Origin of the sequence: Marixanthomonas spongiae (genome assembly GCF_003095375.1) — a bacterium.
In the GTDB taxonomy this organism is placed as follows: Bacteria; Bacteroidota; Bacteroidia; order Flavobacteriales; family Flavobacteriaceae; genus Marixanthomonas; species Marixanthomonas spongiae.
Map to the genome: position 1 here is coordinate 1 of NZ_QEHR01000014.1, position 45,375 is coordinate 45,375.

The window sequence follows — 45,375 nt, forward strand, 5'->3', positions numbered from 1 at the left end:
CTTCAGAAAATCATCTGAAATTAAATCGTCTTTCTTCATAATGTGTAAATATTTAAAATTAAACAAAAAAATAGCGGGGGCCGGCCCCCGCTATTTTTTTAACTTACACACTTTATGAGATAGTCCCCAAAAAACATAACTTCTCACCTCGCCCGGATTTCCTTTACAAACCTTATGCTTAATTTAGATGGGATAAACATTTATGATATCTCCAAGGCACTCGGCCATTCCTCGATTGCGATTACGAATGATTATCTCAAAGCGAATTTTCAAAAAGACCGTACCGATCAAATAAATAAGGACTTCATCAATTCATTTAAGTAGAATTGATCTCTTGAAGAATTTCGGCCATGCTAATCAAGTTTTTAATTTCTATATACAGGAATGTCAATAAAAAACTATGCTGAGAAGAATCTTTAATGAACTCGAAACCTTGATCTTCAGAATATTTATAAAAAATATAATTTAATTTATTATTCTTTTTATTTTGGAAACATTTAAAATGATAGTTATAAATACTGCACTGCTCCTCACTAGTAAATAGAACGATATCTTCAAGCTTTTCTTCAAGTTTTTCCTGAATACCATCGCATTTCAATGCAAGAACAACTAATTTATTCAGCTTTTGATAGTATTCCATATTACTCATTTAACAACATCATAATAGACTCATTCTTAGCAATTTCAAGAATACGGTAATATATCTTCTCGTCAAAGCAACTGTAATCCAAATCTTTGCGAATAAAGCTCAAACACCCAGGCTGAGTGTATATATAATAACGACAGTACCACCTATTGTCTATTTTTTTTGATCTACTAAACATATGAAAGTGGACGTGCAAATTATAAGATTGAAGTTCCGGGATAGTAAATTCCACGAATGAAGAATGAACAATATAATGCTTTAGTTGATTCTCTAAATGCTCAACTATTTTCGGATGTTCATTTATGCAACTTAGCATTTCAGATATTTTGATGCTATATTCTGTCATTATTATACTTTTTTTATTACAGCCTCATATAAATATCGTCGAGCTCTTCTTGCTGTATACCTAAATACGTTCTGGTCACCTGTGCAGAAGCGTGATTGTATATCTGGCTGAGATATATTAAAGCCCTCTCACTTTGATTATCATTTTCCCAAACTCTTCGGCCGAATGACTTCCGAAGGCTGTGTGAAGAAAAATTTCCTTTAAGATATTTCTTTAAGAGTCTATTAACTTGTTGAGGTGAAAATGTTGATCCCTTTTGTGACGTAAAGGCAGAACCTCCCATTTTATATGTTAAATCATCCTCGTAAAAAGTGAGGGCATCCCTAATATGATCGTTAACTTTTAATTGTCGTTTTTTACCCGTTTTCTTTTCAATTATTTCAAATTTATCACACTTAAGTTGGTCAAAGGATAATGGGAGAAGATCGCTAATTCGTAATCCTAAATTTATACTAGATATCACAAGGAGCCCGAAATTTTTATTTTCTCCGGTTTTAATTAACCTACGGCCAATATTTGATGCCCGATCATAATCTATGTGATTAGCTCCCGTCATATATGGTTTTCAGGCTAAATTAACCTTCAATAATGAGACCCGGGAATAATTTTGAACATTTTTTTTTGGTAGAATAGCTTCATACCTTAGGTTTTCAGGAAATGTTCACAAAGTATAAAAATGAACATTTAATTCTTCTACAACTTTCCTGAAATAAGGGTTGTATAGCTTCATATATCTCTTAAATGTTAAAGTTTCAATTAAAACGCAACTTTCCGAAATATAAATACTAAAAAGAAAAAATTAAAACAATAATTATGATAAAAGCACAAAGTAGTCAAAAAAAAGTTATATCAAATTTTCTTCACAATCAAAGAGAAATAGATAGAAAAATTCACAGGCGACTCGAAAAGGATCGCGCCTATTTCTCAGCGCTCGATTTCAGATCAAACTTGATTGATATTATGGACAACGAGTATACTGAAGTATTGAAAACTATGGAGGATCAAAATTTGGTAGATATGATGTATACGGTTCTTAATGAGCACTCTGACTTTGTGAAAAACAATTACCAGCATAAAGCGGAAGATGCAATAAAAATGCTAAATTCTTTTCAAAAGTTTAATAAGGTAGAGGATGACGATTCTTGCTTTAGTTTAATATCGATGATTGTAGGCAACAATATTAGAAGTTTAATTTCCATTTCGGCTTTAGACATGCCGGGTATAACAGCACGTTTAGCTATATTTCATGAAATATTAATTTTAAAACAATTACCGAAAACTTTTATTCCCACATTTGCAACTATTATTGAAAACGGCAGGTAAAGAATAGACAACTGATTTATTGTTTTTTTCAAGCGGCCCCCACTATTACAATTGTGGAGGCCGTTTTTTATTTTTTCTCCAAAATTAACTTTTCGATTTTATAAATTTTCCTGAAATATAAATTACGAGTGCAGAAATTCCGAATAAAGGAAAAAGCAAACCAAGAAGTACTATGATAACTATTACGCCCTGTGAAGCGTTGAAGTTTTTGGGCACTTTGGGTACAATCCATTTATTTTTTGGCTTTTTAGAAAAATACGATAGAATGGCAGCTGCACTCGATAGTGCAAGAAAAATAGCGATAATCAACATTAACCACCAATTCCACGCACCAAATTGACCTTGGTGAAAAGCCATGAGCCACATACGCCCTCGCATAAGTATACCGACATCCTTCCATTTCTGATGTAATACCAGTTCACCTGAATATTGATTGTAATGAAATCTTTGTTGTAAGTTCAAGTCCGGATAATATGTGTTACCAACGGTATAGACACCAGAAGGGCCTTTTGGGAAATCTAATTGAACCTCACCTGGCAGGTTTAATTTTTTTGTTTTGGCTACAATTTCATCCAATGGAATTATAGCTTGATTTAACGGTTTTGCAATTCCAACGCCCATCCAAGATTTTGGAAATCCCGTATTTGTTATTTCTTGTACTTTTTTAAAATTGGTGCCCACAACCTCCGTCCATGGAAAGGCTCCAGCTAAAACCAATATCAAAAGCGTGGAAATCCAAAATGCTATAATAGCGTGTAGGTCACGTAATAATACTTGTTTGCCCATATTGAGCCTGGGCACAAAAAAGCCTTGTAATCGCCAATTTCTCACCGGCCACCACACAAACATTCCCGTAATTAGAAGAACGACCATCCAACTTGCAATAAGTTCTACAATAAGAGTGCCCACTGTGCCCATTAAAAGTTCACCGTGTAACTTTCGTATATTGTACATTACACCATCCGAGTCTGCTATCTTGCCTGTGGTTGTATTCGTGTATGGGTTTATATATATACTTTTTTTATTTCCAAACTTTCCTGAAATAAAACGTGTTGCAAGCGAATCTTTTGGTGAAATAATCATTGCTGTATGTGGTTCTCCCAAAATCGTATCGGCAACATTTCTTTGCTCTTCATAAGAAAAAGTCTTTGTTAAGGGCACTACCTTTACGATGGTATCTTTTCTTCCTTTTTCATAAGTATCTTTAAACAAATATACACCTCCTGTTATTGCTAATAATACGATAAATGGTGCTGAAATAAGTCCTGCAATTACATGCCATTTCCACAGCCAAAGATTTAATTTTTTATTTCCCATTTTGAAAGTTTTAAACCTATAACATCTTTATTTTGTAGTATTAAAGTCTTCATCTCTTACAAATGCAACCGTACGCCCAGATGAAAAGTACGAGGGTTACCAATTGTAAAACTATTTTCGCGTCTAAACTGATTATATGATGCTTCCGTCGCATAGAGTTTATCGAAAACATTGAGTAAATGTGCCCAAACTTCCACTTTTCCATATCTATAGGTTGCTCTAATATTAAAAATGTTATGGCCATTATAGGTCGCCGTTTCCATAGTTCCTTTATCATCGATTATCTCATTTTCAAAACTGGTATTGTAATCTCCTACCAACTCATGCTCTGCGGTAACACTGAAATCCCTAAAGGGTCTGTATGTTACTAATGAGGTACCCAATAAATTGGGTGCAGTTTCCCTATCGGTATTAGAGTGTTCTTTTCCACCGTCAAAAAACTTGACATAGCGATGGAATGCGTAACTACCTTTATGTGAGACAGACATTTTTTCAAATGGGGAATAAGTGATACCGTACTCTATACCATAGGATCTTGTTTTGCCAGCATTGGTATTGAAAAAATCATCTTGCTCGTCACGTAGCGTGATTAGCGTATTTTTCCCCTCTAATAAATAAATGGCCGCATCCAACTTCCATTTGTCACTGAATCTAAAGTAACCACCAATTTCATAATTGTCATAGAGACTTGGCTTTATATCTCTGAGCCCGTTTCTATTGCGGTACAATGTGGATACTTGTGGCGGTGTGAAACCACGTGAGTAGTTCGCATATAAACCGTTACCATTTTCAAAATTATAATTAACTCCTAATTTTGGTGCCCAATTATCATAAGTGTCTTTAGACGACGGTACACCTAAATGTTCGGAACGATTTTGATAATCATACTTAAATGAATCATAGCGCAATGCGGCAGTGACCCTAAAATGCTCCAAAGGCTCTATTTCATATTGAAAGAACCCAGCATAGTTCAGGATATCAGCTTTGTAGTTTAGAATAAAATCATTTTGGCGTACACTGAAAGCAACATTTCGCCCTGTTTTTGTATCAACGATAACATCTATATTTTCTGCCACATAGTCCTGTGGGGAATAATCTATTGTACCTCCAACAATAAGTGATGAGTTTTTGAAATCCAATTGAAGTCTATGTTGTACCAAAGCCATATAACTATTGAATTGATTAGAATTTATCTCACCTAAACCAAAACCCGTTAATTGCCCCATTTCTCGAAATTGACGAATGCGATAGAATGGGTTTTGATCAATTTTGTTATTTCGAAAAAGAGTGTTGAATGTGGTTTTTTGATGGTCGTTCCATCTTGCGGTTAATGTACTTCGCATTCTAAATGAAAGTACATCTCTCTCGGTAAACGTTTGGTCACTTTCAAAGTTTCCATTAAAATAATCGTCTTCTGTAAGTGAACCGGTCGTATCTGAGCGATAATCAATAAGGTCAAAAACATTTGTCCAGTTCAATCTATCCGAAATATCATAAACCGTTTTAAAAGTCACCGCGAACTTTTCATAATCGCTATGTTCTATGGGTCCGTCCGTTCGGTGTGCAAAATGTGAACCGAAATAAAAACCAAATTTGTTGCTAGTTTTATCCGAAATTTCAATCTCGTATCGACTTAAACCGATGTCATTGACTTGATATCCCAAAGTTGCAGTAAGTTCTGGCGTCGGTGATTTTGTTATAAAGTTAAAACTACCACCTATAGATTCGCTTCCATAAATACTTGATGCAGGCCCTTTTAATACTTCAATTCTCTTATATGAAATATCGTTCATTTCAAGCAAAGCATTGTGATTAAAAACGGATGTGGGCCTAATTTGAAGACCATCTTCCAGATAGAGAAAAAGCGCTCTTGTTGAAATAGGCGAACGTACAGCCATAAAATGTTGTTCGTTACTGGCAGCACGCGAGGTAGACATAAATACACCCGACACTTGATTAACCAATTGATCGATACCAAACGCTTTAGTCTCTGATATGGATTGATTACCAATAATTCCGATAGCTGCCGGGACTGCCGACCTCAGTTGTGCTTCTCTACTTGCAGAAACCACCACTTCGTTCAAAACCGAAAAATCAGGTTCGAGTTGGATGTTGATATTGTTGTTTTCACTCTTAACTTTTGTTGGTAAAGTTTTAGGCTTGTAACCAATAAAAGAAATGTATAAGTCATAGTTTCCTTTTACTAAGTCTAATTCGAAGTATCCATCTTCATTTGTGGTGGTTCCTTTATTTGCTTCAAGAATTGAAATATTTACATTTCTAAGAGGATCACCATTTTCATTTGTAACGGTGCCCTTTAAATTTTGCGCAAAACCAGTTTGCAGACCCATACATACCCAAAAGGTTGTCCAAATAATTATTTTCATCGTTTAATTTTTATTACGCCTTAATCTTAAGGAAGATTAAGATTGAAAAGGGTTAAAAAAAAATTGCACTTAAAATTTTATTTTTTAACAAGTGCGAAATTGAAATTTATCTCAACCATGTCTGAAACTTTGTTTTGTACAATCTTGGGTATCTTAATATTGAAATCTGAGGCTCGCATAGTAAATTTTCCCGATAAATTAATTTCATTGTTTTGATATATTAAAGTGACAGGGATTTTTTCGAAGTGTTTAGTAACATTATGAAATTCAAGTTTACCTCCAATGAAGAAATTAGTATTGTCACTGAGTTTCTCAAAAGAGAAATCAAGTAATTTTCCTGTAAAAGTTGCCTTGGGAAACTTATTTGATTCGGCATAACTTTCGTTGAAATGCTCTTCCATCAAAGCATTTTTAAAACGAAAAGCTTTCATAAGTGCAAGGGCGGCTAGTTCACCATTCTGGGTGTTAATGATTACTGTTACCGATTTGTTGACAGCTGCCACTTCTTCAAAAGAGGGTACAGAGGCTTCAAAATTTATCGTTCCAGCTTTGGTTATAAATTTATTTTGCCCCATTGCGACGGTGCTGAAAAATAAAATGACAATGACTATTTTTTTCATAATTTTTATTCTTCAATTAATCCATCTTTGTTCCATTGAATGACAACGTCTATTAGGTTTTGAGGTAATTTGGGGCCGCCAGGTGGCATCAGAAACACAGGATCTTCATTCGAAATACGGCCAATAAGATTTCTATTCTGAACTGCTTCTTTTACGGTTTCGTAATTAATTAAAGGCATTAAGGCACCATTTTGCGGTGGATTAGAATGACAAATTATACAATTGTTGTTAATTATGGGTTTTACATTATCACTATAAGTTACTACTTCAGATATTGGCGATGAAACAGTTAAATCATCTTGACTTACAGTAGTGCAGCCAGTTAACAGAATCGTTAAAGTCACCACTATTAATTGCACTAAATTACTTTCCTTGATCATACCGTTAAAATACTCTGCTTAAATTAAATCCGAAATAGATATCCCCATCAGTCCAATTTCCAGTGGCTTGGCCCAAAAACCCATTCGTATTCATAGGCTGTGCATTGGTAAAGTGCATTTGAAAAACATGACCACCTGTTTCAAGGTCAACGCCAACAGATAACGGATTTTTAAATGGTGAGATGCTAGTGCGATTTAAGTGAAAACCATAATCCATGTTTAAAGACCATCGTTTTCCTAATTTGTAACGTCCTCCCAATCCAATTGCAAACTGAGCGTTACTTTGCTCATTAACTGCAACATAGTTATCATGAAAGTAAGTGGGTATTATTTCTATAGAAAAATTGGGGTTCACTTTTCGGGAAATCAGCAATTGGCTTGCGTATGCCAAGCGATGTTTAAATTTCAATTTTGGAAGATTGTCCTTAGCCAAACCCGTATTAATCATCACAGAATTATATCCAACGATGGTAAACGGAAACTTATTTTTTTGTTGTTTAATCAGTCTGTATTTGAGGGAACCTTCATAAATTTTTTGATACGAACTGCGTGAAATTCCAATATTCCAGCTGTCTGAAATTCCATAAATGAAATTTATTCTGGTAACTGCATCATCTAAACCAAAAAAACTGTCGAACCCATTTTCAACACTTCCGAATCTATGTGAAATTATTAAGTTGAACTCTTTTTTAGCTACTAATTTTGTGGACTCAAAATTCACAATTTTAAGACCTTTGAACACAGCAACAACATCGCTGTCAGTTACCGAATTGGTGTCAATTTCGGAAAGTAGGTCTTCTTGAGCAGAGACAAAAAACGGTGTCCACAAAATTAGCAGTAAAAATCCTTTCATCAATTTTTAATGAACCTATCGGTTAATGTTTTTTCACCCGAAACAATTTTCAAGAAATAGCTTCCTGGGGTCCAACTCATAATATTTATTGAAATATTAGTTTTTGATTTAAATTCTTCTGAATGCACCTGTTTTCCTAAGATATCAAACACAGTAATTTGCCCGGATTGAATGTTTTGTGGAATTACCAGGTTTATATTTGAGGACGATGGATTTGGAAAAACACGTATTGAGTTCAGGCTATTTTCTTCGACTCCCAAGACCTCTCTAACCGTTATAGTCCCCGACATGCTATTCGCTCCGTGAACCCCGCAAAAATATCTGTTGTCGCCTACTTCGGTGAAGGTATAAGAATAAGTTTCCCCTATCCCAGAAATAACACCACTATTAAATGTTTCTACAGAATTTCCTGCTTCATTCTCTACTGTATGAGGAGCCGCATCTTTCCAAGTCCAAATTACGGTATCCCCCTGATCAATAGTTAGATCTACATTACTGCCAAGGCCCATCCGCCAATCTAAATTATATGTATTTTGTGCGTTTGTTGTTAAAAAGCCTAAAAAGGCAAGGAGTAAGAATTTTGTTTTCATAGTCATGTATTTAAATTAATTAATAAGGCACTGGTCAAGCTTTACTTGTTCCAGCAAATCATCATATCCTATAAGTCGCCCTTTTACGATGATTCTCGAATTGTTCATTTGCTCTCTATTTATAATCTGTTTTGTAAACTGACAAAACACTTTATTGTCTATTGTGATGTCAGTTTCATTAATTTCTGAGACAAGTCCTGAAACTTCTATTATTTTATCGCCATACTTGTTTTGAGAAATTTCAAAATCATTATTAAATTCTGAATAAATTTGCTGCGCCGTTAATGAGTATCGGGGAATTTCGTTTTCAATAATTCTGTGTTCTTTGTACAGATACTTATACCCAACAATAGTGATTAGCACTATTAGTGTTAAAACCAAATACTTTTTTATTTGTGATCTATTAAGAAGTAGTTTATTCAACATAATTCTTTTTTCATTCAGATTAAGTGTATTTCTGTTCTGCGGTGATTTGTTCTATTTTCTTCTAAAACACTCTCTTACCCCTTTAGATTAAAAAAAAGGCGTTTGGTTACAATTTTTATAACGTAAACTTTCAACTGTAGTTGGTTTATTCAGAAATAGTGCATTTTTATGAGCCTTATCTGCATAGAAGTAAATCAATCAATATCTTAAAAACCCTTGTCTAGCTATACCAATTTATTCAGTTCATTATGTTGTGTTCTATAAAAACAAAAGGGAGTGTTGTCTCGATTGTGAGTTTTGTCGTCTTTAGAAGCTTCTCAAATTGAGGGATTTGATAAGAACAAATCGAAGGCAATCAAATTGTTCTAATATTTTTTATGTAAGGATTTAGAATATGATGTTACTAAATCGGAATAATTTTCTTCAACACTAATTTTAATCACATAAGTATTTTATAAAGTTATATACACAAATGTTTAAAAGATTATTGATGCTTCTATGCTTAACGGTCATCACCGGAATAGTCTATGGACAGGATAGAAATCTGTCCTTTTGTGATAATCTGATAAAAAAAGGGGTAAGGCTATTAGAAGAAGGCAAGCATGCTCAGAGTCTTGAATTTCTTGTAGAGGCCGAATCACTTGCAAAGAAGAATAAATGGAGCAAACAGCAATTTTTGGCCATTAATAACATTGGTGCAAATTATTTTTCTTTATATGCCTATGGTGAAGCATTGGATAGTTACTTAGAAGCTTACACGATCGCAATTAAAGAACTCGGTAGCAAATATGAAATGGTCGTTCTCAATAACATTGCAATTTTGTATTCTAAGGAAAAAAAGTACAATAAATCTTATGAATATTTTAAAAAGGCTTATTCAACAGCAATTCAAAACGAGGAAGATAGAAAAAGAGGGCTATATGCCGTGAATCTTGGTCTTGTGTCCAATAGACTCGGCAATTTAAACCAAGCTAGGTCATATTTTCATGAAGCACTTCCTTTACTGGAAGTATACCCGAGGATTAAACAACAAGCCTATATTGGACTCGGAGAAACGTTAGTTTTAGCCAGGTCATACAAGGAAGCAAAGGATAGTCTACTCCAACTTCTGCCTGAATTGCGAACTGAAAACAATAGTGATTTGGTAACAGACGTATTGTTATTACTTTCAAATATTGCGTACAGTCAGAACAATATGCTCTTGGCTGTAGAATGGGCCTCGGCTATGTTAGAATACAATAATAATGTTGAATCCCGTTTAAATGCTTTTCAACAATTATCAAAAATCTACACTAAAACAGGCGAATTAGAGCGAGCTCTTGTTGCAAAAGACTCAGTTTTATCTATTTCAAGCAGATGGAATGAAATTAAGAATGATCGTCTCTTTGCAACAAACAAAATCAAATTCGAACTTCAGAACTACCAAAACGAATTAAAGAATAATCAAAAAGAAATAGAGGAAAATCAAAAAACCTTTCGAGTAATTTTCGCTGTAACAATACTCATAATTTTGTTAATAGCTGTGACTTTACAGGCTTCATATATTCAAAGCAAACAGCGAAAAATCATACATGCCAGAAACGAGGAAGTTATGGCATTGGAACTTGAAAAAGAAAAGAACAAAAAACTTATTTTAAAAAAGAAATTAGATGAGGAGGAAGCTAGAGCGTTATTGGAGGAAGAGCGACTTAAAAATGAAATTGGCTTCCGCAACCGAAAACTTTCCGCTAAGGCACTCCATTTAATTCAACGAAATGATCTGCTCCAACATATTATTGAGGACTTAGAACAACAATCACAAAACGGGCTACAGAATAGAAGCTTGAAGACTTACATTTCCGAACTAAAAAAGTTACTTCATTCTGAGGAAGAATGGGAAAATTTCATCGATCATTTTGAAGAAGTCAATCACGGTTTTATAAGCGCCTTAAAAAATAAACATTCCAATTTAAATGTTAATGATCTTCGATTTATCAGCTATGTATATATGAAACTAACAAATAAGGAAATAGCTTATGTCTTTAACATTACTCATGAAGCTAGTAGGAAACGGAGAGAACGTATTTCCAAAAAAATGAATTTAAAAAGCAGCTCCGATCTATACGATTATATATCTGGTTTTTAAAAATACGTCACATATTTAATTAAAATATGTCACAGTATTTAGGTTACAATATTTGCCATCCGTAGTTTCTATAGTTTCATTTGATTTAAATTTAAAATAAACTATATATGAAAAAAATTAAAAAACTTTTGGTGATGCTTTCAGTTCTACTTTGCAGTATAATAGGCAATTCACAAATTACTATGGAAAGTATTGGCGACTATGGCAGAATGTACGATATTACTTTTGATCCTACGGTAGAAAATAGGCTCTACGCTCTTACGCAGATGAATCATATTCTACAGTCGGATGATAAAGGAATTACTTGGGAAATTATTTATAGCCTTCCCGGAAATTCTAATAAATTTAAGAAATTAAATTATGTTTTTTCTGGTATCATAAGTTTTATGGTACAATCCCCCACGACTATAGAAGACAATGGTTTGTTTTTTTTAGATACCGCGAGTGGAGACATTATAAAGTATGAAGCTCCCATTCCTCTTGGAGCGACAAATATCTCGATGATTTCATATTCGGTTTATAAGCAAAATCCTTTTATCGCCATGCTTCATTTTGGTTATAGATCTGGGCGTTTTGACAGTGAAGTGGTATATTATACCAATGATGGAGGTCAAAATTGGTCTGAAGTATATCTGCCTGAGAATTATGATAATGTAGCTCCTAACAATGTAGCAATTAGTCCAGACGACCCTCAAAAGCTATTTATCGCTCGCGGAAATAGTCCTACTGCAACTTTTGGAGGTTTGTTGGTTTCCAATGATGCCGGTCAATCATGGGAAGAAAAAATACCCGGAACTACTTTTAAGCCCATAACTTTTCATCCAGAAAATAGTGACATAATTTTATTAGGAACTGATGATGTCGGTTATGGAGGACAATCAGAGAATCTGTACAGATCCCTTGATGGCGGAAACACTTGGAACGTTATCCCTATCCCCTGGGAAAGTGGTATTCAGGATGTTATAAATGCAATTGTATTCGATGCCCAAAATCCTGATACAGTTATGATCTTGGAAGAAAATGAAATAGTAGTTACGCAAGATGATTGGCAAACTTTTGATAAATATGTGCATCTAATTGGTCCTTCAAATGGATATTTTTATGGCTTAAACGCCTCTTTCAATCCTTTCCAACAAGGGGAAGTATTTATTAATAGTAATTTTTATCCACTACTATCTCCGGATTATGGAGCAACGTTCACTCAATTTCTAAATCCTTTCTTCCCTTCGAATTTTACGGAAATACAAGAGGGTACAGAAACTCATTTATATTACGGTGCACAGCAAGGTCTAGTCCATAAAAACATGGAAACCGATGAAATTGAGGCTATGGACATTATACCTTTAGGGGTTTTTAGTAATGATCCACCTCCTTTTTACCATATTGACAAGAAGATGGTAGGCCGAGTCTATAAGTACACTCCCTCTTCCCTGGGGTCAATTTTGAGTGTGAGCAGTGACTTTGGAAGAAACTTTGACCCATTATTCACTAACTTTTTTGATAGTGTTATAAGTATAAACCAAGACCCATTAAATCCGGATGTTGTTTGGGCTTCCTTCTCAGTTGGAGGTACGGTTATTTTAGATTTTACCGATTTAAATAATGTTACCGAAACTAATGTTAACCTTCCTGGCCCCGATTCTATGCGTGATGTGTTTTTTGATGAAACAAACTCAAGTTCGCTCTTAATGGCTGCTGGGCCTAAAGTTTATTTGTCAAACGACAGTGGTACCTCTTGGATAGAAATAAGCAACGGTCTTCCATCGGATAATGTAATTTACGATATTGAACGAAGCCCGCATAATGTAAATGAATATACCATTGCGACTGAAACAGGTATATATAAAACTACTGATCAAGGAGAAAATTGGCTGCAAACTTATCAAGGAATACATTTAAAAAAGATCGCCTATTCTGAATATGACGAGACCCACGCAGTAGCATCAAGGATGACCAGACAACCTTTATTCGGTGCCGCAATAGATGCGCAAATAATTTATACTACCGATGGAGGAGCTTCATGGGATGAAGTCCCGTTGGAGGCGATTGCTCATACGGGAGCTTTAAGTATGAGTTATCAATTTCATGAAAATAGTGTGGATGTTTATATGGCGACACTTGACATGGGGCTTATTAAATATACAATTGATTTAACTACACTTGGGGTTACAAACACCTCTCAAAATACAAATCCCTTTATTATTTACCCCAACCCCGTTCAAGATGTAATTAAAGTTGAAGAAAACGGGGGCGAATTGGTCTCTATTGCTATTTATAATTCTGTTGGCCAACAAGTAATGAACAATGTTGAAAAAAAAGAAATTAGAGTAGAACATTTAAAAAATGGTGTTTATTTTATTTCTATAAAAAATACGAAAGGAGAAAAATTTATAAAACGTTTTGTAAAGAAGTAACGCGTGCTCTCTTTATTTTGAATCATTAGAGGCTGTCTAAAAAAGGCAGCCTTTTTTCATGTCTTATAAGGCGATATTTTGTGTTCTCATGGTATGAAAGTAAAGTCAGTTTTGAAAATCAATGATCAGAATCAAGTCTTCTCCCTTCCAGTTATGATGGTTTTGTTCCAGAAAATCATCCAGTCCGTATTGTCAATAAGATCATAGACGATATAAATGTCCGTTCTATTGAAAAGACCTACGAAGACGGCGGCACATCGAGGTCTCCAGTATCTTCTGAAAGCCCTGATCTACGCATATTCGCGTAATATGTATTCTACATGAGAGATCGAGCAAGCTTCAGGTGAGAATGTATATTTTAAGTGGCTTTTGGGCTGCATCAAAAACAGACCACAATACGATCAGAAATTTTGTTCTGGTAAGCTCAAAAGCAAGTGGTCATTTTATTGAGACAGAAAAACTACCTGAACTTAAAAGATCTTTATGTGAACGGGACAAAGATCGAGGCCAATGCACTTAAAGCTATCAACCTAGGTAAACTGTTTTGGGTCGTCAATATAAGTAATGAAGCACCCCAAGGATAAACAACAAGAAAAGTACAAAATATAGAGGTCGCCGAAATTGTTTTTAGACGACCTCATACTGGTTGGGTTTTAAAAGTTGAGGGGTTGTGCAACGGTTGCGGGCGTTGGGCTTTGGTTGTTTCAGTTTAAATTTTTTAAAAAGTTAATTAATGGTAAAATTTCTTTGCTGTTCTTTTTTTTCCTTTTTTCTATTGAATAATACATTACGTAAAACATTATAGCTGTGAAAATAAGATGAATAATAATCCTTACAAATAATGATAAATTAAAATTTTGCAAAATTTCGATGTAGCCCATATTTAATCCTAAAATTAAAAAAAAGGCATAAAACCACATATATTTTGAAGTCGTTAGCATTCTTTGATTTAGTTTGCAAATTAGATTTTTCACATACAAGTGATTATTTAATTCAGCATCATTATCTATTAAACTATACTTACTTCTATAAGATTGAATAAGTATCATTATCATACCAATACTAATTAAAACGATAGATGTTAAATAGTATATGTTTGAAAGTAGAGGAAGTACTGTTGCTAAAACTATTATCGTAATTGGAACAGCAACAAGCAAAATGACTCTTTCTAACTTTCCTTTCTTTTCAATTTTATTTAATTGAGCAATTAACTTACTTAAATTCAAAGGTGTCGACTTTTCTTCTTTCCAAAGGTTTTGCCAATTTGTAATATCTTTCTCCATAATTATTCGAGTTTTTTTCTCAATTTTTTTTTAATTCTGTTAATTCTAACTCCAACATTTGAAGTTTTTAATCCAGTTATATTTGAGATGTCGTCATAACTACAATTCTCAAATAATAACCCTATAATTATTCTATCTATTTCTTTAAGTGATGAAATGGCTTTGTAGAGTTTTCTTACTTCCCGTTCTTTATTAGTTGAGTTCTGGTCTTTAATTTCATAACAAGATATATTGGGTTGATATTCTATTTCTTTTTTGTTTAATTTGGTTTTTCTGTTAAGAGTTAAGAGTGCCGTATTTGTTGTTATTCGGTAAATCCAAGTGTCTATATTACTCTCATTTCTAAACGTCTCTAAATTATTCCAAACTTTTATAAGAACTTCTTGAAATAAGTCGTCAGCATCAGTTTTGTTTCCCATAAACCCTAAACAAAGCCTATAAACTTTATCTTTTGATTGTTTATAGACTTGTTTAAACTTTTGCTCTTTATTCTTCATAACTTATGAATGCCTCAACTGAATTAATAAACCATTTAGGTTCATCCCACATTATAAAGTGTTTTGCTGTTTCTGCAACTTTAATTTGGCAGTTAGCTGCGTTCAAAAATTGATTTTTGTAGTTTGTTTGAACAATTTTTTTTGTTATTCCATAATCTTTTGCTCCATACCAACTTCCCAATACAAGAATAGGAATTTTCACTTTTTCGACGTCATTTCTTAAATCCGTTGTCATAATTTCAAACATTGCTTGTGCAACTGTTTCTCTGTCTGACTGCATTGACCATTCAATTGCCATCTGAATATTTGTCGAATCGGTTACCATAGTTGGCATCGTCTTTTTTTGTTGTTGGATAAATACGCTGTCGGGAGTTGAAAGCATCATTTCTTTCATCATTTTTGCTTGTGGAATAACATTTTCTGCAGTTGCATTTGGGTTAAAAGCCAACGACATAAAAGGATATGAATCAACAACTATTATCTTGTTCAACAATTCAGGTTGAGAACTTGCAATTGAAAGTGATAAAAAGCCACCCAAACTATGTCCAATTAATATTGGTTTTTCAATAAGTTCATTTTTAATGTACCTGACGATTTCGGTCTGAATAACGGGTAAATAACCGTTTTCGAGTGAAATTGCTTTTTGGTTTGCGAATCCGGCCAAAGTTAAAATATGACACTCATAATTTTTCTGTAATGTATCTACCGTTTGTTCCCAAACTGTGCCAGAAGATGCTAATCCAGGAATTAGAATTATTGCTTCCCCTTTTCCTTTAATTTCAATATCAAATGGGTATTTCTCAGACTGAGAATAAATTGCTGTTTGATAAAAAATGATGGTTAATAGAATTGCTAATTTTTTCATAGTAAATATTTTTGTTATTTACTCTTTAGATTAGCAAAGGGTATTTTTATTACACTTTTTCACTAATATTTTTTACTGATGTCGAATTTTGGAATCCCGTGAATGCTTATGCCTTACATGTTTTTAAATACACATAAATGTCTGAGCGATTACTCTCTATGATTCTTGGAATTATAATCGTTGATTTTTCAAAGTGCCCTGCGATCTCTTACTCTTTCCGAAATTATTCAAAATAAATAATACCTCATTTAAAACCATCCCTCAATGGAAGGTGACATTGTAAGTAAAGAGAATAAACGTTTATAAACAAATTCTAGATTACTGAAAAAAGTAGGCATAAAAATCGTTGCTGTTAAGATCATTAGCAACACCACAATTCAAGTGGTAAAGAGATTACATTTAAGCTTCTAAATCTCGTATACGAGACATCACATTTTCTACAACCCTATCACATTTAGAATTCCCAAATTCAAAAATATCCCGGGTATTCGTGGCATTTAGGATATAATCTTTCATCATATTTCTCGCTCTATGGAGTCTTACTTTTACATTGCTGTTTGTTAGATCAAGACTTTCAGAAATTTCAGAAATTTCCATTCCTTCAACCTCTTTTAGCATATATACAATTTTGTACTTATGCGGCAATGCATCGACGGCTTTTTCAATAAAAGCTTTCGAGTCTTTATATATAGATTTACTTTCTGGGTTCATAAAAGACATATCGGCAATTTGCAAGGTGCCATTTTCCTTAGTAATATCCACTGTTTTGTGTTTTTTGGATTTTCGTTTTCGATGTAGGGCTTCATTAATTCCTATTCTTATCAACCATGTCGAGAACTTGGCCTCGTTTTTAAACTGATATAACTTTTGAAATGCTTTTACGTAGGTGTCTTGAATAATGTCTTCAACATCCGCTTCAATGTCTATATAGCTTCGGATGGTTCTATACAAAAGTTCGTTATGTCGTCTCATTAATATTTCGAACATCTCTGTCCGTCCACCCAGTATTCTTTCTACTACTAAAATGTCTGGCATTAACTTGTTTAGAACATCATCACTTTTTTGACCTTTATTTTCATCTCTCATGTCCAAGTTTTCTTATTAGATGCAGTTCTGACGATTGGGTTACAAAAACACCTGAAAAATTAAATACAGTATAAATATCTCCTTTAAGAAATCGATACTTTTAATTTAAGCTGCACGTATTTGTTGGGCTTAGAAACTAAAGTTTGACAAAAAAATAAAATTAATTATGAGAGTGTAAGTCCTTAAAATTTCTACAAAACAAGCAGTCGATTAAAGAGGCAGTAGGTCAATGCTGACAAAGATAATATTTTAAAAATCCTTCACTTTTTGTAACCGCGGTTTATTTTATGCATCAAATAGGCAGTAACATTAAAATCTTAATAATATGAAATCACTAGCAAGTACGCTTTTCCTTGGATTGATCTGTCTTTTCTCCTATGGTCAGCAAAAAAATGAATTATCGGACCCCGAAATAGCTTCTGTAGCTGTAGTCGCAAATCAGATTGATATTAGCTATGCGGAAATAGCGCTCGAAAAATCAAAGAACAAAAAGATTTTAGAATTCGCAAATCGAATGAAAACAGATCATAATGCGGTAATTCAACAGGCGGTTGACCTCGTGACCAAGCTTAGTGTTACACCCAAAGATAACGCAGTAAGCCAATCCTTACTTGAAAATGCTGAAAAAACCAAAAAAAAGCTACGCAAAGCTAAAAGAAGAAACTTCGATAAGCTGTACATAAAAAACGAAGTGGAATACCATAAGGCTGTTATTGCCGCGGTAAAAGATTTATTGATTCCCGAATCTGACAACGAAGAACTTAAGGAGTTACTGGAGGCTGTTTTGCCAGCTTTAGAGGCTCATTTGGGGCATGCCGAAATGGTCCAAAAACAATTGTAATATTGTGACTAAAATTTAAATAAAACGAATATGATCTCGCTTAAAATAAAAAGGTTGCTACTATTAGTTTCCATTCTTGGATTCGGAATATCAGGTATAGCGCAAAATAAGCCAAAAACACACACAGTTGAAATTAAAAAGATGAAATTCATTCCCGCTAATATCAGTGTCAAAAAAGGAGATACCGTAGTTTGGATAAACAAAGACTTTTACCCTCACGATGTCACAGATGAAAAAAACAAAACTTGGAGTTCCGGTCAATTCGGGCAAAATGAAACTTGGAGCAAGGTAATCACCAAAAACGAAAATTATTTTTGCGATCTGCATAAAACGATGAAAGGGACAATAAGAATTAAAAAATAGAAAAGATTAAAGTATAACTTAAAACCATTAATTATGAGAAAAAAGATTATAGCTTCCACATTACTACTGGCTGCAATTGCTGTCCTTGGCCTTTACAGTTGTAGTAACGATGATGATGAGGATACTGGCCGTTTACCTCCGGGCGAAGGCAGTTTAAATTTACCTCCTTTGGACGCACAATTGGTTCAACAAGGTCAAGAAATATTTAGATACGACACTTTTGGAAATGAAACATTTTGGACGGATGTATTACAAATGAATCAAGTTATTGAAACTGCTGTGAGTCCGGCCACTGCTTTAAGTGTCGGGTTAAAAGTCGATGCTGAAGCTTTACCTTCTGCCGTTGTTGAAGCGATTCAAAATGGACAAGTTGATTTAGATGACCCTCAAACTACCTTAGCTCTTTTACAACTTAATGCCGTTGTTGGAGTGCAAGGAGAAGTAAGTGAAAATTCCGACGGCACATTAAAACTAGATAGAATGGGGATTACTTGTGCACTCTGCCATTCAACTGTTGATGATTCTTTTGCCCCAGGCATTGGTAGTCGCCTAGATGGCTGGCCGAATAAGGACTTGGACCCTGGTCTAATTATCTCTTTGTCCCCTGCTTTAACCCAAGCTCAGAAAGATGTTTACACTTCATGGGGGCCTGGAATATACGATCCTAGATTTAGTATTGATGGCTTGAACAACCCAGTCGTTATCCCGCCTGCCTACGGGCTATATGGCTTGCCAAAAGCAATTTTTACTGGAGATGGCGATGTTGAGCACGAACCTGCAGGACCGGTTGCCTATTGGAATAGATATGTGGCGGTAACCCAAATGCGTGGTCATGGCTATTTTGCAGATCCGCGACTTAATTTGGAAGTGGATCACAGAGAAGGTGATGATTTGGTAACCGATAAACTTCCGGCTTTACAAGAATATCAATTTTCACTTTCTCCGCCAACACCTCCAGCTGGTTCTTTTGATATAGCGGCAGCAGAACGAGGAAAGGAACTTTTCTCAGGGAAAGCTGAGTGTGCAACGTGCCATTCGGGACCATTGTTCACAGATGTTATTGATGGAGGAAAGCTACATCCACAAAGTGCTTCCGTAGCAGTGGATAAGGATTATGTTAAACGATCGGCCACCAAAAAATGGAGGGTTACCCCATTAAAAGGTATTTGGCAGCACGCTCCGTATTTCCATGATGGCTCAGCCGCCACTCTAGCTGATGTTGTAGCGAGATACAATAAAGAAAAGAATCTTAATTTGAGTACCGCTGAAAAAGCCGATCTTACAGAGTATCTAAAATCCATATAAGTACTAATTGATGATTTAAGTTTGGTTAGATGTTCTGTTTGTTTTCCAAGCATCTTTTTGGTGAGATAAATTCTTAAAGAATAAATCCCTGAAAAGATGCTTTTTAAGTTATAGGCTATCACTTCTAAAATAAAGGGCGGTTTTATTTACAAAAGTTCGCACCAACAAATTACTGAACCCAAGCTTTTATTATAATGACTCATTGGAACTTAACTTCTTTTTTAACATCTGAGGAAAAAGAAGTAAATGACTGAGTTCAAAAACTGTGTAGCGCTTAATTCCTGTCCATTCTATTTAATGTTTAAGATGAATAAAATAACAAAAATCCTGTTCTCTACTCGAACTATGACCATTCTTTTAATTGTATATGGTATTGCCATGGCTGTTGCCACTTTTATAGAAAATGATTTTGATACTCCTACGGCAAAAGTGTTGGTTTACAACGCTACTTGGTTTGAAATACTAATGCTTTGGTTAATTGTTCTATTTGCTGTAAATATTAAAACTTATAGACTTACCAGAAAAGAAAAGTGGCCGATTTTAATATTTCACTTAGCGTTTATTTTCATATTTATTGGAGGAGCTATTACACGTTTCGTCAGTTTTGAAGGCCAAATGCCAATAAAGGAAGGACAAACCACAAATGAAATAATTAGTGACCTTACTTATTTCAAATTAAATATCAGTGACGGAAATATAACACGTATCTATGACAAGAACCCATATACGATGTCTTATTTTAACTCAAAAGATGTTAGATGGCCATTTAAGAGATCCTATGAACAAAAGTATCGGTTTGACGATAAAGTTGTCTCTTTAAAAACCCTTGATTACATTCCACTTGCTAAAGACTCTCTTCATGTAACTACATCGGGACAAAAAATGCTCAACATCGTATCTATAGGGAATGAAGGTAGAGTGAATAATTATATCATAGAAGGTGAAGTTAAAAATATAGATGGTACAAGCTTTAGTTATAATAGCCCGATTCAAAACGCAGTTCAATTAAAGGAAAAGAATGGGGTTATACTGCTTTCCTTTCCGATGGATGGGCAATATATGTCTATGGAAGGTCAGCAAAAAGGTATTATAACCGATTCTACTTTATTAGAGCGACAATCGGGAGATATACCAGCAAACGAGATTGACACTCTTGATTATAGAACACTATACTCCGTAAATAACACCAATTTTATCATTCCCAAACGTGCTTTCAAGGGAAACATTGTTTATTATACCGGAGACAAAAATAACACCTTGGATAAAAACCTTTTAGACCTTATTAAGGTAGAATTAAAATCGGGAAATGAAACTGATACGCTATTTATAAAAGGAGGAAAAGGTGTTACCGAACTGAGCAAAAATTTAAAAATCAACGGACTAAATGTTTCTTTGGGATTTGGATCTAAAATACTTAAAACTGATTTCGAATTACGCTGTGACGATTTTATACTTGAGCGTTATCCTGGTTCAAACAGTCCCTCTTCATATGAAAGTAAGATTACGGTAATTGATGAAGGTTCACATGAAAAACATCATATTTATATGAATAACGTGATGGATTATAGTGGTTACCGGTTTTTTCAATCAAGTTACTTCCCAGATGAAAGTGGAACCATCCTTTCTGTAAATGCAGATTGGTGGGGAACCAATGTTACCTATTTCGGATATTTTTTATTGTTTATAGGAATGTTTTTTACGCTTTTTTGGAAAGGAACTCATTTCTGGAAATTAAATAATACCTTAAAAAAAATGCATAGAAAAAAATTTACAGTTCTTCTTTTTTTATTTTTTCTTGGAATTGGTGCAGGAACAAATTCTTGTCTAGCCCAGAACACCGAAGGAAAGGAATTACAGGTTGCTGCCCTAGAACAACAAAAAATCGGACCCGATGCTCAGTTTGCGACTCCCGATGAACTTGGATCAAAGAGATCAATTGACCCGAATCATGCCTTAAAATTTGGGCGTCTTTTAGTTCAAGATTTTCGAGGACGAATTAAACCTATAAATACACATGCACTGGAATTACTTAGGAAAATTCATAAAAAGGATAAATACCAAAAAAATCGAGTTACTATATCTCCAGAGCAATGGTTTATCTCCATGCAAATTGATCCCGGATATTGGGCCAACGAACCTTTAATTAAAGTGGGAACTAAAGGAGGAGACAAGTTATTAGGAGAAACCGGCGCCAATACCGAAGGGTTTACTTCATATTCTAATCTTGTTGACCCTGTTACCGGAATTTATAAATTGCAAGAACAAAATAAGATTTCTTTTAATAAAAGAAAAGCCGACCAATCTAAGTATGACCAAGCAGTTATTGAAGTTACCGAACGATTTAACATATTCAGTAATATTGCATTTGGTTACTATACTAATATCATTCCTGTAAAAAATGATCCTAGGCAGACTTGGAGAAGTTGGATTTATAGTTCAGAAAAAAGCCCTATTGAAATTGATGAAACGGCTTATGCACTTCTAACTCCTTATTTCAGTGAAGTAAAAGAAGCCCTGAAAACTAATAATTGGCAAAAAGCAAATGAGGAAATAACAGCCATAAGTGATTTTCAAAAACTCTGGGGTAAAGATATTATACCGTCAACTTCAAAAATAGAATTAGAAATTCTTTATAATCAGGTCAACGTGTTCTTTTGGTTGATGATAGTTTATAGTTTGTTGGGTTTCTTTATGATTATTTTAGGTTTTGCAGAGGTTTTTTCATTAAGATCTAGATACAATCATATAATACGGTCCCTAACTAAAATGCTATTGAGAATAATGGTTTTAGCCTTGGTAATTCAAGCATTTGCTTTAGGGGTGCGTTGGTATCTTTCAGGCCACGCTCCTTGGAGCAATGGTTATGAGGCGATTGTTTTTATTTCAGGGATTGGTGTGCTTTCGGGGCTGTTGCTATATAGAAATCGCAATGCCTTTATTCCTGCTGCCGGAGCTTTAGTGGCAATGATTATGATGGGGTTTGCACATGGTGGATCATTGCTCGATCCACAGATTACCACATTGGAACCGGTATTAAAATCATATTGGCTCATGATCCATGTAGGTGTCATTACTTCTAGTTATGGATTCTTTGGCCTCTCTACAATATTAAGTGCTATTTCATTGATATTATTTACTGCTAAACCCACAAAAAAAATAAAGCACTCAATAAAAGAATTGACTATAGTAAATGAAATGGCTTTGACCGTTGGTGTTTTTACGCTCACTGTAGGTACCTTTCTAGGAGGAATGTGGGCAAATGAAAGCTGGGGAAGATACTGGAGCTGGGACCCCAAAGAGACTTGGGCATTTATATCGGTTATTTTTTATGCCGTAGTGCTTCACTTGAGGTTGGTTCCGAAACTTAGGAGCAAGCTAATATTCAATATAGCCAGTTTATGGGCAATATGGTCAATTATATTTACTTATTTTGGTGTAAATTATTATTTAACTGGATTGCATTCTTATGCTGCGGGTGATCCGATACCAATTCCCACTTGGATATATATTACTGTAGTAGGAATGTTTATCTTATCTTTAGTAGCTCATTATAGAACAAAAAGTCACAGAAAACATTCTAATTAAAAGATGCTTTCTCAAATTTGCATTTAATAGTTTTAAGACCCATAACTCTAGATATCATACAAAATTCATACTTTAAGTCTGAGGCAAATTTTTAATGAATAAAATTTGAGAAAATAAATAATTTAAAATGGTTGATGTTTAGCTCAACCCTTTAAACATCAACTTTGTATATTTTGACAAACCTGTAAATTGTATATTTATACAAAATATTTAATGTTAAAATTTTGTTAATATGTGTAAAATTATTGTTTAACAGGAATTTATATTTATATCTTTGTGTTAGTATATACACAAAAATTGTGAATTGCTTACGTTTTGAATATTTTACCTATTATAGTAGCGGGTTAACAATACCCGCTACTTTTTTTACTTTTATGAATTTTTTCAATTTACATAAAGGTTATTGACAATTAGAATCAAGCAGAACTGATATTAAATCAGAATTATTTTCTATCTCACCTAGAAAAACAGATGTAAGAGTTGTACTTCCCAAATCCTGCACACCTCTGCACGAAATGCAACTATGATTTGCCTTTAAAACAACCCCTACATCTTTTGTTTCAAGTATCAAAGATAGTTCCTGTAAGATTTGCATTGTCAATCGCTCTTGAACTTGTGGCCTACGTGCATAAAAATCGACAATTCGATGAATCTTAGATAATCCAATGACGTAATCTTTTGGCACATAAGCAATATTCGCCTTTCCTTGAATTGGCACGAAATGATGCTCGCAAAAAGAGGTAAAGGGAATGTTCAACTCCACCAAAGGGGTATGATAACCATACTCATTTTTAAATACAGTTATTTTAGGTTTGTTTTTGGGATTTAAGCCTTTAAATACTTCATTTACATACATTTTAGCCACCCTATTTGGCGTATCCTTTATGCTATCATGAGTTAGGTCGAACCCCAATATTTCTATAATATCTTTAAATTTTTCTGTAATTAGCTTAATTTTTAGAGCATCCTGTTTATCAAAAGCATCATCACGTAGTGGGTTTTTAGCCACTGCGTGATGATTTGTTTTTTTTAAACTTTCTTTTACCAAAAGAGTGTTTCCGTTTACTTCCATAAATTAATTTTTGGCTTTTATATAGTTATTCTTAGTTAGTTCTGCGAGTGAAAACGCTCCAATCGCCATTACTATATCTCTCACGGCGACATCTACATAACTCCAGCTAAGAATTAAAGTCAAGGCGATTACCGTTAACCATCCAGAAACCACATAAGCGCCTAATTTTGTTTTTGTTAAAACGAGTATCCCGGCAATAATTTCGACAACACCGATTATCATCATAAATGTAGTAGCTTCAAAAGGGATCATCGCTGCAATTCCTTCAGAAATATATTGCGGCCAATTGGTTAGAAGGTTTGCGAATTTGTCTAATCCTGCAACAATTGGCACTAATCCAAATGTGTATTTTAACAGGGTTTTTACTAACTGTACGTTTGAGTTCATAGTTTTAATTTTTAAAAGTTTATAAGTTTCTCTACCCTTTTGATGCCAGATTTCAAAAAAAGATACAAAAGTTTGTAACTTTCTTTGTTTTTTTTTATCCAAAGTAAAAGACACAAACAAAATGGCAGTTATTGGAACAAAAGATTTTAACAATAAAAAAATTAAAGAAGCTGACATCATACAACGTATTCTCGACGGTGAAAAAGATCTATATGAAATTCTAGTGAGACGAAACAATCAAAAACTATTTCGAGTTATACGAAGTTATTTAAAAGACAAAGCAGAAGTTGAAGATATAATGCAAAACACATATGTGAAAGCATTTCAAAAATTATATCAGTTTAAATTGGCTTCTTCGTTTTCTACTTGGCTCATCCGTATCGGAATTAACGAATCTCTTGCGAGATTGAAAGAAAAAGGAAAATTATACCACCTCGACCAACAATCGGATAGTTTAAGGAATGATAGGATTTTTGAAATTCCAGCAAACAAACAATTAAACCCCCAAGAGAAGATGATACAGATTGAATCAACACAATTATTGGAACATGCCATTGACAGTTTAAGCACAAAATACAAGACCGTTTATATATTGAAAGAAGTGGAAGAAATGAGCTTAAAAGAAGTTGCTGCCATTTTAAATATAACCGTTGCCAACGTGAAGGTACGCTTACACCGCTCAAAAAGAATGCTAAAAGAAAACCTTTATGAAGTAACAAATGATAAAAATGTCTTTGAATTTGGATTTAGCAGTTGCGATAGAATCACCGAGAATGTGATGAAATTGATATGGTAGCGAGCATTAAATCCAGATAAAAGCTTAATAAATTTTTTTAGAAGAACTTCCGTTGTTTAATCCTAAATGTCTCAATACCCAAATAATCAGGAATTACATATAAAGCTTGAATATTATGAAAAATCAACCCGTAAGAATTAAAATTATCGAACACATTACGCACGATGTATTGCGTATTGTTACTGACAAACCAAAAGAGATAGATTTTACACCAGGACAGGCTACCGAAATTTTTATTGATAAAGAGGGTTGGCAAAACGAAGGCAGGCCATTTACTTTTACTTGCTTGCCCACCGATGATCATTTGGAGTTTATAATAAAAACCTATTCCACCCATAAAGGAGTCACGGATAAACTACTTGATTTAAAAATAGGAGATCCGCTTATTGTTAATGATGTTTTTGGAGCCATTGCCTATAAGGGAGAGGGTACATTTATTGCTGGTGGTGCCGGAATAACGCCCTTTGTGTCGATCTTACGAAATTTGAAAGAGCAGAATAAATTAGGGAATAACAGACTTCTTTTTGCGAATAAAACCGAAAAAGATATCATACTTAAAGATGAGTTCAAGGAAATATTGGGCAATAACTTTATCAATATTCTTTCCGATGAAAAAACGGAAGATTATGCGTATGGAAAGATATCGGAAGATTTCATTAAAAAGAATGCCAACATATTAAACTTCTTTTATGTATGTGGCCCACCACCTATGATGGATGCTGTGGAAAAACAATTAAAACAATTGAAAGTGGACAAGAAAAAAATTGTGACCGAAGAGTTTTAATTTTTTTTGCTTATTACCAAATCTAATTTATAACCCGGAAAGTAAACAAGAAAGTTTGGACAAACACTTTAATACATGCTTTGCAAACATTAAGGTAATACGCTTATTAACGAGATTGCTATATATGGTCTTTAAATCTTAAAAAAAATTATTACCAACTAAGATATATTTTTTAAAATAAAGCTCAGCATATTATAAGTCAACACAGTATGAGAAACACACTTTTATTTATATTGTTACTATTACTATTTTCTTGTAAGAAGATATCGGAAGAATCGATTCGAATAGCAGAAGCCGATGACATGACTAAAGAAATGAATAGTTTTTCTCAAGAAATTCAAAAAAAATACGATAATGACAGCCTAATTTACCCAGAAGAAAAACACTTTAAGTCGCTTAGACAGGTAACGTTTGGCGGTGACAATGCCGAAGCCTACTGGAGTTTTGATGATAAGCAGTTGGTGTTTCAATCCAATTTTGAAGGTTGGGGCGTTGGTTGTGACCAAATGTTTTTGATGGATGCCGATGAAACGTTTAAAGACAAACAACCGCCTATGGTCAGCACCGGAAAAGGTCGGACGACTTGCGCCTATTTTATGCCCGACAACAAACACATTGTGTATGCCTCAACGCATTTAAAAGATGAAGAATGTCCTGAAGTTCCGCTGCGCAACAACGGAAAATACGTGTGGCCAGTCTATGACAGTTTCGATATTTTCGTAGCAGATCTTGAAGGAAATATCACTGCACAGCTAACAGACGAACCCGGTTATGATGCCGAAGCAACCGTTTCACCTAAAGGAGATAAAATTGTATTTACCAGTGATCGAAGTGGTGATCTGGAACTATATACCATGAACCTGGACGGAAGCGGGGTAAAACAAATCACCGATGAATTAGGCTACGATGGCGGTGCTTTCTTTTCGCCAGATGGCAGCAAACTTATTTTCCGCTCTTCCCGCCCAAAAACTGATTCCGAAATTAAAGAATACAAAGATTTATTGGCAAAAGGTCTCGTACAGCCCACCGAAATGGAACTCTATATTTGCAATGCCGACGGTAGCGATCTGCGTCAATTGACCAATCTTGGAAATGCCAATTGGGCACCGTTTTTTCATCCCAGCGGCGAGAAAATACTTTTCAGCAGTAATTTTGAAGCAGAACGTGGCTTTCCGTTCAATTTATATTTAATCGATATCGATGGAAAGAACCTCGAAAGGGTTACGCATGGTAAAACTTTTGATGCCTTTCCGGTTTTCTCAAACGATGGGAAACACTTGATTTTTTCATCCAATAGGAACAACGGCGGCACCCGCGATACCAACTTGTTTATTGCAGAGTGGCAAGATTGATTCTTCACGAGCGAAAGATTATTCTTTATTGAGATTATCATAATTAGCAATAGCTTAAAAAATGGAACAATAAAGCATTGTTGAATTCAGTAAGCAACCAATTTAAAAACAACGATCGTATTAATAAACCCAAAATTATTTTTAAATGAAAAAATCAACCAAAACCCTTTTAATTGTTATAATTTCATTCGGAGTATATTTTATATTAGATGATATGTACTTCAAGTCTCTAAGGGAATTAATATTTGAATTCACAAATCATGTTGGTGTAAGCCATATAATAACATATTTAATTTCTGGAATACCTCTTATATTGGGAACTATACTTATTTCTCATAAATCAGGTTTTTTTAAAAGCTTGGGATTAAATAAATCGATTTTTAGAGCATTTTTATTTTCTTTAATTTGCACTTTGCCTATGTATATCGGGTTCAGTTTTATTTTTGACATCAATACCGATATTTCGATTAATACGTTATTAATTTCAGTGCTTTCTGCAGGTTTTTTTGAAGAGCTATTTTTTAGGGGGTTTTTATTCGGTTTGATCTTTAGAAAAACAAAGCTAGGATTCATTCCATCCGTATTCTTTGGTGCTGTTTATTTTGGACTATTACACCTATATCAAAGTACAGAATTAGCAGAATCAATAGGTATTTTCTTAATCACATTTTTGGGGGGTATTATATTTGCTTGGGTGTATACCGAATGGAAATTCAATATTTGGATTCCGATTTTTCTGCACATGCTTATGAATTTATCATGGGAGCTGTTCTCGGTCAGTGAAAATGCACTGGGCAGTCTTTATTCAAATATTTTTCGATTTGTGACCATAGGTTTAATAATTGGGTTGACTGTGGCTTTAAAGCGACAAAATGAGCTAAAACTTGAAATAAATAAAAGAAACTTGTTGAGAAAAAAGTAACTTAATGGAATGTAGCTTATTAAACATTCTGTTAGTAAGGCACACCGTAACCCATGTTTCTTTTTGATTCTCGCCATACTAATGCATTGCCGTAATCAAACTTTTAGTCCATTTTTGTGAAAAACCCTGCATTTATATAACGATACCCTTTATTCACAGCTGAATTAAACAGATAGGTCTTTTAATTTGTCCTTCAATAACTGAATGAGAATATCAATTTCTTTTCTATGGGTTCTAAAGGATAAAATAGCCGCGCGTAAAGTAAATTGGTTGTTAAGTATGGTTGAGGAAATAAAAATACGCCCATCTTCAAGTATGTGGTCCAATAGGGCTGTATTTAATAAATCATTATCACGATCATTAAAATTGTACCTGAAAGCGATAATAGTAAGAGCGGGTTCGCAAACAATTGTGAATCCTAATTCTAATAAATTTTTATGCAAATACCTTGTGAGCCTTAACTTTTCTTCAAGATAATCAGAAAAAACTTTAGTTCCGTATAGTTTTAAAGGAAGCCACATACGTAACCCCCGAAAATGTTTACTCAACTCAGGAGACAGGTCGGCTGGAGAATAATGCGTTTCTTTCACGGCATCTTGCATATAATTTGCTGAGTATTTATTGGCATCGAGTAAATGGTTTATGTCTTTTACTAATACCATACCGGAACCATACGGTATAAACATTCCTTTATGTGGGTCTAGAATTACTGAATCAGCTATTTCTAAATCTTGTAATTTATCTTTACCATAATCGGTCAAAGTAAAAAAGCCTCCATAGGCGGCATCTACATGAAACCAAATCGAATTAAGTTTACAAATGGCACCAAGGTCTTTAAGTGGGTCAATGGCGCCAACATCGGTAGAACCTGCATTAGCAATTAGTAAAAACGGAGTCAAACCATCATTGATGTCTTTTTCTACTTGAGATTCGAAATCAGAAGAAGATAACCTGAAATCATTGTCCAATGGTATTTGGCGAACAATACATTCTTCCAAACCAACAATATTAATCGCTTTATAAATGCTATGATGTGCTTGCTGAGAACAATAAATTACACTTTTTATAATATTCTTAGAGGTAATACTTTTGGCTTTCTTAGCGGTCGATAATGCAATTAAATTAGCAATACTTCCACCGGAGGTTAGGTTTCCTCCAAATCCTTTGGAATATCCTATCAAATTGCCACACCAATTTATAAGCGCATCTTCCATTCTTACCGCTCCAGGTGAAGCGTAGAAGACACCGGCATATCTATTGGTCACTGCGGCCAGATAATCGCCGAGAGCTGAGCTATAGAGTCCTCCGCCCGGAATATACCCCAAGTGTCCGCCTGAAGCAGGATTTAAACCAGTATTGACAACACGATCTTTGATTAAATCAAGTATTTTATTCAGCTTTAGAGTGCTTTCTCCAATTTCAAATAAATCGTCTTCTATTGTTTTATTGTGAGTGTTATTGTGAAAAGCTTTTCTTTCATCGATTTCATGCACAAACTCATTAGCAAATTCTAAAATCGCCTTATCAATTTCATTTCGTTTTTGTTGATTTTCTTCCAGATAGAAATCTCTTTCAGAATAGAGTTTTTTCTCTTTTTTTGTACTCATAAATAATGTATGATAAATTCGAATATACATTTTTTGTAAAAGATGGCCCCATTTTTCGGGTTTTAAAAGTTATACCCAGTTTGGATTTGGCTTTTTTTAGCTCCTAATTGTATCAAATATTGCCTAACATCCCCTTCAAATTTTTTTGGGCCGCAGATATAAAAATGTTGATTTAAATTTTTAATATGTTCTTTAAGGAAAAGAAAGTCAATTCTACCAGATATCATATTCCGCGCTTTGGAAGAACTCAATATATCAATATAATTTTTGCCAAAGATCCGATTTAGTTCTGATTTAAAAAGAATGTCTTTCTTTCTTTTGTTAGCATATATTAATCTGTGATCTTTTAAAACTGCACCAGATCTCACCAGTGATTTTAACATGGTGACAAAAGGCATTATCCCAGTTCCTGCCGCTATAAAAACGCCTCTACCCTTGTATTTATAAGTGTCCCAAGGTTCAGTTATTTGTAAAACTGCACCAGATTTTAATGATGCTAAGCCATAAGACAAACTATCTTTGTGTGGACTTATCTTGATATAAAGCTCTAAAAAGGAATGGTCATTTGTATTTGTTATTGTAAAGGGGGCTACGGCAAGTTCATATCCTTTTTGGTCAATACTCAAATCAATAGCCTGCCCGGGGGTAAATGTATATCCGTAAGGTTTCTCTATTTGAAAACGGATTACATTGTGATTGATTTCTTTCTTATGCAAGACCTTGGCCCGGTAAGGAAAAATAAAACCACTCATACTATAATCTGCTTTTGTTCACCTATTGGATTGAAAAATCGAGGTTTGGTTACATTTTTATACAATAATTTTGTAGCTACTTTTTTAGAAATATATAACACGGCCTTGGTTATCATTTCTTTCTTTATGAATGAAACTGAGGAGATGTTATTAATAGAATGTATAACACGTGAAACATATTTTATTTCCTTTCATCTTGCTTCTTGTTTTGGTTGCTTGTTCCGAAACTCCAGAAAAACCGATTATCGAAATCACTGGGATTGATAACACTATAAAACCTGGAGATAATTTTTTTAGATACGTCAATGCTGAATGGTATGATTCAATACCAATTCCAACTACTCAGGCTGGCGTTGGAGCCTACATGTTTATGAATTATCCACAGCGAATTAAGTTACAAGGTATATTGGATAGTATTTTTCATAGTCAAAATCCTGATGGAAGTATTGAACAAAAAGTAGGCGATTTTTTACGCATCGGGAATGGATACCCTAACCATTGAAAAGCGTGGTTATGACCCAATAAAACCAATACTAAGAGAGATTGATAGCATTACCGATATTCGATCTTTAATGGGTTTTGTGATTAATGAAATCAAAGTTAATAATGGTTCCCCCTATTAGTTTTACATATTGGACCTGATAATAAAAACAGTAAAATAAACATAGCCAATGCATACCAAACGGATATTGGTTTGCCAGATCGCGATTATTTTAATACCGATTCGTCAACGGTGATCATACAAGAAGCTTACAGAATGTATTTGACAAGGTTATTTGAACTTGTTGGGAGTAGTTCAGAACAAGCTAAATTAAATGCCCAAAAGGTATACGAAATTGACAAAGAAATTGCAAGTTCCCACAGAACGAGAGTCGAATTAAGAGATGTGAAGGCTAATTATAACAAAATAGCTATTAGAGACTTAGACGTTAAACACCCTAATATTGGTTGGAGTCGTTTACTGAAAGATTTATACGCCCAAACTGATTCCATCAATGTTGGACAGCCTACATATTATGATAAACTGAACGAGCTTTTAAAAACCGTTTCAATTCAAGACTGGAAAGTCTATCTGAAAGCAAAATCTCTTATCAATTACTCGAATGCCTTGAGCAAAGCCTTTGTGGATGCTTCGTTTGAATATGATAAAATAATTTCTGGCCAAGCTGTGCAAAAATCACGGGGTGAAAAAATGGCAAGTGCTGTTGATCAAAACTTAGGTGAAGCTTTGGGTCAATCATATGTTAAACGATATTTCTCCGAGGAGGCAAAAATGCGTATGTTGGACCTAGTGAATAATATCCAAAAGGCCTATGCCACGAGAATTGACAAATTGGAATGGATGAGCGATAGTACTAAACAAAAAGCAAAAGAAAAACTGTTTGCCATTACCAAAAAAATTGGATATCCCGATAAATGGAAAGATTACAGCAACGTTCATATAGCAAGAGACACCTATTTTGAGAATTTGGTTTCAGCCAACGCCACAGCTTTTCAACGCAATTTCGATAAATTGGGAAAATCTGTAGATAAAACTGAATGGTTTACGACTCCTTCAACTGTGACTGCATACAACAACCCTACTGCTAATGAAATTGTTTTTCCTGCTGGCATTTTACAACCTCCTTATTTTGATAATAATGCCGATGATGCCCTTAACTACGGTGGCATTGGAATGGTAATTGGGCACGAATTAACTCACACTTTTGACGATCAAGGAGCACAATTTGATAAGGAAGGAAATGTGAAAAACTGGTGGACTGAAGAGGACTATAAAAAGTTTAAATCGAAAATACAACAAGTGATCGATCAGTACAGTGAATTTACAGTTTTGGATTCCCTTCGTATCAATGGAGCTATGACCGTAGGTGAAAATACAGCAGATATTGCTGGAATAGCAGTGGCTTATGATGCTTTTAAAATGACACAACAAGGACAAGACACTACTAAATTAGGGGATTTTAGTCCAGACCAACGTTTTTTCTTGTCAATAGCTAAAATATGGCGAGTAAAGATGAAGGATGAGTTTTTACGTTTGTGGATCAATAATAACTCACACTCTCCACCAATGTGGCGAGTCAATGGGCCTTTAATGAACACTACACCATTTTACCATGCGTTCAATGTTCAGCCTGAGGACAGAATGTATTTACCTGAAGAAGAAAGAATCACTATTTGGTAACTATTAAGGATTCGACTAATAAATATCGATAACCTTTGAAAAACCCAAAATTTAATAAAAATGAAAAGCAAGGCTTTTCCTTGCTTTGTGTGTTTATATTAATAAGCTTTCTTCCCCAACAAACGATGCGGCAATGAAATACGGGTTTTTGGCATTATATGAAGCACTAAAAAATGGATATCTCCGGAAGGAACTGGGGCATCATTTTAAATCAGTTCCTAACGATCTATGAAAAAAGGGTCAGGCTTTAAAAAAGTCCAACCCCTGTTATTTTAAACTTACACACTTGGCGGGATAGTGTCATAAAATAAAAAAATTAGCATCTCTTTCGCATCCTTATGCCGAAAATAATATTCTTTCTTATCAACCGGCTGAGAGATTTTCTCTATTACATCATAAGTCAAATTCACGAATTCTTCATCTGTGAGTGCCTTTATTCTTTTAAAAACATGATTGCTCTGTTTTAAATCTTCAAAAATTTGAAGTAATTTTTTTTGAGATTCGTAGGTGAGTAGTTATGGCGGTCATTGGAAATACACTCGTGTATATAACAGTCAATGTCTATTCGATTTTTTGAAAAATTAGCAATAGCCTTCTTCTGGTTCATCCTTATATCTATCATAATTTTTACTTAATATATGATATATTTCAAAAAGTTTATTACACGTCAATTCTTCAACATTTCAAAATTTTATGCAGCTCTCTTTATAGTATTAACTTCTCCTTTTTCAAATGACCACTCCAACACCTTCTTTCCCATTTTTTTCGGTGGCACGGATTTAATGTCTTTTACCTCTAAGGTCACCCGAATGTTTTGATTAGCAAAGTGCTCAATTATTTCTGCTTGCAAGTTGGCACTATCTTGTAGGTCCGAGAAGTAGATGGCATCGAATTGGGTAAAATAAAACTTCGATTTTTTTGGCACAAGCCTGTTAAAGATCGAGGCTTCAGTATTCTGCAAGACAGATGCGAGGCTGAAATCTTTATTTTGGTGAATAGTGCTCAATGACTTCCAGCAGTTTGGGTAAAGATGTCTGAAATACTTGTTTATTTGTGTAGTAGTCTTCCATCCAAAAAAAAGGTACTTATAAATAGCCACTTTGACTTTATTTCTATCCATACCCTTGAGACCTTCAAATTGTTCGTACATATGTCCGTTTTCACAATCTTGGACATACTTATCATCGACGGGCATGTCGTTCTTTCTCAAATAGAGAGCCAGTAAGAGTGGTTGGCAGTTAACTACATCAATTCCTGTGAAATCTATATTATAAAATCTCCTGGCAACCTTGCTCACGTTAGTGAATGAATGATATATGCGATCTACTTTTTTACCTTTTTTTATAAAACGTTTTTGGGTGGTATAGAAAATACGGCTAATCCGAATTTTCATCCTATGGTCATTGATTCCCATATGATAACAGTGTTCCAACTCAGCCTTGACCGCATCCGCAATATTAATCTCCAACTTTTTAAGGGTCTTTTTGTATTTGGCGGGCACTTTGAGGTTTTTATGTACATGAAATCTTCTATCTTTTTTCCTATCGAAATCATCTATCCAGATTAAGGCAAAATCTGTCTTTTTAAGGTAGGATTGTAGCACACAATACCTCTTTGTATATGTTTTATCATTTTTTTCATTTGAATAGCGGTAGTAGTTCCCATTCTCATAGGGAACTGCTTTTATTATCTCTTCGTCTTCTAATATTTTTAGAAATTTTTTGTACGTATCTCGACTGAAATGACTTATAAGTTCAGTTGTGCCTATTGGCAAAATATATTTTTCAGGAGAATCCTTTATAGAGTTTAATTTAATGTCCACTTCGGCAAGAAAGTCTAAGATTTTCTTGATACAGTAATTTTTCTTTTTTAAAGGGTAATCATTTCTGTTCATTAAGCCAGATACAACTGAAAGGCTAGATATGTAACACGCTTGGTTTATTTTCATTCTATTAACCACAACTTCGTCATCGAATAGACTTTCCCCGTTAAATAGACCTTTATTTTTGAAAGGCTTGATTATTATCTGACTGTGTTTCATCCGTGTTTATTATTTTAGTTATATATAAAGCTGAAACTCCTCCCTTTACTTATTTCTTTATTTTTTCGGTCAAATGCATCAACTACTGGTATAGTCAGTAACTGTCAATTTGTTTTAAATAGAATTATTAATTTTTCGGGAAGTGCATCTACGGGCGCTCAGCCAAGAGGGCTTCGCTAGGAAGTAAAATAAATTGGTGCTCTGGATGGTTGAAATCTAAAGGCGTTAGTGGTACCAGTGATACAAGTTGAGTCTATACACAAGCAATTTACAGAACAGAAACACCACAAGGAACACATATTAATTTATAGAACAACAATAGACTCTATGTTTACTTTTTTTATCGGTAATCTCTGGCAAACCTTATAAACAGACGGATTTCCTGCACACTTTCTCAGTTAGAATTAATTGTGATAATATTTTAACATTTTTTAACTAAACAAATGAGTTTCAGTCTATATAAGAGTTAAATAATACAATCAAAAAACTCAAAAAAGTACTACTATGAAAACAAGAAACTTTAAAGATATAGCCGCTATTACGTTACCGGAATATGTTATTGAAAGGATTGAAGAGTTAATGTATTTCGAGGATGAAATTTATAAAGAATTAGGCATGTTAGAATGGGAAAGAATGAATGGATATGAGCTGCTGGAGTATGCTATAATTTATCCTGATTATGGTGATTCTGATGAAGGGATTTGTGAAGATTTTTTTGAAATGTTTGATGCAAAAAAATGTGGCTATCTGGACGATTGGAAAGAAAAAAAAATGGACCAACTGAGAGAGGACAATCCTCAACTTTATAAGGCGGTTATGACAAAAAAACATAGGTTAAACGAAATCAATGATTTGTTGGATGAAAAAGAAGGGTAACTCTTGGATGAGAGTGAGCTTATAATAAAATATTTTTAGCTAATTGAGCATTTCTAAAAGGTATATTTTATATGAATTCGACCCCATCAATCTCTTCCATCAACCTACCGGTTTCTAATAAAGCTTTTATTATTTTTCGGTAATGTTCAATGTCTTCCATAGTTAGCTCACGGCCTTTTCGGTCTTTGAGCCACTTTTGCGCGGGTTGGTAGCCACCTATATAAAACTCCCAAGCCACCTTGGGCACTTGGTCAAAATATTGCTGGTCATTTATCCATACTCTACCTTTTATATCATCGATAGGTATATAGCCCGGACTGGTCTTGGTTAATTTTCTAGAAATAATATTATCGCCACTAGCTGGGTAGGTTACTGGGCTTTTTTCCAATGCTGCGTGCTTCATTAAATGAATACCTCGCAACTCGCTACCTAATCGCACCAATTCCCAAAACACATCAACATCTTTTGGCCACGGCACCCGTGGAAAGTCTGTTTTTAAAAACTCTTTGTACCGCTCTCGGTACGTAGGGCTGTGCAACACAGCATAGATATAATCCAGAATGTCCAGCGGTGTAAAATATTCTTTTTTCGATTTAGATTTCAATTTCGATTTTTCAGGAATATCCCAACCACTGTAGGCATCTTCACCTTGTTCCCGTAATTGCAAGGCTTCCTCTAACCGGGTGAAGTCGTGGTCGGGTAAAAACGGTAAAGCCAAACCTTCTGCAAATTGTTGTACAAGGATACGGTCTAGATTAGGTGTTCGATGCTTTAAATTGTAAGAATATAGTTGACTTGCATAACTGCCATCATATGGAGTTACAATTTTATGTTGCGCTAATGGTAGTGATGTTGTAAAAATTGAAAATTTTTCTTTTGTTTGCCTAGTATAACAAAGTGCAACATTTTCATAAAGTAAATCATTATTCAATTCTGGCCTATAATAATCATAAGCATAATTCCCGTACATCATAAACCTTTCGTCAAAAAGTCTATATGTTGCTAAGTGTATTTGACTTTTATTTCTGGCTTCTTCCCTTGCATCACTTATTTTCCAATCTCTATTAGATTTAATATTAAATTTATTAAATAAATCTGTTTCACTATTATCTATAGAGACAAATTCTTTTATTTTGACAGCAGCTTCTTCTTTTGTAAAGCTTACGGCAAAATTATCTCTATGACTATTTGGTCCAAGAAGTGAAATTACAAATAATTCAGATATAGAGACGAAACCTGAGTATTCATCCATCAACTCAAAATCCATAGATATCATAAAATAGTCTGGCGCCACTTTGCGTAATTTCTCAAAATCGATCTCAGCAATACGATTATTTTCCAAAAAATTATATTTATCCTTTCGTCTCCCGTATAAGTCGTAGTGAAACACCTGGCCTAATTCATTTTTTTTCTTCTGCCCTGTTTTTACAAAAAGATTGATACTTACGCCTTGTTGTATGTCAAAAACATTATCGTCTTTCCCACCATCGGGTGTGGTTTCCTTCTTTTTGGCATTGCCGTGTAGGTCTATGGTGTAAATCTTGTCAAAAGTTTTCAATAAATGCCAGCGCATGCCTCTAAAGGTGGGATTGTCTAAAAAACCATGTGGGTTAATATAGGCTACTACACCCTCGTCCGTCTTTTTTATCATGTTTTCAGCAAAGCGAATAAATTTTACGTAATCATCATTTAGCCACTTGCTGTTGCGCTCTTGTAATTTCTGTTTCCCACCTGGTTCTTTTTTATAGGCCTTCATCAACTCCATAATATATTTGCCCTTATTGGCACTTTCTCCACTATAGGGCGGATTGCCCAATAACACCATTACAGGCGTTTGGGTTTTTATACGGTTGGCTTCTTGTGATTCAATTGCTAATGCTTGATTCCAAAAAAGATTTGGAACTTCCCGTATACCTGGCTCTAAGGTGTTGGTAAGAAAAATATTAAAACGGTCTTGGGTATAACCTGCACCTTCTTTGGCAAAAAGCCCGTCACGCTGTGTCACAAATTTGCTGGTATGGCTATACCCTGTCTCCTGTAATAACAAATCCAACTTTAAATGTGCCATGGCGTAGCTAGCCATTAAAATTTCAAATCCGTTTAGGCGAGGGATTAAATCTTGGTTAACATATTGCGGCCAGAGCCCTTCCATTCCTTCAAAACTTTGATAAATATGGCGTACCACTTGTGCCAAAAATGTACCTGTCCCCGTAGCAGGGTCTAAAATTTGTACTCGGTGCACATTTTTTTTGGTTTTTCGCTTTTTGGTTTTTGTACGATTATCGGTATTATCGGTATCTACTTCTATTTCAATTTTACTTTTATCGGCCAAACCCCTGTTCAGGTTGAATTCTTCTTTTAGAATATCATCTACCGCTCTAACAATAAACTGCACTACCGGAAGGGGTGTGTAATAAACCCCACGTTCCACGCGTAAATCGGGGTCATAATCTTTTAAGAAATCTTCATAAAAATGGATGATGGGATCTTGCGTTCGAGTGTTTTTCCCAAAATTATGAAGAATGCCTTCTACATCGGTCGCACGAAAGACCTCAGCCAGGCCATCAATAATCCAACTAAGACGGGTGTCCAAATCATAACCTGCTATATAATGAAATAGTTTTCGTAAAAAAGGGTTGGTCTTGGGTATAAGCTCTGCCGCTTCCTGTCGGTTAAAAGTTTTTAATGTTGGGTCTTTACTTCGGGCAGCAAACATACCGTAGGCTATGGTTTGCGCATATAAATCAGCGAATTGTTCAGGGCTTATGTCACGTATCAACAATTCTTTAAAACTGGTATATTGCTGTTGCAGCTCAGTTTCTGGATTGTGTTCATCGGCAATATCTTCCCGTAACGACCGAGCAAACACCTCTTTAAGCAACCTGGCCTTACTGGCCATTAAATGACTTAGTTTTTTTGGCGAACGAATGGTCTGGGCAATATGCTCAGGAAAGTCCTTGATTAGTGCCTTAAATTCCCCATACGCTTCGGAATTAGCTGTGATCTCATTGGTAAGTGGATCTAGACAAGCTAAATGAATTGTTTTAATGTGATTTCCGTCTTGATATAATCTGAATTCAAGATAATTGGTGATTATTAAATTTTGCAGACCATTTTTGTAACGCGAAAATTGTTTATTATAAATTGGGTCATCCAAACTTTTGTCAACGTCTTTGGCTTCTATATAGCCCCTACCAATAGTTTCTTTGGTTATAATAAAATCGGGAGCACCAACTGCACTACGCTTGGGTTCGTTTGTAATTTCAAAACTTGGTAAAAGGGTTTCCAATAATTGTTGAAGATCGCCACGGTAACTATGTTCTGTAGAAATACCACTTGCAAAACGGCTTTGAACAGTGGAAAGGTATTGTTGAATAGTCATGAAATATTCTTCTGTTGGTTATTACAGGGAGTTCTTCAAATATAAATATTATTTGTTGGAAATAACTCGGTGGTTATTCTGATTAAACGTATTCTTCAAGAAGTTCATCTATAAAAAGCAGCCGCAATAAATCAGGAAAAAGAAATTCTAAAACATCATCAATATCTGAGCTTACGAATTCTAAAGTCATATCTATAGTATCATTATCTCTCTTAATTGCATAAATATTGTCTGAATTAAACTTGAAATAAAAAGATTTTGTAATTATCGTAGATGTTCCAGTGGTTTTCCTCTTTCCAACAATTACATCTAGGTTTTTCTTATAATCGATATCAAAGTAGTCTAAAAATTTTTGTGTGGTTTCAACCCATATGTCCATTTGTGTCATGTAGTATATATAATTTTAGTGACAATACTTCAGACGGTATAAAAAGGAAGGGGAATGGAAAGGCATCGTCATAGGATTAAAAAAATGTTCAGCAAATGTTCTACTCTTAAATGAGCAATCTTGTAAAGATTCTAAAATATTAATAATATAACCTTGCTTAGAATCAGTGAAATAAGCTAAGTAAAGAGTTTTTTTCTTTTCTCGTAGCCTCGCCAAGAATCGAACTTGGATCTAAAGTTTAGGAAACTTCTATTCTATCCATTGAACTACGAGGCCGTTTGATTGCAAAAATAACATTACTTTTTTTTATCCCAATACACATAAGCCCCAAAAATAACCAAACATACCAAAGAGCCCCATAACAGCCCGCTTTTGAGGCTTTCGGTATTTTGACCCACGATCGCTACAAACAAGGTCAACGGGGCGATGCCCAACATCGTGGCACCAATGAACCGCCAATAGCCCATTTTTAGGATTCCAGCGACAAAGCTAATGGCATCGTTAGACAAAAAAGGGTTGATACGGGTAATTACCACAGCCCAAAACCCGTAATCTTCTATAAAATTTTCTATTTTCTGTTCGGTTTTGCGGCCTATTAGTTGTTCTACCCACAACTGTCCCAAATACCGACCAATGACATACCCAACCGAAGATGCTGTAAACACCGATACAAATATGATTAAGCTTCCCCACACTGGACCGTAAGCCAATACCGAAACCACCATCAACGCTAAGGTAGGAATGACGATCAAAAACATCTGGACTACCATTGCCAGTACGAGTACCACCGGCCCCAGCCAACCAAAACCGGACACCCACTCTTCAATGCGTTTTTCATCGTTGCTGGTAAGCACGTTCCAGGCTTCGTTGAAGAATTGCTCCACCGATGGTACTGTAAAGTAACAGATTACCAATGTTGATAGCAGCGCAATTGATATGTATATGGGCAATCGCCCTTTGTTTTTCGAAAATTCCGTATCGCTATTGCTCATGCCGTCAATTAGGTTATTGTTTTAACGTAACTTTTAAAATACTGGGAGGGCCGCCCGTAGCCTCGTTCGATATGTACAATGTGCCATCTGGGGCAAAAGTAATGCCTTCAGGTTGGTAAAATACGGCGTTGTTAAGTGGGTATTCCTTTTTTACGGTTCCATTTTGCTTAACGATCAAAATCTTGGGCTTTGTACCTTGCAACACGTAGATTTCGTTGGTTTTGGGATGGATAGCGATATCTGCCGGACGTATTTTTTTTATTGATTTCTGCAGTTCGTGATCTCTGGCAGTTAACAACAATACAGGTTTTTGGCGTAAGGTTTTCGTGGCGAGGTCATAGGCATAGATCCCTCGCCCGTCGTTGCCGAAGGGTTCGTGGTCTTTGGCCATGAGCAACAGCCTGTTGTTTTCTGCATCGCCCAAAAGGGTTTCGATATTGTTCTTTTCAGAAAGGGGCAGGTTGTATTGATTGAAAACAGGGTCTTTAGATTTATAATCGAGGATTTCGAAAATTTCGCCATCGCTTCGGGCCACGTATATGTTGTCGCCCATAAGTGCTACGCCTTCATAATCGCCATCACCGCCAAATTTTACCTGCCCGTCCAGTTTTTTTGTGTTCAGGCTATAAAAAAACACAATGCCCACTTCATCTTGTATACAAGCTATACGACCATCTTCCAGCCACACAATACCTGAAATTTCATCAAGGACACTGGGCAGTTTCCAGCTCTCGACAACCTCGTGGGTAGAATCCAAGGCCACTTGTTTGCGCTCGATGCGGGTTTTGTAAAAGTGGTAAAACAAAAATGAAACACCTATTATCAATATAGCAAGTGCTGCCACTATTTTGTTCATATGCTTGTTCATAAGTTTCGGTTTTTTAAGGTTTTTAATCCCAATAAGGGATTTCTGTTACTTGCCCTTTTAAATCTACTACCTTTTTTAGGTCTTTAAAAGATTTTTCCATTTCAATTTGATAGTATTTTTTACGTTTAAGGTAAAGAACTTCCAACTCATCAATTTCAGCATTTGGATACCTTATGGATATAGAATCCTGTACCGTCTTGGGAAGTTGATCTTTGGACAGTTCATATTTATACATCAAAATGTTGCCTCTGCCATCCAGTTTTACTTTGTAATCCACATCGGCATCATTTTCAAATTCAACGATGTAATATTCGGCTGTTTTTTCCCATTCCCTATCATTGGTATTCGGAAACCCTAACTTTAAGGCATTGACGACAATGGAAGGGACATCCCTCTCGGCAACATCATATTCGCACCCCAAGCTTATAAAAGCGATAAGTATTAAAAAAAGTGTTTGTTTCATATTTTCTAAACCCATTACGTTAAATATCGATTTTAAAACTGTAAAGAAATAGGAATTTAGAACGTTACTTTAAAATGCTGGATGTCTCTTTCATAAAAATAATGCAACCTATATCCATATTTTTCGGCAATGGCTTTTGAAATGGCCAATCCCAGACCGGTGGACGAACTGGAAGCATCTTTTTTATAAAACCTTGAAAACAACCTTTCGGTATCTAAGGTTTTTGCTTCTGAAATGTTCTGCACAGTTACCGAAGTCTTATCTATTTCAATTGAAACCTTTGTACCGGGCTTTCCGTGCGACACCGCATTTTTAATAAGGTTTGTGAAAAGAACAATGGCCAAATCCATGTTTATATCAATAACCAAATGCGAATGTTCGCTCACGTTGATCGCCATGTTTTTGTGGGCGGCAATGTCAGTAAAATCGGCAACGCACTTTTGTATCAGTTTAGGGATGCTCACGGGTTCTTGCGCCGTAAACTGGTTATTATCTATTTTTGAAAGCAACAACAACGATTTGTTTAAGCGGGTAAGACGTTCTAAATTCTCCAAGGCCGAAACCAGTTTTGCCGCCTGTTGTTCCTTTAGGTCGTTTTCTTCCAAAACCAACTCTATTCTATTTATGGTTATGGCGAGTGGCGTTTGCAGTTCGTGGGCGGCATTTTCAATAAATTGTTTTTGGTCGTTGTAACGTTGTTTCGATTTTTCGAGCAGTTTTTCCACTTGAGTGTTCAGCAGTGAAAATTCTTCTATATTGGTAGGTTGAAATTCAATGTTCCCGTCTTTTTCAATATTAAACGTCTTTAACTGTGCCATCAACCTGTAAAATGGCTTCCAAACGTTTCTTAAAAACACGTTGTTGAGTAATAAGATACTGAGCAAGAGTACGACATAGAGCACAATCAAGTAGATGAGGAGGTTGTGCAGTTGGTCGTCTTCTTCCACCATGGAAGTAACTATTTTTATTTTGTAGTATTCGTCATCTTGTTTAAAAACACTCTCCAGCAAACGTACAGGCTCAAACTCTTCTTCGTTTTGCATATACATCAAGGTGTCGCGGTATTGGTCTTTAAAATTGTTGATTTCTGAAAAAGGGACTTTTTTTATGGTATAGCCACTTTCGTTGAATTTGGGCTTGTCGAGAACAGCGGGGTTGTTGGCGGCATACTGCATGACCAACATTTTCTGGTTTTCCAGGCCATCGTCCAAACTATCGTAAATCTCGTCGAACATGGCGTAATAAAACAACACGGCCCAGATGGAGATGAGCACCAACAGCAGGATGGAAAAATAGGTGGTGGTGTAATTCAATAGTTTCATACCACTTCCAGTTTATAGCCCATTTCATACACCGATTTTATGGTAATATCCGCATTGTTAGTTTCCAGTTTTTTGCGCAGGTTTTTAATTTGCGAGTAAATAAAGTCGAAACTATCTGCCTGGTCTATGCGATCGCCCCAAACGTGTTCGGCCAACGCGGCCTTGCGCACCAATCTGTTTTTGTTTGAAACAAGGTACAACAGCACATCGAATTTTTTTCGGTTCAGGTCAATTTCAGTGGTGTCTATAGTTACTCGGCGGGTTTCGGGATTTACGGCCAGATTGCCCATTTCCACATCGCTTTTCCCTTCAAACTGGTTGCGGCGCACGATGGCCTTTATGCGTGCATTGAGCTCGGCCATGTGGAACGGTTTGGGCAGGTAGTCGTCGGCACCCAGTTTCAACCCTTGCAGTTTATCGTCCAACGCGTCTTTTGCCGAAACGATAATGACCGAATCACGCAGGCCCAGTTTCTTTGTTTCTTTCAGTAGGTCGAGCCCGTTGCCATCGGGAAGGCCAATATCCAGCAAGATGCAATCGTAACTATAGACCCCAATTTTATCGCGGGCCTGAACATAATTGCTGGCGGTTTCCACCACATACGCTTCTTTTTCTAACGATTCCTGTATATTCTCAAGCATATCCTGCTCGTCTTCCACAATCAAAATTTTCATTCCAGTTGAATTTACCGTTAAAAATACAGTTGAAACTGTAAAGAAGTGGGAATTTCCGGCTATTTCTTTTCAGAAAAGATAGTGGAGGTTGCTTTCTTGGTATCATTTTTTTCCATTCCAAATTCTTTACAGTTTTAGGTAGTTCATTTGTACCAAACTTAAAAAAGAAAGATTATGAAAATTTTAAATTTAGTATTGGCTGCCTTGTTTGCAACCACAATCGCAACCGCACAGGATTTACAGCAAAGTGCCGTGCCCAGCACCTTGATCGCTAATTTCCAAAAAGAATATCCTAACGCTACCGATGTGGAATGGGAAAAGGAAATGGACCATTACAAAGTGGAATTTGACGAAGGAAACTTTGAACACGAGATATGGTACTCCGCTTCTGGAGCCATGGTTAAAATGGAGCAGGACATCAGCAAGAACATGTTGCCTTCTGCCGTAACTAATGCTATTAAGAACAGCTACTCCAGCTACCGCATAGACGATTGCGAAAAACTGACCGAAAACAACGAAACCACGTACAAAGTGGAATTGGAAAAATGGACAGATGAAAAGGAAGTTGTTTTTGACGAAGCCGGAACCGTGGTAAAAGAGTGGAACGATAACTAAAAAAACCACTTTTAGCAGCATTTAAAAACCTTACAGGAAAGCTGTGAGGTTTTTTGTTATGGTTCGTTATAGTTTAACTTCTGAAATCTTAGTGGCGGGACGCTCACGCTTGCGGAATATAAAAAACAAAAAAAGCCCTGATACGCAGGGCTTTCGAATCAGCTCCTCCAGCTGGACTCGAACCAGCGACACCCTGATTAATCCCGTAGCTACGGGACTCTAACCAACTGAGCTAATTTGCCCGTAGGTCGAAACCCCGGGTCGATCAATTTCTCGATCAATGTTCTGCTTTTTTGCTTCTTCAACCAACGCTCCAATGTCAAAGCCTCAACTCTGGTCTGCCCTACTTTAAATATGGCTTTGAGTTGCCAAGGCCTATGCTTGCTTGTAAAAGTTGTCTTATCCTGATGATTGTGGTTTTTGAAGCGTTCCCAAGGATCTTCGCTCGAACCGATGTAATAGATGTGCGATGTCTCCGAATAAAGAATATAAAGGGGATCAAGTCCAAAAGTTGGGTCTAAAGTGAAAAATAGTTTTCTTTGCGGATAAATATTTTCCAATGAATAAAGAGACTGATTTACCCCTGCTAAGCTTAATCCTTCCTGAAGGTTTACTAACTTACTTTACCATTGTTGGGTTTGATAAAAA

Annotated in this window: 41 protein-coding genes, 1 tRNA gene and 1 pseudogene; 16 read left to right on the top strand and 27 right to left on the bottom strand. The window is 35.3% G+C overall.

The annotated features are described in order from the left end of the window. Nucleotides 1-316 precede the first annotated feature (316 nt). Nucleotides 317-640 (bottom strand): hypothetical protein, encoded by a 324-nt coding sequence (locus tag DDV96_RS14810; RefSeq protein ID WP_116695567.1) that lies wholly within the window; start codon nt 638-640, stop codon nt 317-319. A gap of 368 nt (nt 641-1,008) precedes the next feature. Continuing rightward, a complete protein-coding gene (locus DDV96_RS14820; RefSeq protein WP_116695569.1) occupies nt 1,009-1,548 on the bottom strand; it encodes a tyrosine-type recombinase/integrase in 540 nt (179 codons plus the stop codon). Between the two features lie 257 nt (nt 1,549-1,805). On the opposite strand from DDV96_RS14820, the gene DDV96_RS14825 reads away from it, so the two are divergent. Further along, nucleotides 1,806-2,315: a hypothetical protein gene (locus tag DDV96_RS14825; RefSeq protein ID WP_116695570.1), complete on the top strand. Its 510-nt coding sequence runs from the start codon at nt 1,806-1,808 to the stop codon at nt 2,313-2,315. Nucleotides 2,316-2,399: 84 nt separating this feature from the next. Here the strand turns inward: DDV96_RS14825 and DDV96_RS14830 are convergent, their stop codons facing one another. From DDV96_RS14830 to DDV96_RS14860, 7 genes are all read right to left on the bottom strand, one after another. After that, nucleotides 2,400-3,632: a PepSY-associated TM helix domain-containing protein gene (locus tag DDV96_RS14830; protein ID WP_116695571.1), complete on the bottom strand. Its 1,233-nt coding sequence runs from the start codon at nt 3,630-3,632 to the stop codon at nt 2,400-2,402. A gap of 56 nt (nt 3,633-3,688) precedes the next feature. Then, nucleotides 3,689-6,019: a TonB-dependent receptor gene (locus DDV96_RS14835; protein ID WP_116695572.1), complete on the bottom strand. Its 2,331-nt coding sequence runs from the start codon at nt 6,017-6,019 to the stop codon at nt 3,689-3,691. Between the two features lie 77 nt (nt 6,020-6,096). Then, nucleotides 6,097-6,639: a YceI family protein gene (locus DDV96_RS14840; RefSeq protein WP_116695573.1), complete on the bottom strand. Its 543-nt coding sequence runs from the start codon at nt 6,637-6,639 to the stop codon at nt 6,097-6,099. Between the two features lie 5 nt (nt 6,640-6,644). Beyond that, nucleotides 6,645-6,818, bottom strand: a complete 174-nt coding sequence (locus DDV96_RS16045) for a hypothetical protein (RefSeq protein ID WP_240607748.1) — start codon at nt 6,816-6,818, stop codon at nt 6,645-6,647. A 205-nt stretch (nt 6,819-7,023) separates the two neighbouring features. Further along, nucleotides 7,024-7,872 (bottom strand): DUF5777 family beta-barrel protein, encoded by an 849-nt coding sequence (locus DDV96_RS14850; protein ID WP_116695575.1) that lies wholly within the window; start codon nt 7,870-7,872, stop codon nt 7,024-7,026. Next, the gene (locus DDV96_RS14855) at nt 7,872-8,462 is read right to left on the bottom strand and encodes a T9SS type A sorting domain-containing protein (protein ID WP_165806022.1); all 591 of its coding nucleotides are present in this window, start codon (nt 8,460-8,462) and stop codon (nt 7,872-7,874) included. The genes DDV96_RS14850 and DDV96_RS14855 overlap by 1 nt, the downstream gene beginning before the upstream one ends. A gap of 15 nt (nt 8,463-8,477) precedes the next feature. Continuing rightward, on the bottom strand, nt 8,478-8,888 hold the full coding sequence (locus tag DDV96_RS14860; protein WP_116695577.1) for an OB-fold protein: 411 nt from the start codon (nt 8,886-8,888) through the stop codon (nt 8,478-8,480). Nucleotides 8,889-9,360: 472 nt separating this feature from the next. Here DDV96_RS14860 and DDV96_RS14865 point away from each other — a divergent pair, with 472 nt between their 5' ends. Both DDV96_RS14865 and DDV96_RS14870 read left to right on the top strand, forming a co-directional pair. Continuing rightward, nucleotides 9,361-11,013: a tetratricopeptide repeat protein gene (locus DDV96_RS14865; protein WP_133240866.1), complete on the top strand. Its 1,653-nt coding sequence runs from the start codon at nt 9,361-9,363 to the stop codon at nt 11,011-11,013. 107 nt (nt 11,014-11,120) lie between these two features. Beyond that, the gene (locus DDV96_RS14870) at nt 11,121-13,427 is read left to right on the top strand and encodes a T9SS type A sorting domain-containing protein (RefSeq protein ID WP_116695579.1); all 2,307 of its coding nucleotides are present in this window, start codon (nt 11,121-11,123) and stop codon (nt 13,425-13,427) included. A gap of 704 nt (nt 13,428-14,131) precedes the next feature. Here DDV96_RS14870 and DDV96_RS14875 read toward each other — a convergent pair. From DDV96_RS14875 to DDV96_RS14890, 4 genes are all read right to left on the bottom strand, one after another. Continuing rightward, nucleotides 14,132-14,710: a hypothetical protein gene (locus tag DDV96_RS14875; protein ID WP_116695580.1), complete on the bottom strand. Its 579-nt coding sequence runs from the start codon at nt 14,708-14,710 to the stop codon at nt 14,132-14,134. 2 nt (nt 14,711-14,712) lie between these two features. Next, a complete protein-coding gene (locus tag DDV96_RS14880) occupies nt 14,713-15,207 on the bottom strand; it encodes an RNA polymerase sigma factor (protein ID WP_116695581.1) in 495 nt (164 codons plus the stop codon). Then, entirely contained in the window at nt 15,197-16,072 is an 876-nt protein-coding gene (locus tag DDV96_RS14885; protein WP_116695582.1) for an alpha/beta fold hydrolase, read from the bottom strand. The genes DDV96_RS14880 and DDV96_RS14885 overlap by 11 nt, the downstream gene beginning before the upstream one ends. 399 nt (nt 16,073-16,471) lie before the next feature. Next, nucleotides 16,472-17,158, bottom strand: coding sequence for an RNA polymerase sigma factor (locus DDV96_RS14890; RefSeq protein ID WP_116695583.1), 687 nt, complete (start codon nt 17,156-17,158; stop codon nt 16,472-16,474). 325 nt (nt 17,159-17,483) lie between these two features. On the opposite strand from DDV96_RS14890, the gene DDV96_RS14895 reads away from it, so the two are divergent. The 4 genes from DDV96_RS14895 to ccsA all read left to right on the top strand — a co-directional run bounded on the left by DDV96_RS14895 (nt 17,484) and on the right by ccsA (nt 23,252). After that, the gene (locus tag DDV96_RS14895) at nt 17,484-17,999 is read left to right on the top strand and encodes a DUF4142 domain-containing protein (RefSeq protein WP_116695584.1); all 516 of its coding nucleotides are present in this window, start codon (nt 17,484-17,486) and stop codon (nt 17,997-17,999) included. Nucleotides 18,000-18,029: 30 nt separating this feature from the next. Beyond that, the gene (locus tag DDV96_RS14900) at nt 18,030-18,362 is read left to right on the top strand and encodes a plastocyanin/azurin family copper-binding protein (RefSeq protein ID WP_116695585.1); all 333 of its coding nucleotides are present in this window, start codon (nt 18,030-18,032) and stop codon (nt 18,360-18,362) included. Nucleotides 18,363-18,395: 33 nt separating this feature from the next. Further along, on the top strand, nt 18,396-19,667 hold the full coding sequence (locus tag DDV96_RS14905; RefSeq protein ID WP_116695586.1) for a c-type cytochrome: 1,272 nt from the start codon (nt 18,396-18,398) through the stop codon (nt 19,665-19,667). Nucleotides 19,668-19,913: 246 nt separating this feature from the next. Continuing rightward, nucleotides 19,914-23,252: a cytochrome c biogenesis protein gene (gene ccsA / locus DDV96_RS14910; protein WP_240607749.1), complete on the top strand. Its 3,339-nt coding sequence runs from the start codon at nt 19,914-19,916 to the stop codon at nt 23,250-23,252. Nucleotides 23,253-23,652: 400 nt separating this feature from the next. Here the strand turns inward: ccsA and folE are convergent, their stop codons facing one another. After that, nucleotides 23,653-24,324 (bottom strand): GTP cyclohydrolase I FolE, encoded by a 672-nt coding sequence (gene folE / locus DDV96_RS14915; RefSeq protein ID WP_116695587.1) that lies wholly within the window; start codon nt 24,322-24,324, stop codon nt 23,653-23,655. Between the two features lie 3 nt (nt 24,325-24,327). Further along, nucleotides 24,328-24,813, bottom strand: coding sequence for a hypothetical protein (locus DDV96_RS14920; protein WP_317045975.1), 486 nt, complete (start codon nt 24,811-24,813; stop codon nt 24,328-24,330). 19 nt (nt 24,814-24,832) lie between these two features. Between DDV96_RS14920 and DDV96_RS14925 the strand changes: the two genes are divergently transcribed. The 4 genes from DDV96_RS14925 to DDV96_RS14940 all read left to right on the top strand — a co-directional run bounded on the left by DDV96_RS14925 (nt 24,833) and on the right by DDV96_RS14940 (nt 28,565). Next, on the top strand, nt 24,833-25,507 hold the full coding sequence (locus DDV96_RS14925; RefSeq protein ID WP_116695588.1) for an RNA polymerase sigma factor: 675 nt from the start codon (nt 24,833-24,835) through the stop codon (nt 25,505-25,507). A 115-nt stretch (nt 25,508-25,622) separates the two neighbouring features. Then, nucleotides 25,623-26,291 (top strand): ferredoxin reductase domain-containing protein, encoded by a 669-nt coding sequence (locus tag DDV96_RS14930; RefSeq protein ID WP_116695589.1) that lies wholly within the window; start codon nt 25,623-25,625, stop codon nt 26,289-26,291. A 302-nt stretch (nt 26,292-26,593) separates the two neighbouring features. Further along, on the top strand, nt 26,594-27,643 hold the full coding sequence (locus tag DDV96_RS14935) for a TolB family protein (protein WP_394340137.1): 1,050 nt from the start codon (nt 26,594-26,596) through the stop codon (nt 27,641-27,643). A gap of 145 nt (nt 27,644-27,788) precedes the next feature. Next, nucleotides 27,789-28,565, top strand: a complete 777-nt coding sequence (locus DDV96_RS14940; protein WP_116695591.1) for a CPBP family intramembrane glutamic endopeptidase — start codon at nt 27,789-27,791, stop codon at nt 28,563-28,565. 164 nt (nt 28,566-28,729) lie between these two features. On the opposite strand, the gene DDV96_RS14945 is transcribed toward DDV96_RS14940, so the two are convergent. Beyond that, nucleotides 28,730-30,172: a pyridoxal phosphate-dependent decarboxylase family protein gene (locus DDV96_RS14945; protein ID WP_116695592.1), complete on the bottom strand. Its 1,443-nt coding sequence runs from the start codon at nt 30,170-30,172 to the stop codon at nt 28,730-28,732. Between the two features lie 62 nt (nt 30,173-30,234). After that, nucleotides 30,235-30,924, bottom strand: coding sequence for an FAD-binding oxidoreductase (locus tag DDV96_RS14950; protein WP_116695593.1), 690 nt, complete (start codon nt 30,922-30,924; stop codon nt 30,235-30,237). A gap of 169 nt (nt 30,925-31,093) precedes the next feature. Here DDV96_RS14950 and DDV96_RS16050 point away from each other — a divergent pair, with 169 nt between their 5' ends. From DDV96_RS16050 to DDV96_RS16250, 3 genes and pseudogenes are all read left to right on the top strand, one after another. Further along, on the top strand, nt 31,094-31,426 hold the full coding sequence (locus DDV96_RS16050; RefSeq protein ID WP_240607750.1) for a M13 family metallopeptidase: 333 nt from the start codon (nt 31,094-31,096) through the stop codon (nt 31,424-31,426). Between the two features lie 129 nt (nt 31,427-31,555). Beyond that, the gene (locus DDV96_RS16215) at nt 31,556-33,106 is read left to right on the top strand and encodes a M13 family metallopeptidase (RefSeq protein ID WP_394340138.1); all 1,551 of its coding nucleotides are present in this window, start codon (nt 31,556-31,558) and stop codon (nt 33,104-33,106) included. Nucleotides 33,107-33,206: 100 nt separating this feature from the next. Beyond that, nucleotides 33,207-33,357 (top strand): annotated as a pseudogene (locus DDV96_RS16250) (IS256 family transposase); the annotation flags it as partial. A 440-nt stretch (nt 33,358-33,797) separates the two neighbouring features. Here DDV96_RS16250 and DDV96_RS14960 read toward each other — a convergent pair. Then, nucleotides 33,798-35,147 (bottom strand): hypothetical protein, encoded by a 1,350-nt coding sequence (locus DDV96_RS14960; RefSeq protein WP_116695594.1) that lies wholly within the window; start codon nt 35,145-35,147, stop codon nt 33,798-33,800. A gap of 504 nt (nt 35,148-35,651) precedes the next feature. Between DDV96_RS14960 and DDV96_RS14965 the strand changes: the two genes are divergently transcribed. Further along, a complete protein-coding gene (locus DDV96_RS14965; RefSeq protein ID WP_116695595.1) occupies nt 35,652-36,023 on the top strand; it encodes a hypothetical protein in 372 nt (123 codons plus the stop codon). Between the two features lie 67 nt (nt 36,024-36,090). Here the strand turns inward: DDV96_RS14965 and DDV96_RS14970 are convergent, their stop codons facing one another. From DDV96_RS14970 to DDV96_RS15005, 8 genes are all read right to left on the bottom strand, one after another. Then, nucleotides 36,091-39,405, bottom strand: coding sequence for a type ISP restriction/modification enzyme (locus DDV96_RS14970; protein WP_116695596.1), 3,315 nt, complete (start codon nt 39,403-39,405; stop codon nt 36,091-36,093). Nucleotides 39,406-39,487: 82 nt separating this feature from the next. Then, nucleotides 39,488-39,793 carry a hypothetical protein gene (locus DDV96_RS14975; protein WP_116695597.1) on the bottom strand — a complete coding sequence of 102 codons (306 nt, stop codon included), beginning with the start codon at nt 39,791-39,793 and terminating at the stop codon, nt 39,488-39,490. Between the two features lie 204 nt (nt 39,794-39,997). Further along, nucleotides 39,998-40,069, bottom strand: a tRNA-Arg gene (locus tag DDV96_RS14980). A gap of 20 nt (nt 40,070-40,089) precedes the next feature. Then, nucleotides 40,090-40,785, bottom strand: coding sequence for a TVP38/TMEM64 family protein (locus DDV96_RS14985; protein ID WP_116695598.1), 696 nt, complete (start codon nt 40,783-40,785; stop codon nt 40,090-40,092). Nucleotides 40,786-40,798: 13 nt separating this feature from the next. Then, nucleotides 40,799-41,653 carry an SdiA-regulated domain-containing protein gene (locus tag DDV96_RS14990; RefSeq protein WP_116695599.1) on the bottom strand — a complete coding sequence of 285 codons (855 nt, stop codon included), beginning with the start codon at nt 41,651-41,653 and terminating at the stop codon, nt 40,799-40,801. A gap of 22 nt (nt 41,654-41,675) precedes the next feature. Continuing rightward, a complete protein-coding gene (locus DDV96_RS14995) occupies nt 41,676-42,116 on the bottom strand; it encodes a PepSY-like domain-containing protein (RefSeq protein WP_165806023.1) in 441 nt (146 codons plus the stop codon). Between the two features lie 56 nt (nt 42,117-42,172). Next, nucleotides 42,173-43,438: a sensor histidine kinase gene (locus tag DDV96_RS15000; RefSeq protein ID WP_116695601.1), complete on the bottom strand. Its 1,266-nt coding sequence runs from the start codon at nt 43,436-43,438 to the stop codon at nt 42,173-42,175. Next, the gene (locus DDV96_RS15005; protein WP_116695602.1) at nt 43,435-44,112 is read right to left on the bottom strand and encodes a response regulator transcription factor; all 678 of its coding nucleotides are present in this window, start codon (nt 44,110-44,112) and stop codon (nt 43,435-43,437) included. Before DDV96_RS15005 ends, DDV96_RS15000 begins: the two co-directional genes overlap by 4 nt. 174 nt (nt 44,113-44,286) lie before the next feature. Between DDV96_RS15005 and DDV96_RS15010 the strand changes: the two genes are divergently transcribed. Continuing rightward, a complete protein-coding gene (locus DDV96_RS15010) occupies nt 44,287-44,727 on the top strand; it encodes a PepSY-like domain-containing protein (RefSeq protein ID WP_116695603.1) in 441 nt (146 codons plus the stop codon). Nucleotides 44,728-44,936: 209 nt separating this feature from the next. On the opposite strand, the gene DDV96_RS15015 is transcribed toward DDV96_RS15010, so the two are convergent. After that, on the bottom strand, nt 44,937-45,287 hold the full coding sequence (locus DDV96_RS15015; RefSeq protein ID WP_240607751.1) for a GIY-YIG nuclease family protein: 351 nt from the start codon (nt 45,285-45,287) through the stop codon (nt 44,937-44,939). Nucleotides 45,288-45,375 lie beyond the last annotated feature (88 nt).

What these genes read in the sequence shown, in the direction of transcription:
- DDV96_RS14965 (WP_116695595.1), top strand. Translation starts at nt 35,652, where the DNA reads ATGAAAACAAGAAACTTTAAAGATATAGCCGCTATTACGTTACCGGAA.
- DDV96_RS14970 (WP_116695596.1), bottom strand. Translation starts at nt 39,405, where the DNA reads ATGACTATTCAACAATACCTTTCCACTGTTCAAAGCCGTTTTGCAAGT.
- DDV96_RS15010 (WP_116695603.1), top strand. Translation starts at nt 44,287, where the DNA reads ATGAAAATTTTAAATTTAGTATTGGCTGCCTTGTTTGCAACCACAATC.
- DDV96_RS14830 (WP_116695571.1), bottom strand. Translation starts at nt 3,632, where the DNA reads ATGGGAAATAAAAAATTAAATCTTTGGCTGTGGAAATGGCATGTAATT.
- DDV96_RS14905 (WP_116695586.1), top strand. Translation starts at nt 18,396, where the DNA reads ATGAGAAAAAAGATTATAGCTTCCACATTACTACTGGCTGCAATTGCT.
- DDV96_RS14810 (WP_116695567.1), bottom strand. Translation starts at nt 640, where the DNA reads ATGGAATACTATCAAAAGCTGAATAAATTAGTTGTTCTTGCATTGAAA.
- DDV96_RS14865 (WP_133240866.1), top strand. Translation starts at nt 9,361, where the DNA reads ATGTTTAAAAGATTATTGATGCTTCTATGCTTAACGGTCATCACCGGA.
- DDV96_RS14930 (WP_116695589.1), top strand. Translation starts at nt 25,623, where the DNA reads ATGAAAAATCAACCCGTAAGAATTAAAATTATCGAACACATTACGCAC.
- ccsA (WP_240607749.1), top strand. Translation starts at nt 19,914, where the DNA reads ATGACTGAGTTCAAAAACTGTGTAGCGCTTAATTCCTGTCCATTCTAT.
- DDV96_RS14875 (WP_116695580.1), bottom strand. Translation starts at nt 14,710, where the DNA reads ATGGAGAAAGATATTACAAATTGGCAAAACCTTTGGAAAGAAGAAAAG.
- DDV96_RS14825 (WP_116695570.1), top strand. Translation starts at nt 1,806, where the DNA reads ATGATAAAAGCACAAAGTAGTCAAAAAAAAGTTATATCAAATTTTCTT.
- DDV96_RS14890 (WP_116695583.1), bottom strand. Translation starts at nt 17,158, where the DNA reads ATGAGAGATGAAAATAAAGGTCAAAAAAGTGATGATGTTCTAAACAAG.
- DDV96_RS14820 (WP_116695569.1), bottom strand. Translation starts at nt 1,548, where the DNA reads ATGACGGGAGCTAATCACATAGATTATGATCGGGCATCAAATATTGGC.
- folE (WP_116695587.1), bottom strand. Translation starts at nt 24,324, where the DNA reads ATGGAAGTAAACGGAAACACTCTTTTGGTAAAAGAAAGTTTAAAAAAA.
- DDV96_RS14835 (WP_116695572.1), bottom strand. Translation starts at nt 6,019, where the DNA reads ATGAAAATAATTATTTGGACAACCTTTTGGGTATGTATGGGTCTGCAA.
- DDV96_RS14925 (WP_116695588.1), top strand. Translation starts at nt 24,833, where the DNA reads ATGGCAGTTATTGGAACAAAAGATTTTAACAATAAAAAAATTAAAGAA.
- DDV96_RS14985 (WP_116695598.1), bottom strand. Translation starts at nt 40,785, where the DNA reads ATGAGCAATAGCGATACGGAATTTTCGAAAAACAAAGGGCGATTGCCC.
- DDV96_RS15000 (WP_116695601.1), bottom strand. Translation starts at nt 43,438, where the DNA reads ATGAAACTATTGAATTACACCACCACCTATTTTTCCATCCTGCTGTTG.
- DDV96_RS14935 (WP_394340137.1), top strand. Translation starts at nt 26,594, where the DNA reads ATGACTAAAGAAATGAATAGTTTTTCTCAAGAAATTCAAAAAAAATAC.
- DDV96_RS14990 (WP_116695599.1), bottom strand. Translation starts at nt 41,653, where the DNA reads ATGAACAAGCATATGAACAAAATAGTGGCAGCACTTGCTATATTGATA.
- DDV96_RS14940 (WP_116695591.1), top strand. Translation starts at nt 27,789, where the DNA reads ATGAAAAAATCAACCAAAACCCTTTTAATTGTTATAATTTCATTCGGA.
- DDV96_RS14850 (WP_116695575.1), bottom strand. Translation starts at nt 7,872, where the DNA reads ATGAAAGGATTTTTACTGCTAATTTTGTGGACACCGTTTTTTGTCTCT.
- DDV96_RS14895 (WP_116695584.1), top strand. Translation starts at nt 17,484, where the DNA reads ATGAAATCACTAGCAAGTACGCTTTTCCTTGGATTGATCTGTCTTTTC.
- DDV96_RS14840 (WP_116695573.1), bottom strand. Translation starts at nt 6,639, where the DNA reads ATGAAAAAAATAGTCATTGTCATTTTATTTTTCAGCACCGTCGCAATG.
- DDV96_RS14900 (WP_116695585.1), top strand. Translation starts at nt 18,030, where the DNA reads ATGATCTCGCTTAAAATAAAAAGGTTGCTACTATTAGTTTCCATTCTT.
- DDV96_RS14960 (WP_116695594.1), bottom strand. Translation starts at nt 35,147, where the DNA reads ATGAAACACAGTCAGATAATAATCAAGCCTTTCAAAAATAAAGGTCTA.
- DDV96_RS14880 (WP_116695581.1), bottom strand. Translation starts at nt 15,207, where the DNA reads ATGAAGAATAAAGAGCAAAAGTTTAAACAAGTCTATAAACAATCAAAA.
- DDV96_RS16045 (WP_240607748.1), bottom strand. Translation starts at nt 6,818, where the DNA reads ATGCCTTTAATTAATTACGAAACCGTAAAAGAAGCAGTTCAGAATAGA.
- DDV96_RS14995 (WP_165806023.1), bottom strand. Translation starts at nt 42,116, where the DNA reads ATGAAACAAACACTTTTTTTAATACTTATCGCTTTTATAAGCTTGGGG.
- DDV96_RS15005 (WP_116695602.1), bottom strand. Translation starts at nt 44,112, where the DNA reads ATGAAAATTTTGATTGTGGAAGACGAGCAGGATATGCTTGAGAATATA.
- DDV96_RS14870 (WP_116695579.1), top strand. Translation starts at nt 11,121, where the DNA reads ATGAAAAAAATTAAAAAACTTTTGGTGATGCTTTCAGTTCTACTTTGC.
- DDV96_RS14950 (WP_116695593.1), bottom strand. Translation starts at nt 30,924, where the DNA reads ATGAGTGGTTTTATTTTTCCTTACCGGGCCAAGGTCTTGCATAAGAAA.
- DDV96_RS14860 (WP_116695577.1), bottom strand. Translation starts at nt 8,888, where the DNA reads ATGTTGAATAAACTACTTCTTAATAGATCACAAATAAAAAAGTATTTG.
- DDV96_RS14945 (WP_116695592.1), bottom strand. Translation starts at nt 30,172, where the DNA reads ATGAGTACAAAAAAAGAGAAAAAACTCTATTCTGAAAGAGATTTCTAT.
- DDV96_RS14885 (WP_116695582.1), bottom strand. Translation starts at nt 16,072, where the DNA reads ATGAAAAAATTAGCAATTCTATTAACCATCATTTTTTATCAAACAGCA.
- DDV96_RS14975 (WP_116695597.1), bottom strand. Translation starts at nt 39,793, where the DNA reads ATGACACAAATGGACATATGGGTTGAAACCACACAAAAATTTTTAGAC.
- DDV96_RS14855 (WP_165806022.1), bottom strand. Translation starts at nt 8,462, where the DNA reads ATGAAAACAAAATTCTTACTCCTTGCCTTTTTAGGCTTTTTAACAACA.